Below are 46,333 nucleotides of genomic sequence, written 5' to 3'. Positions count from 1 at the left end.
GATCATCGGGCTGGGTGGCGGGCGCACCCGGCCGGACCAGGCGATCGACCATGCGGTGGGGCTCAGCGATGTGCTGGAAGTGGGCGAGGCGACCGGGCCCGACCGGCCGCTCCTGATGGTTCATGCCCGTGACGAGGCGGCTGCCGAGGCTGCCATGGCCCGATTGCGGCCGGCCTTCGAGGTCGGGCCAGAACCTGCTGCCCCGCCGCCACTGGTGACCGGGCGGATCGTCTGACGCCCTTTATCCGAGTTCGGTCAGCCCGAGTGCCAGGGCACGCCGGTGCATGCCCGGGATCACCTGATAGGCATCCGGGTTCAGGACGGCCACGCCGTCGATCAGCAGTTCCCCCCGCACCGCCGCCAGCCTCGGGTCGGCACAGGCTGCCTGGATCGCCCGGACCAGGGCCTGCCGGACAGCAACCGGCAGGTCCGGCCGGGTGATGTAGGGCAGGGCAGGGGCTGCGGGCGACCATGCGAGCCGCCGGAGCCCGGCCACCGCTGCCGGCCGGACCCGTGTCGCCAGGGCGAGCGTCACCGCGTCGATCGCTGCGAGATCCGCCTGGCCCTCCCGGACCGCTGCCATGCTCGCCAGATGGCTGCCGGTCCGCACCACCGCGCTGAAGAAGGGGCGGACAGGGCTGATCTCGGCCGCCATCACCCGCAGCACGTTGCAGCCGGACTGGCTGTCCTCGCTGTTGATCGCGACCCTGGCACCCTCGGCGTCGGCGAAACTGGCCATCGGTGCCTCCTCCCGCACCAGTATGGCCGAGCGGTAGAGTGGCCTGTGGCAGCCTTCTGCCGCGTAGCAGGGGGTGGCGAGGTAGCGCATCGCACCGGCCAGGCCATGGGTCAGGGGATAGCCGCAGGTCTGGGAGAACAGGAGGTCGGGCGAGCGCCAGTGCGCCATCAGGTCGGCCGGTCGCTCCAGCCCCATCTCGAAGCCGCCATGCCGGGCGATCCCCTGCCACCAGGCGGCCGTGGCGTCGGCCAGCTCCGGCAGGTCGTACATGGGCAGGCTGGCGGTCATCGGCCGGCGGGCGTCACAGGCTGGCCAGGAGCCGCCGCAGGATCCGGGCCGAGCTGGCCGCGACCTCGTCCACGAACCGGGCGAAGTCGAAGCGCGATTCCTTGCCGGCGAGGTCGGACAAGGCGCGGATGTCCAGATACGGCACGCCGAACGACTGGGCGACCTGGCCGATCGCACCGCCTTCCATCTCGATCGCCCGGCCGCCCAGTTCGCGGAACAGCCGCTCGCGGGTCCGCTCGCAGTGGAGATACTGGTCGCCCGACAGGATCGTCCCATACACGATCCGGGCGGGCCGGCTGCTGCCCGATGCGGTAACAGCGTCCAGCTCGAAGCCGTAGAGGGCGGCCTTCACCTTGGCCAGCAGGTCCGGGTCGACCGGATAGCCCAGCCGGTCGGTCGGGTTGAAGAACGGCACGTGCCCGGCCTGGTAGGTCTGGATCAGGCCATCCTCGATCACGCCCGCATCATGCTGAACGGTGTGGTCGGCGATCACCACGTCGCCGATATGCAGTTCCGGGTCGAGGCCGCCCGCGACGCCGGTGAACACCACCAGCCGGCAGCGGAACCGGTCGCAGAGCAGGGTCGCGGTCAGCGCGGCGTTGACCTTGCCGATCCCGGCACCCACCAGGATCACCTCGTGCCCGTCCAGCCGGCCATGGTCGAAGCGCAGCCCCGCCACCTCGACGACCTCGCGCGCCTCCAGCACGTCGCGCAGATGGGCCAGTTCCTGGGGAATGGCGCAGATCAGTCCGATCGTCACGGGCGGCAACTCCTGCTAGGGGCGGGGCTGCGTAGCTCTAGAGCAGTGTCCGGAGGAGGCAAGGGTGGCAGCAAGGCACCTGGACGGGATCGACCATCTGATCCTGGGCGTGCGCGACCTGGAGGCAGCCCGCCACGCCTTCGCGCGCCTGGGCTTCAACGTGACCCCGCGCGGCCGCCATGTCGGCTGGGGGACGGCCAACTACTGCATCATGTTCGAGCGGGACTATCTGGAACTGCTGGGCATCCTGGACCCCGCGCAGTTCACCAACGGGCTGGACCGGCTGCTCGCCCTGCGCGAGGGCCTGCTCGGCATGGTGCTGCGCTCGACCGACCCCTCGGCCACGGCCGCAGCCTGGCAGGCGGCGGGCCTGCGCCCCGACGGGCCGAAGGATCTCGGCCGGCTCCTGGAGCATGGCGGTCCGGACGGCCAGATGCTGCGCTTCTCGAACGTCTATCCCGCCGCCGAGGCGACCGCGGGCCTGAACTTCTTCGCCTGCCACCACCTGACCCCGGAGCTGCTGCGCCAGACGGCCTGGCTGGCCCATCCGAACGGTGCCGTCGGCATCCGCACCGTGACCTGGCTGGTCCCGGACGTGCCGCCCGTGGTGGACGTGCTGGCCCGGGTCCTGGGGCCGGCCTCGGTCACCTGGACGGACGAGGTCGCCGCCGTCCACGTCGGTGCCGCCACCCTGCTGCTGGCGCGTGCCGAGGACATCGGCATGCTCCATCCGCCTTTGGCCCGGCTGGAGGCACCCGCCGCACCGGTCGCGGTGGCGATGGGCATCCGTGCCGATCCGGACCGCACAAGCGACTTCCTGGGGCGGCAGGGCGTGGCTCATGAGGTCGATGCGGCGGGCGGGATCACCGTGGCGCCGGCGGAAGCCTGCGGCGTCCTGGTCGAGTTCGTGGCGGCCTGAACCTCGTCTTGGCGGGCATGGCGTGCTATCTGCCCGTCCATCTGTTGCCACCGAGCCAGCCATGACCTCGTCGAAACCCGCCCTCACGATCGTTCTCGCCAGCCCGCGCGGCTTTTGCGCCGGCGTGGACCGTGCCATCCAGATCGTGAAGCAGGCGCTCGCCGAGAACGGGCCGCCCGTCTATGTCCGCCACGAGATCGTCCACAATCGCTACGTGGTCGAGGAGCTGGAGGCGATGGGCGCGGTGTTCGTGGAGGAGCTGGACCAGGTGCCGGACGACGGCATCGTGGTGTTCTCCGCCCACGGCGTGCCGAAATCGGTGCCCAACGAGGCCAGGCGCCGCCGGCTCCTGTTCGCCGATGCCACCTGTCCGCTCGTCAGCAAGGTCCATCGCGAGGTGGAGCGCCACCACAAGGCCGGCCTGACCGTGGTCCTGATCGGCCATGCCGGCCATCCCGAGGTGATCGGCACGATGGGCCAGGTGCCCGACGGCTCGGTGCTCCTGGTCGAGACGGTGGAGGACGTGGCGAGGCTGGAGGTGCCGGATCCCGAGCGCCTGGCCTTCTCCACCCAGACCACGCTCTCCGTGCTGGACACGGCCGGCGTGGTGGCGGCGCTGAAGGAGCGCTTCCCCCGGATCGAGGGGCCGCGCAACGAGGACATCTGCTACGCCACCACCAACCGTCAGCAGGCGGTGGCGGCGATCGCCCCCGGCTCCGACCTCACCTTCGTGGTGGGTGCCAAGAACAGCTCGAACTCGATGCGGCTGGTCGAGGTCGCCAAGCGCGAGGGCTGCCCGCGCGCGGAGCTGATCCGCACCGCGGCCGACATCGACTGGGACAGCCTGGGCAATGTGCGCCGGCTGGCGCTGAGTGCCGGCGCCTCGGCACCGGAGATCCTGGTCGACCAGGTGATCGAGGCGGCCCGCCAGCGCTACGAGGTGACCGTCGAGGAAGTGAAGCTGGTCGACGAGAATGTCACCTTCCGGGTGCCGCCCTTACCCAGGCGTCGTCCCGCCCAGGCCGCCTGACCCAGCTTCGGAGCCCTCATGGCGGTCTATACGCCGGTCGATCGAGCCACCCTCGACGCCTTTCTCACGCAGTACGACCTGGGCCGCCTCCTGGACTTCCAGGGCATCCAGGCGGGCGTGGAGAACAGCAACTTCTTCGTCGACACCGAGCGGGGGCGCTACGTCCTCACCATCTACGAGCGCCGGGTGGATCCGGCCGACCTGCCCTTCTTCCTGGGGCTGATGGAGCACCTGGCCGAGCGCGGCATCCACTGCCCGCTGCCGATCCACGGGCGTGACGGCCAGGTCCAGCGCAGCCTGATGGGCAAGCCCGCGGCCATCGTCACCTTCCTGGAAGGCCGCTGCACCGAGATCATCGACCCGGAGCACTGCCAGGCACTGGGCACAGCGCTCGGCCAGCTCCATCGCGAGGGCCGGGACTTCTCTATCCGACGGCAAAACGCGCTGTCGGTCGATGGCTGGCGCCGGCTGCTCGACCTGTGCGAGCCGGATGCCGGCCGGGTCCTGCCGGGCCTGGCGGATGAGCTGGAGCGGGATTTCCAGGCGATCGTCGCCGCTTGGCCGACCGGCCTGCCGTCGGGCGTGATCCATGGCGACCTGTTCCCCGACAACATCTTCTTCCAGGACACGGACGTCACCGGCATCATCGACTTCTATTTCGCCTGCAACGACCTGCTGGCCTATGACCTGGCGGTCTGCACCGTCGCCTGGTGCTTCGACGAGCAGCACGTCTTCCACCCGGAGCGGGCCCGGGCCCTGGTCAGGGGCTATGTCGCCGAGCGCAGGCTGGAGCCCGCCGAGATCCGGGCCCTGCCGCTGCTCTGCCGCGGCGCCTCGCTGCGTTTCCTGCTGACCCGGCTCTATGACTGGCTGAATCGGGTCGACGGCGCGCTGGTCCAGCCCAAGGACCCGCTGGAATATCTGGCGAAGCTGCGCTTCTTCCGCGACGTCACCGACCCGGCGGTGTGCGGTGTCCGCTGAGCCGGCCGACCCGACGCCGGTCGTCATCCACACCGATGGCGGCTGCAGCGGCAATCCCGGTCCGGGCGGCTGGGCGGCGGTGCTCAGCTGGAAGGGTACGGAACGCGAGTTGTCCGGCGGCGAGGACCTCACCACCAACAACCGCATGGAACTCATGGCCGCGATCGGTGCCCTGGAGGCGCTCAAGCGGCCGATGAAGGTCGAGCTCTACACGGACAGCGTCTATCTGCGCGACGGCATCACCCGCTGGATCCACGGCTGGAAGCGCAACGGCTGGAAGACCGCGGCCAAGGCTGCGGTGAAGAACGAGGATCTCTGGCGCCGGCTGGACGAGGCCGTCCGGCGCCACGACGTCACCTGGCACTGGCTGAAGGGCCATGCCGGCCACCCGGAAAACGAGCGCTGCGACCAGCTCGCCGGGGCGGAGATCAAGAAGCGCAAGCGGCTGCTGGCCGGGGGCTGAGCCGGCCTCGCCTGTCTGCCTCGGTTCGCGCCAGGTCCTGCCCGAGGCGAAGGCAGGCTGCCGCATGGTCGCGCAACTGTCCGGTCTTGTGCGAATTTGAGCGAATTTCTGCCGGCAGCACCGAATCGCACGAAACTTCACGTTACTCGAAGATTTGGCTTGCTGGCCCTGAGCGGTTGCCGGATCCTTCTGGCCGTGCGGCCGAAGGCGCGTTTCGGCCGCTTGCGCGTGGACAAGCGCGTGGCGAGTGCCCGGTCCACCCGTGTCCAGAGACCCTTGGAGATAATGATGGCGTTGCGCGTCGAAGAGGCCATTCTGGCCAGTCCCGTGGTGAAGCCCTCGCACCCGCTGGACCCGTTGAACGCGGACGAGATCAAGCAGGCTGCCGCGATCATCCGCGACCATTTCGCCATGGGCGAGGATCTGCGGGTCGAGACCATCGACATCCAGGAGCCGCCCAAGGATCTGGTGCGCAACTTCGTGGAAGGCAGCGACTTCCCGCGCATCGCCCGGTTCAACGCGTATAAGCGCGGCGTGATGGGCGTGTGGGTCGGCCGGATCGACCTGAACAAGGGCGAGGTGATCCAGAAGGAGTTCCGCGAGAACGCCCGGGCCATGGTCGCGGTCGAGGAGATCCTCGACATCGAGCGCAAGGTGAAGGATCACCCGGACTTCCGCGCGGCACTGGCCAAGCGCGGCCTGCTCGACGAGGTCGAGTACATGGCGGTGGATCCCTGGACGGTCGGTAGCTTCGGCTACGAGAAGGAGACCGGCCGCCGGGTGATGAACTGCTTCATCTGGATGCGCACCTTCCCGCTCGACAACTACTACGCCCATCCGGTCGAGGGCCTGCACGTCCTGGTCGATCTGGCCACCGCCGAGATCATCGAGGTCACCGACCATTTCGCTGAGAAGGGTGACTACATTCCGGTGCCGCGCGAGCCGCGCAACTACGACGCGGCGCTGCTCAAGGACTTCCGCAAGCCCTCCTCGCGCCTGGACGTGGTCCAGCCCGACGGTGCCGGCTTCGTGGTCGAGGGCAACAAGGTCACCTGGGAGAACTGGGACTTCCGGGTCGGCTTCAACGGCCGCGAGGGCCTGACGCTGCATTGCGTCGCCTATACCCATAACGATGTGCGCCGGCCGATCATGTATCGCGGCTCGATCGCCGAGATGGTGGTGCCCTACGGCACGCCCGAGCGTTCGCACTATCGCAAGAACGTGTTCGACAATGGCGAGCTGGGCTTTGGCCGCATGGCCAACTCGCTGGAACTCGGCTGCGACTGCCTGGGCGTCATCCACTATTTCGACGCCGTGGTGCCGACCCTGTTCGGCGAGCCGCGTACCATCAAGAACGCCATCTGCCTCCATGAGGAGGATGCCGGCCTTTCCTGGAAGCACTACGACCTGCGCACCGAGCGCACCGAGGTGCGTCGGGCCCGCAAGCTGGTGATCTCGTCGATCTCGACGATCGGCAACTACGAGTACGCGTCCTACTGGTACCTGCACCAGGACGGCCGCATCGAGTACGAGATGAAGGCCACCGGCATCATCAATACGGCGGCCTGCTGGCCGGGCCAGCCCGGCAAGTGGGGCACCGAGGTGGCGCCCGGCATCGTCGGCCACATCCACCAGCACGTGTTCTGCGCGCGCCTGGACATGGAAGTGGACGGGCCGAACAACACCGTAGTCGAGTGCGATACGGTGGCCGAGCCGATGGGCTCGCCGGAGAATCCCTACGGCAACGCCTTCTATGTCGTGCAGAAGCCGCTGAAGACCGAGCTCGAGGCGCGCCGCGACTACGACTTCGCCAAGCAGCGCTACTGGAAGATCGTCAACCCGGAGAAGAAGAACTGGGTCGGCACGCCGGTGGGCTTCAAGCTGGAAACGCCGTCCGCCATCCAGGCCTTCACCCATCCGGACAGCCCGTCCGGCAAGCGCGGCCGCTTCATCCAGCACCATCTCTGGGTGACGCCCTATCATCCCGAGGAGCGCTATCCGGCGGGCGAGTTCGTCAACCAGTCCACCGGTGACGACAGCGTCGAGACCTGGAGCGACCAGAACCGGCCGATCGAGAACACCGACATCGTGCTCTGGCACAGCTTCGGCCTGCACCACCTGCCCAGGCCGGAGGACCATCCGGTCCAGCCTTGTGTGGTCTGCGGCTTCAAGCTGATGCCGAACGGCTTCTTCGACCAGAATCCGGTGATCGACCTGCCGCCGGAGAAGAACATGGCGAGCTGCTCGGCTTCGACGAAGAAGAGCGACTGCTGCCACTGACGCATCGGCGGATCGCCAGCGCGATCTCCGGACGCTGACAGGAACCCCACGTCGAGCGATCGGCGCGGGGTTCTTTGCGTTCTGGGCAAGTCAGTATCTGCACATTTTTTAAGCTTTAATGCAGAAAATTTGGGCTTGCACTTTCGAGATCTTGCCTGATCCTGTTCCGGTCGCCTCGAAGACGATCAAGGGGAGGGTGAATCATGGCGCTGCGACTGGAGGAGACTCTCTCGGCCGGAGTTAAGGCCAGGCCCGATCATCCCCTGGACCCGCTGTTCCCCGAGGAGATCGTGGCAGCCTCGACCGCCGTGCGCGGCCGGTTCGAGCCGGGCACCGACCTCCTGTTCGAGACGATCGACCTGGAGGAGCCGGCCAAGGAGGTCGTACGCGCCCATATGCCTGGGGCGGACTTCCCGCGCGTGGCACGGTTCAACGCCTACAAGCGCGGCGAGTCCGGCGTCTATCGGGGCTTGGTCGACCTGGTCGCCGGGAAGGTTGCCAGGATGGACTTCCTGCCTGACGCCCGGCCGATGATCTCACCCGAAGAGTTCATGATGGTCGAGGCGGCGGCCAAGGCCGATCCACGCTTCATCGCGGCGCTGGAACGGCGGGGCCTGGCCGACAAGTTGGACCTGGTCTGCGTCGACCCCTGGAGTGCCGGCAATTTCGGCGTGCCCGGCGAGGAGAACCGGCGCCTGGCCCACACCTTCGTGTGGATGCGGATGTTTCCCCTCGACAACTACTATGCCCATCCGGTCGAGGGCATCAACGTGGTGGTCGATGTCGACCAGATGACCGTCCTGCGGGTCGACGACTGGTACGAGGACAAGGACCACCATGTCCCGGTGCCGACCACGCCGTGCAACTATGACCACGAGATCCTGACCGAGTACCAGCCGCATCCCAAGCCGCTCGACATCGTCCAGCCGGAGGGCCCGAGCTTCACGGTCGAAGGGCACAGGATCAGCTGGCTCGGCTGGGATCTGCGGGTCGGCTTCAACGGCCGGGAAGGCCTGGTCCTGCACCAGATCGGCTATACGAAGAACGGCAAGCGCCGGCCGATCGTGTATCGCGCGTCGATCGCCGAGATGGTGGTGCCCTATGGCTCCAAGGACAACGCGCATCACCGCAAGAACGTGTTCGACAGCGGCGAGTACGGCTTCGGCCGGCTGGTGAACTCGCTGGAGCTCGGCTGCGACTGCCTTGGGCACATCCACTATTTCGACGTGGACCTGTCCGACCTCAGCGGCAACGTGCGCACCATCAAGAACGCGATCTGCCTCCATGAGGAGGATGCCGGCCTCGCCTGGAAGCATTTCGACTTCCGCACCGAGCGGACCGAGGTGCGGCGGATGCGCAAGCTGGTGATCTCCTCGATCACCACGGTCGGCAACTACGAGTATGCCTCCTACTGGTACATCTACCAGGACGGCAACATCGAGTTCGAGATGAAGGCGACCGGCGTCATCAACACCGCGGCCTGCATCCCCGGCCAGCCCGGCAAGTACGGCACCGAAGTGGCGCCGGGCGTGGTCGGCCAGATCCACCAGCACGTGTTCAGCGCGCGCCTCGACATGGAGGTCGACGGGCCAAACAACACGGTGGTCGAGTGCAACACGGTGGCGCCGCCGATGGGGCCGGACAGCCCGCATGGCAACGTCTTCTATATGGAGGAAACCAGGCTGGCGTCCGAGCTGGCGGCCAGGCGCAACGCCAACTTCGATACCCAGCGCTATTGGAAGATCATCAACCCCGAGAAGAAGAACTGGGTCGGCACGCCGACCGGCTACAAGCTGCTGCCGACCTCGGCGGTCAAGGCGTTCACCGACCCGCGCGGCCCGTCCGGCAAGCGGGCGAGCTTCATGCACCACCATCTCTGGGTGACGCCGTTTGCGCCCGACGAGCGCTATCCCGCCGGCGAGTTCATGAACCATTCCACCGGTGAGGAGGGCCTGCCGGCCTGGACCGCGCAGGACCGGCCGGTCGAGAACACCGACATCGTCCTCTGGCACAGTTTTGGCTTGCACCACCTGCCGAGGCTCGAGGACCACCCGGTGCAGCCCTGCGTGCGTTGCGGCTTCATGCTGATGCCCACCGGATTCTTCGACCAGAACCCCGTCATCGACCTGCCGCCCGGCAAGAACCAGGCGAGCCGGACGAACGGCGGCGAGAGGTGCTGTTCAGCATAGTTCATCCCGGGGGGAATTGCTCGATGAAGCGGAAGAATTTGTTGCAGTCCTTCAGCGCTTCCCGACGGGAACTCCTGCGCCGATCAGCGGCCCTGGCCGGCGGCATCGCCGCCGCCTCGGCCCTGCCACGCGCAGCGCTGGCCGCGCGCGAGAACGAGCTGACCGTCTATTGCTGGGAGGGGTACAACTCGGACAAGGTGCTGGACCCGTTCCGCACCGAGTTCGACTGCGACGTGCGGGCCCAGGGCCTGATCTCCGACCCGGATGCGGTCAACCAGCTGCGCGCCGGTGACACCAAGATCTGGGACGTCATCAACCTGAACAACAGCTGGGGCCGCCGCCAGCTCTATCCCGAGAACCTGATCGTGCCACTCGATCAGGAGCGGTTCCGGCCGCACTGGGACATGATGCTGCCGGAGTTCAAGTGGCCCTACCACTGGGCCATGTCCGAGGACGGCAAGGAGCTGCTCGGCAACATCCAGCGCTTCGGCCCGTCCGGGATGAATGTCGACACCAACGTCGTCTCGGTCGAGATGGCCGAGGACCAGGGCTACAACCTGTTCCTCGAGGACGACTTCGCCGGCAAGTACGCCGTCCTGAAGTATGACGACTGGGCGATCATGCACACGGCGCTAGCGGCGGGCTTCAGCCCGTTCCGCAAGCTCACCGACGACGAGATCGGCCGGTTCGAGACGGTGATGCGCAAGATCATCACCAATGCCGCCTTCGTTTCCGATGACCTGAACGCTATCGCGCTGGGCGTCATCAACGGCTCGATCTCGGCGAGCTTCCCGGGCAGCGTCTATACCGTCTCCACCGCCCGCTACGACGGCAACCCGCACTTCACCTGCGTGGTGCCGAAGAACGGTCCGGCCGAACTCGGCGGCAAGAACGGCGTGTGCTGGATGGAGCTGACCTCGCTGGTCAACAACCCGCAGCTCTCGCCGCGTGGTGCGGACTTCCTGGAGTATGTGCTGCGCCCGGAGGTGTGCAAGAACGTCGCCTTTGCCGAGGGCACGTTCAATCCGGTGGCGCAGATGGGCGATCCCAGGGTGATGGAGCAGTTCTCGACCGAGGAGCTGGACGCGTTCCAGTGGGACCGGATGCCGGAGCTGATGGCGCGCTGCGCCGACTTCGACGACATCCCGGACTATCCGAAGCTGCACGCGATCTTCACCACGGCGCTGCGCGAAAAGGGCGCCTGATCACGCTTTCGGGCCGGGCTTGTCCCGGCCCTTTTCGTCTCCTGGCTCCGGATCACAGGAAAGCGTCTCAAGCGATGGCCACCACTGAAGCTGCGGCCCGGGCAGCCCAGCCGATCCTCCAGCTCCGCGCGATCGAGAAGGTCTTCGACCAGTTCGCCGCGGTCGACCGCATCACGCTCGACATCCGGGAGGGCGAGTTCTTCACGATCGTGGGGCCGTCCGGCTCGGGCAAGACCACCATGGTCCGCATGCTGGTCGGCATGGACAAGCCCACCAGTGGCGACATCCTGCTGCGCGGCCAGCGGATCAACGACGTACCAGCCAACAAGCGGCCGACCTGCATGGTCTTCCAGTCGCTGGCGCTGTTCCCGCACCGCACGGTCGGCCAGAACATCGAGTTCCCGCTCAAGATCCGCGGCGTCGATCCCGCCGCGCGCAAGCAGCGGGCGCTGGAGCTGCTGGCCCAGCTCCGCCTGCCCGACCATTACTACGGCAAGGCGGTGACGCAGTGCTCGGGCGGCGAGCGACAGCGCGTAGCGCTGGCCCGGGCCCTGGCGTTCGATCCCGAGATCCTGTTCTTCGACGAGCCACTCTCGGCACTCGACTACAAGCTGCGCAAGGTGCTGGAGAAGGAGCTCAAGGACATCCACCGCCAGACCGGCAAGACCTTCGTCTACATCACCCACTCGCTGGAGGAGGCGATGGTGATGTCCGACCGGATCGGGGTGATGAACCGCGGCCGCTTCGTCCAGGTCGGCACGCCCAACGAGATCTATGGCAGCCCGACCACCCGGTTCGTTTCCGAGTTCATGGGCGAGGTGAACATCCTGGACGTCACCGTCGGCCCCGACGGCACGGCCACCGACGACGTCACCGGTGCGCGCTACCTGGTGCCGGCATCGGCCGGCGCCGGCCCATGCTCGCTGGTGATCCGCCCGGAATCGCTGCGCTTCGTGGCCAAGCCCAGCCAGGCCCACAATGTCGTGACCGGCACGGTCTACAACGAATACCTCCTGGGCTCGCGGGTCCAGTACCAGATCCGGGTCGGCGAGAAGCAGGTGCTCCTGCTCGAGAACCTGCGCGACCAGCGCTACGAGGGCGACCTGGACAGCCAAGTATCCGTCGGCTGGGACACGGGCGATTCGATGATCTTCCCGAAGGGGGCGCTGCAGTGATGTGCCGGCCCACCGCTTCGCGAACCTCTGCCTTCCGGAGGCGCTAGATGGCGCAGGCAACCGGTATCGTGACGATCACGCCGGCCACGGCCGCGCGAGCGGCGCCGAAGCCGTCCGGCTGGCGGGCCTGGCTCCGGCAGCCGGGCGTGCTAACCGCCCTGCCGATGGCTTTGCTGATGCTGACAGGCTTCGTGGCGCCGCTGCTGCTCGTGGTGGCGTTCGCCTTCATGCCGCCGCAGAGCTTCTCGATCCTGCAGCCGCCGACCCTGGCGAACTTCCAGGAGATCTTCGCCAACTCCTTCTACCGGTCCTTCCTGGCCTCGCTCTACCTGGCAGCGGCCACCACGCTCATCTGCATGGTCGTCTGCTACCCGGTGGCCTACGCCATGGTCCGGGTGTTCGGCCGGGTCGCAGGCGTGCTGGCGCTCCTGATCACCGCACCTTTGTTCGTCGCCGACAATCTGCGCCTGGTGGGCTGGATGCTGTTCCTGGTCAAGGGCGGCGTCCTGTCCGGGGCGCTGCAGGCTTGGTTCGGCATCGCCACCGATTCGATGCTCTACACGGTGAGCGCCACCCTGTTCGGCCTAGTCTACACCTATCTGCCCTTCATGCTGTTCCCGATGATCATGGGCATCGCCATGGTGCCGCTTGAGATGCGGGAGGCAGCGTTCGACCTGGGGGCCACGCGCTGGCAGGTGCTGCGCGAGGTCGACATCCCGCTGGCCATGCCGGGCATCCTGATCGGCGCGCTGATGACCTTCATCCTGGCCGCCGGTGCATTGTCCGAGCCGCGCATCCTGGGCGGCAGTTCGGTGGTGATGATCGCCCAGGACATCCAGAACGAGTTCACCTTCGCCCAGAACTGGCCGAAGGGCTCGGCCTTGTCGGTGCTGATGATCCTGGTGGCCGGCGTACTCGCCGTCACGCTACTCAAACGAATCGACCTCGACGGCATCTTCGGACGGAAATGAGCGCATGAACGAGATCGGCCGTCCGGCGCGCTGGCTCTACGGGACGTTGATCGGCCTGGTGCTGGTGTTCGTCTACCTGCCCATGATGACGCTCGTGATGGCGTCCTTCTCCCGCTCCAAGTTCTTCAAGTTCCCGATCCCGCAGTTCGCGACCAACTGGTACGCGGACGTGTTCGCCTCGCTCTCGATCCGCAGCTTCTTCTGGACCTCGCTCGTGATCGCCCTGCTGGTCGCGACGATCGCCACGGTGCTGGCCTTCTTCGGCGCCCTGGCGTTTGCGCGCTACCGCTGGGCCGGCCGCAAGCTCTACCAGAAGATCCTGCTTCTCCCGATCCTGTTCCCCCAGGCGGTGCTGGGCCTGGCCCTGCTCCTGTGGTTCTCCGCGATTGGGGTCACGCCCTCCTGGCAGGCCGCGGTGTTCGCACATCTGGTCTGGATCGCGCCCATCACCACGCTGGTGATCGCCATCCAGGTCTATTCCTTCGATCCGGCGATGGAGGAGGCTGCGGTCGACCTGGGGGCCACCCGCTGGCAGACCCTGAGGGAGGTCACCCTGCCGATCCTCACGCCGGGCATCGTGTCGGGCTTCCTGTCCGCCTTCCTCCTGTCCTGGGCGAACTTTCCGCTCTCGATGTTCTCGACCGGCGCCGACCAGACCATCCCCGAATGGATCAGCGCCAAGATCCAGTCCGGCTACACGCCGCAGGTGCCGGCCGTCGGCACGCTCACCATGCTGGCCGCGGTGATCGTGATGGCACTGGGCGGCTTCGCGGCCTGGCTCCATGCCAGGCGCCGCTCCGGCCTCGCCTGAGCGGGAACCGGGCTGCCCGCCAGTGACCGGGTAGCCCGGTATGCCGGGGCCGAGGCTGGCCGCCGGCGTTTCCATTTCGTTCACTGTTTCCGGGCAATCCTGCGCTCCGAGGAAACGCGACGGGCTCATGTAGAGGCCGCGCAAGCCGGAGCGCCCGATGATGCCGAGCATCATCCGTGCAGGCCTCGTCGCGGGGCTGGCACTGACATGTAGTCTCTTGCCCAAGGCGGTGGTCGCGATGCCCGCCATCTTCGATACGGTCGAGGTCAGGGCGGACCGGCAGCTCGCCCTGCCGCAGTGGCGGCGCGTCGCCCAGCAGGTGCTGGCCGAGGAGCCGATCTACCGCGCCTGTGCGGAGGCCGCGCCCGCCTGCCCGTCCAAGGCCACGACCGCCTGGCAGGCCCTGTTGCAGGACCTGCAGGGCCAGGATCGCCTGAGCCAGGTGCGGGCGCTCAACCGCTTCGCCAACCGCATTCCCTATCGCTCCGACCAGGAGGTCTGGGGACGGAGCGACTACTGGGCGTCACCGCTGGAGTTCCTGCGCCGGACCGGCGACTGCGAGGACTATGCGATCCTGAAATACCATTCCCTGCGCCAGCTGGGCGTGCCGGCCAGCGACATGCGCATGGTCGTGGTCCAGGACACGATGCGCGATCTGGCCCATGCGGTGCTGGTGGTGCTGGTCGACGGCCGCCTCCTGGTCATGGACAACCTGACCAACGCGATCATGCCGCAGGAGCGCACCCCCCACTATGTTCCTTATTATTCGGTGAACGAAGAGGCCCGCTGGGCGCATCTGGAACGCGGCGGCCAGCGGCTGGCAGCGCTGGCTACCGGCCGGCCGGCCCCGTTACGCTGACGGGTCGGCCGGGCTGGCCGGGGCGGTGTCGGCCCGGATCTTCGCATAGCTCCCGGGCGCGTCCTCAAGGGCGGGCAGGCCACCCTCTCCCGGCACCCGAGCGGCCACCAGCGCGCCCGATTTCGGCTTGAGCCAGTCGCGCCAGTCGTCCCACCAGCTGCCCGGGTGCTCGGTCGCACCCGCCAGCCAGTCGGCGGGATCGGGTGGCAGCTCGTCATTGACCCAGTAGCCGTACTTGCCCGAGTGCGGCGGGTTGACCACGCCCGCGATATGGCCGGAGCCCGCCAGCACGAAGCGCTTGGGGCCCTGGTAGATCCGGGTCGCGGCATAGGTGCTCTGCCAGGGTGCGATATGGTCCTCGCGGGTGCTGACCCAGTAGACCGGCAGCTTCACCTTGCGCAGGTCGATCGGCACGCCGCACAGGCTGATCCCGCCCGGCTCGACCAGTTTGTTCTCATGATAGAACTTGCGCAGGTAGAAGCTGTGCATCGTCGCCGGCATGCGCGTGCTGTCGCTGTTCCAGTACAGGAGGTCGAACGGGAACGGCTCCTTGCCGAGCAGGTAGTTGTTCACGACGAACGACCAGATCAGGTCGTTGGCCCGCAGCATGTTGAAGGTGTGAGCCATCTCCGCACCTTCCAGATAGCCGGTGCGCGACATCTGAGCCTCGATGGCCTTGAGCTGCTCCTCGTCGATGAACACGCCGAGCTCGCCCGGCTGCTTGAAGTCGACCAGCGTCGTGAAGAACGTCACCGCCTTGATCCGGCTGTCGCGCTTCGTCGCCATGTAGGCCAGCGTGGAGGCCATCAGCGTGCCGCCCAGGCAGTAGCCGATCGCGTTGACCGCCTTCTCGCCGACCGCCTGCTCGATCGCATCGAGTGCTGCCAGGATGCCGTCGCGCATGTAGTCCTCGAAGCTCTTGTGCGCGAGCTTCGCGTCCGGATTGACCCAGGAGACCACGAAGGTCGTGAAGCCCTGGTCGCAGCAATACTTGATGAAGCTGTTCTTCGGCTGGAGGTCCAGGATGTAGAACTTGTTGATCCAGGGCGGCACGATCAGGAGCGGGCGTTTGTACTGCTTCTCCGTGGTCGGCTCATACTGGATGAGCTGCATGAGGTCGTTCTGGTAGACCACCTTGCCCGGGGTGGTGGCGATGTTCCGCCCCACCTCGAAGGCCTCCAGGTCGGTCATCTTGATCGACAGCCGGCCCTTGCCGCGCTCCAGGTCCTCCAGCAGGTGGCTGAGACCCTTCAGCAGGTTCTCGCCTTTGGTATCGATCGTCTCGCGCAGGACCTGAGGGTTGGTGGCCACGAAGTTCGAGGGGGCCAGCGCATCGACGAACTGGCGGGTGTAGAAGGCCAGCTTGGCCTGGGTCTTTTCGTCCAGCCCGTCCGCCTCGCTGACCGTCTTGAGCAGGAAGCGGGAGGTCAGCAGGTAGGACTGCTTGATGAAGTCGAACACGGGGTTCTCTTCCCAAGCCGCGTCCTTGAAGCGCCGGTCGCCCCGTTCGGGCACCACCACCGCCTCCGGCTCGCCGCCGAGCAGGCGCGAGGTCGTGGAGTTCCAAAGGCGCAGATAGTCCTGCCAGAGCGAGAACTGCGCGCTCATCACCTCAGCGGGGCTGGACCACAGCCTCGCACCCAGCTCCACCATCGCGGAGCCAAGTCCCAGCGGATCCATGCCCGGAGGTGCCGGCTCCAGAAGCTGCTGGCGTTCCATGAAGTCGTGCATGAGCTTCTGGCTGCGGCCGGCAATCTCGCTAAGGACCGCCGCCGTGTCCGGCTCATCGGCAGCTACCGCCTTCGCTTGTTCGCCCATGTTTTCGGACCCTCGGTGCCTTTGCCTCCGCCCCCAGGCCTCGTGTAGACGAGCCGTACCGCTCCTGCCAACGATGCCGGGCGCTTGTGGAACCGTTAACCCAAACGGACGTGGCATGCTGGATCGAGAGATTGTTCCCCCGCAGTGCGGGAACCGCCGCCGTCCGGCTCCCATGCCGCTGGCCTACGCGCTGCTCGTCCTGCCGGTGCTGGCGGCCTGCAGCACCCAGCCTGAGCCGGCGGTGGTCGAGCCGGCCGACCGGATCATCGCCGAGGATGCCGCCAGGGCCGCGGCCATCCAACCACTCGAGAACACCTATCCGAGCGTGCGCGAAGTCCCGCCGCGGCCCAAGCTCAGCTACAGTGCGGCGCAGCGCCGGCAGATCCAGGAGGGGCTCGTCGCCGATCGGGCGCACGCCAAGCAAACCGCGGAACTGGTGCGCACCACCGAGGGCGCCTCGCCGCCACCCATGCCGCCTGTGCCGGAGGTGATGCCGGCCGAGGAGCCACGTCCGGCCCCGCGCACGACGCAGCCCCGTGCGCCCGCCAAGGTGCGGCTGATCGAGCGGCGCGACACGAGCGGCGACCTGTCGTCCTTCCTGGACGATGTCATGGCGGTGGGGCCGGAGGTCGACCAGATCGAGCCATCCCTGGTGCCGTCGCCGCGCAGCCTGCCGGCCAACCGCCTGACGACGACGGACCCGGCGGATGCGGGCGGCGTCGATGGCAGCCTGTCGGCCGGCATAGCCGGGTTCTTCGGCGACGGCACGGTCGCCGTCACCGGCACCGAGGAGGCGCCCGCCGGGGCGCCGGCACCGCTGGAAGCGGGCCGGCGCTGGCTGTTCCCGCTCGATGCCGGCCAGCTCGCACCGAACAGGGCGGCGGTGGAGCCGATGCTCGCCGAACTGGTCGGCACCGGTGCCCTCACCGGTCGCCGCGTCGCGGTCACCGGCCGCTCGGCGGATGCCGAACTTGCTGCGCAGCGCGCCCAGGCTATGGCCGATCTGCTGCGCCGCCAAGGCGTGCCGTCCGACCGGATCGAGCAGGCGCAGGACACAGCTGGCCAGAGCGAGGCGGTCGATGTCCGGGTCCTAGGCATCGCCGCACCCGGCACCGCGCCCGGAGGCTGAGCCGCCACGGCCGATGCGATCGGGTGCATGTGCGAGCGGTGCCGTTCGTGCTAGATGGCGCCCACCACGCCGATCCGTCCGCAGCGCTGCGGGACTGCCGGGACATTGTTCGATGCAGCAAGCCTTTCACCGTATCCGCCGCCTGCCGCCCTACGTGTTCGCCGAGGTGAACCGGCTGAAGGCGGAGGCGCGGGCGGCCGGCCGGGATGTGATCGACCTGGGCATGGGCAATCCCGATACGCCCACGCCCAAGCACATCGTCGAGAAGCTGGTGGAAACGGTGCGCGATGGTCGGACCCACCGCTATTCCACCTCGCGCGGCATCCCGGGCCTGCGCCGCTCGCTGACGGGCTATTACGGGCGTCGGTTCGGGGTGAAGCTCGACCCCGAGCGCGAGGTCTGCGTGACGCTGGGCTCCAAGGAAGGCTTGGCCAACCTGGCCCAGGCGATCACCGCCCCCGGTGACACCATCCTGGTGCCGAACCCGTCCTACCCGATCCACCCCTACGGCTTCATCATTGCGGGCGCCGGCATCCGGCACGTGCCGATGCGGGACGGGCCGGACCTGCTGCGCGAGCTGGCCCACGCGGCCGAGCATTCGGTGCCGGCGCCGACCATGATGGTGCTGAACTTCCCCTCCAACCCGACCGCCAAGGTGGTCGACCGGAAATTCTACGAGGAGGCGGTGCGGTTCGCCAAGGCGAAGGACATGTTCATCCTGTCCGACATCGCCTACTCGGAAATCTGGTTCGACAGCCCGCCGCCCTCGATCCTGGAGGTGGAAGGCGGCTTCGACGTCGCGGTCGAGTTCTCGTCCTTATCCAAGACCTATTCCATGCCGGGCTGGCGGATCGGCTTTGCCGCCGGCAACCAGCGCCTGATCGCGGCGCTCACCCGGATCAAGTCGTACCTCGACTATGGTGCGTTCACGCCCATCCAGGTGGCGGCCACCGCCGCCCTGGACGGGCCGCAGGACTGCGTCGAGAAGATCCGCCTGCTCTACAAGGAACGGCGTGACGTGCTGATCGACGGGCTGGCCAAGGCCGGCTGGAACGTGCCGCCGCCGCCCGCCACCATGTTCGCCTGGGCGCCGATCCCGGAGCCGTTCCGCGAGCTGGGCTCGCTGGGCTTCGCCAAGCTGCTGATCGAGGAAGCCGAGGTCGCGGTCGCCCCCGGGATCGGCTTTGGCGAATATGGCGACGGCCATGTCCGCCTGGCCCTGGTCGAGAACAAGCAGCGCCTGCGCCAGGCTGCCCGCAACATCAAGGCGTTCTTCGGGCGCCATGGCATCTCGCCCAAGCCGGGCTCCTCGGTGCTGGAGGCGGCATGAGCCCGCTGCGCATCGGGATCGCCGGGCTCGGCACGGTCGGCGCCGCCACCGTCCAGCTGATCGAGGAGAATGCGCAGGTCCTGGCCCTGCGCACCGGCCGCCGGCTGCAGATCACGGCCGTGTCCGCGCGCGACCGCGGCAAGGACCGCGGCTTTCTGGCGGACCGCTATCGCTGGTACGAGGACGCCCGGGCACTGGCCGCCGATCCCGAGGTCGATCTGGTCTGCGAGCTGATCGGCGGCTCGGAGGGCGTAGCACTCGACCTGGTCCGCCAGGCGCTGCGTGCCGGCAAGCACGTGGTCACCGCCAACAAGGCGCTGCTCGCCCATCATGGCGGCGCGCTCGCCAGGCTCGCCGAGGAGCATGGCGCGGTGCTGGCCTTCGAGCCGGCCGTGGCCGGCGGCATCCCGATCGTGAAGGCTTTGCGTGAAGGCCTCGCCGCCAACCGGATCCGCCGGATCACCGGCATCCTGAACGGCACCTCCAACTACATCCTGACCACGATGCGCGAGACCGGGCGGGATTTCGCGACCGTGCTCGCCGAGGCGCAGGCCAAGGGCTATGCCGAGGCCGACCCGTCCTTCGACGTGGACGGCATCGACGCCGCGCACAAGCTCTCGCTGCTTGCCAGCCTCGCCTATGGCTGCGTGCCGCGCTTCGACGCGATGCAGCCCGAGGGAATCCGGGCGATCAAGCCGGTCGATATCGACTTTGCCGCCCAGCTCGGCCTGCGGATCAAGCTGCTCGGCACCGCCCGGCTCACCGAGGCCGGGCTGGTCCTGCGCATGCACCCGGCCATGGTGCCGCTGACGGCACCGATCGCGGCGGTGGAGGGCGTGTTCAACGGGATCGCCGTGGAAGGCGACCGGGTCGGCACCACCATGTTCGAGGGCAGGGGTGCCGGTGCCGGGCCCACCGCCTCGGCCGTGGTGGCCGACATCGTCGACATCGCCCGCGGCCTGCGCCTTCCGACCTTCGGCGTGCCGGCAGCCGACCTCGTCGAGCGGAAACTGGCTCCGGCCGAGGATCTGGTCGGCAGCTACTATCTGCGCCTGGAGGTGGTCGACCGGCCGGGCGTGCTGGCCGACATCGCGGCCGTGCTGCGCGACCATCAGGTCTCGATCGAGAGCCTGATCCAGCGCGGTCGCGACCCCGAGCAGCCGGTGACCCTGGTGATCACCACCCACGAGGCGGCCGAGGGTGCGATGACGCGCGCCCTGGCCGTGATCGCCGGCCTGTCCGTAGTGCTGGAGGCGCCGACCATGATCCGGGTCGAGCGTACTTGACACGAGTTTTCGCAAGAACCCTGGGCGCCATGCCCGAAGAGGCCGATGATGAGCGACTATCAAAGTGAAGACCGCAACCTCGCCATGGACGCCGTGCGCGTGACCGAGGCCGCGGCGCTGGCGGCTTCCCGGCTGATGGGTCTGGGCGACGAGAAGGCGGCCGACCAGGCCGCGGTCGACGCGATGCGTTCCGCCCTGAACGTGCTCGACATCGAAGGCACGGTGGTGATCGGCGAGGGGGAGCGCGACGAGGCGCCGATGCTCTATATCGGCGAGAAGGTCGGCACCGGGCGCGGCCCCGAGGTCGACATCGCGCTCGACCCGCTGGAAGGCACCACGATCTGCGCCAAGGGCGGCGCCAACGCGCTGGCCTGCCTCGCCATGGCGGCCAAGGGCGGCTTCCTCAACGCGCCCGATGTCTACATGGAGAAGATCGCGGTGGGCGGCGGCCTGCCCAAGGACGTGATCCGGCTGGGTGACGCGCCCAAGGAAAATCTCCACCGTCTGGCCGAGGCCAAGGGCGTGCAGGTCAACGACCTGGTGGTGATGATCCTGGACCGGCCGCGCCATGCCGAGCTCATCGCCGACGTGCGCAAGGCGGGTGCCCGGATCCGGCTGATCGGCGACGGCGACGTGGCCGGCGTGATCGCGACCTCGCGCGCCGATACCGGTGTGGACATCTACATGGGCAGCGGCGGCGCGCCCGAGGGCGTGCTGGCCTCGGCGGCGCTACGCTGCATCGGCGGCCAGTTCCAGGGCAAGCTCCTGTTCCGCAACGACGACGAGAAGACCCGGGCGCGCAAGTTCGGGGTCGAGGACTTCGATCGGGTGTATCACCTGGAGGACCTGGCGAAGGGCGACGTGACCTTCTGCGCCACCGGCGTCACCGACGGCACCATGCTGCAGGGTATCCGCCGGATCGGCACGCGGATCACCACCCATTCGATCGTGATGCGCTCGAAGACGGGCACCGTGCGCACCGTGCATGCCGAGCACAATCTCGGCCTGAAGCGCGGCGTGGTCCCGCATTTCGGCCGCTGATCGTCCATTGCTGGATCAGCTGAGCCCGGTCTCGGGCCGGCCCTGGCGGGAGCGGCCGGCCGATCCCGACCTCGTCGCCGCGCTGGTCCAGCGCAAGGGGCTGGCGGACGTGGTGGCGCGGGTGCTGGCCGGACGCGGCATCGGCCTGGACGAGGTCGACCGCTTCCTGGAGCCGCGCCTGCGCGACTTCCTGGTCGACCCCTCGCATCTGGCCGACATGGACAAGGCCGCCGCCCGGCTGGTGCAGGCGGTGCGGGACAAAGAGCCGGTCGGGATCATCGGCGACTACGACGTGGATGGCGCCACCTCGGCAGCATTGCTCAGCCGCTGGCTGCGCGGGCTGGGCGTCCCGGTGGAGATCGAGATCCCCGACCGGCTGCTGGACGGCTATGGGCCCAATTCGGGAGCGCTCGACCGGCTGCGGCTGGCCGGCTGCCGGCTGGTCGCGTCCCTGGACAGCGGCACCACCGCGTTCGAGCCCCTGGCCCATGCCGCCCTGCATGGCCAGGAGGTGATCGTGGTCGACCACCATGCGGCCGAGGCGGAGCTGCCGCGCGCCTATGCGGTGGTGAACCCGAACCGGCAGGACCAGGACAGCCCCTGCGGCCATCTGGCAGCGGTGGGGGTGACCTTCCTCCTGCTGGTGGCGGCCAATCGCGAGCTGCGGCGCCATGGCCTGGCAGAGCCCGACCTGATGGGCCTGCTCGACCTGGTGGCCCTCGGCACGGTCTGCGATGTGGTGCCCCTGCGCGGCCTGAACCGCGCCTTCGTGCGCCAGGGCCTGCGGGTCATGGCCAGGGGCGAGAACACCGGCCTGGCCAGCCTGTCGCGTGAGGCGAAGGCGCCGGAGCTGCTGGAGGCCTGGCATTTGGGCTTCCTCTTGGGGCCGCGCATCAATGCGGGCGGCCGGATCGACCAGGCTGATCTCGGCGTGCGGCTGCTCACCGAGACCGATGCCGGCGAGGCCGGGGCGATCGCCGCCAGGCTCGACCAGCTCAACGCCCGGCGCCGCCAGATCGAGCGGGAGATCCTGGACCTGGCCGACCGCTCGGTCCGGACCCAGCTCGACGAGGATGCGCCGGTGCTGGTGGCCTCGGGGGAGGGCTGGCATCCGGGCGTGATCGGGATCGTCGCCAGCCGGCTGGTCGAACGCTATGACCGCCCGGTCTTCGTGATCGGCTTCGATGCCGACGGCATCGGCAAGGGCTCGGCCCGTTCCGTGCCGGGTGTGGATCTCGGCCAGGCCGTGATCGCCGCCCGCCAGGCCGGCATCCTGCAAAAGGGCGGCGGCCACCCGATGGCGGCCGGGGTCACGGTCGAGGCCGCCCGGCTGGAGGAGTTCCGCCGCCACCTCCTGGACCGGATACCCGCGCGAACAGCGTCGACCGGCCAGCGCCGGCCGATCGAGCTGGATGCATCGGTCTCGATCGGCGCCTGTCGACGCGAGCTGGCGACCGCCTTTCAGCAGCTGCAGCCGTTCGGCCAGGGCAACGAGGAGCCCCGCCTCCATCTGGTCGACGCACGCATTGCCAGCGCCCGCCCGGTCGGCGCCGGCCATCTCGCCGTGCGGATCGAAGGACGCGACGGCGGCCGGGTCGCGGGCATTGCGTTTCGGGCGCTGGAACGGCCGCTGGGCGACCTGCTGCGCGCTGCCGACCGGCCGATGCAACTGGCGGGCACCCTGAAGCTGGACCGCTACCAGGGCGACGAGCGGATCTGCTTCCACATCGACGACGCTGCGGCCTGAGGCGGTACGGAGCCGCCATGGCCAGCATGCAGTTCGACGGTTCCTGCCGATGATCGACGTACGGCCGGTGTTCTATGCCCTGGGCGCGCTCTTGTGCATCCTGTCGATGTTCATGCTCGTGCCGATGCTGGCGGACCTGGCCTATGACAGCGACGATGCCGACAGCTTCCTGCTCTCCGCCTGCGTCACCGGCTTCTTCGGCGTGGCGCTGGTGCTGGCCTTCCATGTCGAGGACCTGAAGGTCGACCGTCGCCAGGGCTTCCTCCTGACCGCACTTGCCTGGTTCGTGCTCTCGGGTTTCGCTGCCCTGCCGTTCCGGTTCAGCGGCATGGAGCTGAGCTTCGCCGGGGCTTATTTCGAATCGATGTCGGGCCTCACCGCCACGGGCAGTTCGGCGATCGCGGACCTGTCGCTCGCCCCGCCCGGCATCCTGTTGTGGCGCGGGCTGCTCAACGCCCTGGGCGGCGCCGGGATCATCGTCGTGGCGCTGGTGATGCTGCCTTTCCTGTCGGTGGGCGGCATGCAGCTGTTCCGCACCGAATCTTCCGACCGCAGCGAGAAGCTGTTCCCGCGCATCGACCAGATCGCGGGTGCCACCATCGCCGTCTATTCCGGCCTGATCATGCTCTGCGTGTTCGTATATGCAGCGCTCGGCATGAACACGTTCGACGCGGTCGTTCACGGCATGGCGACCGTCGCGACCGGCGGCTTCGGCAACTATTCCAACAGTTTCGCCTCCTACGATGCGCCGATCCTCTGGGCGGCGACCCTGTTCATGATCTCTGGCAGCCTGCCCCTGGCGCTGATCGCGCTGTCCCTCAACCGGGGGCCAGCTGTCCTGCTGAAGGACCCGCAGATCCGGACCTTTGTCGTCTTCCTCGCCTGTGCGGTGGTTCTGGTCACCGTCTGGCTGGTGGTGATGGCCGGTGCGCCCCTGTTCTGGGCAGTCACCCACGCCGCCTTCAACGTCGTCTCCATCGTCTCCACCACAGGCTTCGCCTCCGACGACTATCTGCAGTGGGGGCCGCTTCCGGTGGTGGCGTTCCTGTTCCTGTCCACGATCGGTGGCTGCACCGGATCGACCACCGGTGGTCTGAAGATCTTCCGCTACCAGGTCATGGCCATGCTGCTGCGCCGTCACCGCAACGAGACGGTGATGCCGCACACGGTCTATGTCCGCCGCTATGGTGAGCGGCCGATTGGCGACGATGTCGTGCGGGCGGTGCTGGTGCTGTTCGCCCTCTACGGCGCCACCGTGATCTGCCTGGCGCTGGGCTTGGCCGCGACCGGGCTCGAGTTCGAGACCGCCATCTCGGGTGCGGTCACCGCGGTCAGCAATGTCGGCCCCGGGATCGGCGACCGGATCGGGCCGGTCGGCAGCTTCGCCAGCCTGTCCGACCTGGCGCTCTGGATGCTGTCCTTGGGCATGCTGGTCGGGCGGCTGGAGTTCACCACCGTGTTCATCCTGTTCAGCCGCCGCTTCTGGCAGGCCTGATCAGCGCACGCCCGCCAGGTCGTTGACGGCGATCACGGCGGCCAGGATCGAGAGAACCACGCCGGCCACGGCCACGCCCAGGCCGACCACGATCACCGGCTCCAGGATCGACAGGATCCGCTGGATCCGCTCCTCCAGCCTGGTCTCGAACCAGCCGGCCGCCTGCTGCAGCGTTGCGCCCAGCCGGCCTGTCTCTTCGCCGATCCGGCACAGGCGGATCGCCTGGGGTGCCAGCAGGCCGGCATCGTTCAGGCAGAGCCAGAGCGGGCGGCCCTGGCGCACGCCGGCCAGCGCACGATCCAGGCTGGCCGACACCGCACGGTTGTTCACCGCGTCGCGGGTGAGCTGCAGCGCCTGCGGCAGCTCCACGCCGCCGGACAGGAGCGAGCCCAGCATCCGGGTGGTCTGCGCCGTGGCGCGCGCCCTCGCCATCGGGCCGATCAGCGGCAGGCGCAGGAGCAGGCGGTGGAGGAACTTGCCGCCGGCATCCTGCCGGGCGAGGGCCACCAGGAGGAAGACCAGCACCGCCAATGCTATCGCAGTGACGACGCCGTTGGTCTCGACGAAGCGGGCGACGGCGAGGGTCACCTGGGTAGAGCCCGGCAGGCTGGCGCCGGCATCGGCGAACAGCGGCTCGAACTGCGGCACCACCACGGTCAGCAGCACCAGCAGCGAACCGATCGCCACCACGGCCAGCAGGATCGGATAGGTCATGGCCCCGATCAGCTTGGCGCGCATCCGTTCCTCGCGCTCACGCAGGGCCGCCAGCTCCAGCAGCGCCGAATCCAGCGCACCGGTCGCCTCGCCGGCCCGTACCATGCCGAGATAGGCGCGCGGGAATAGCCTGGGATGCTGGGCCAGCGCGTCGGTGAAGCTCTTGCCGCCCTTCACCTCGCCCAGGAGTTGCTGAATCACGGTGCCCATCTTGCCGAGCGTGTCGTCACCGCCGAGCGTTTCCAGCGACCAGGCCAGGGTCTGCCCGGCCGACACCAGGGTAGCGAGCTCACGGGTGAACTGGGTGACCACCGCGCCGCTGATGCCGAACAAGCCGCCCCGCCCGCTGGCCCGCACCGCCGGGCGCGGCTCGCCGCTCCGGGCGGCACCGCGCGGGCTGGCGGCGCGCGCCGCACCCGGCCGGCCTTCCGCCAGCTCGATCGGCACGAGCCCCATCGCTTCCAGCGCACGCACCGCCGAGGCGCGGTTGGCGCCCTCGACGTCGCCGCTGGTCATCTGGCCGGCCGCGGTGAGCGCCCGATAGCGGAACGATGCCATCCGCTCAGAACTCCTCGGTGGCGCGCAGCACCTCGTCCAGCGTGGTGACCCCGGCCATCGCCTTGGCCACGCCGTCCTGGAACATGGTGGTCATGCCGCGCGACATGGCATGGGCCTGCAGCGCCTGGCTGGGGGCCCGCTCGCGGATCAGGCGGCGGATCTCCTCGTCCACCTCCAGCATCTCGAAGATGCCGACCCGCCCGACGATGCCGGTGCCGTTGCACTGCTCGCAGCCATCGGCGGCGAACAGGGTGATGGCGGTGTCGGCCGTGCCGAAGCGCGTCAGCACCGCCGCCTCCTCCTCGGTGGGCGAATGGGGACGCCGGCAATTCGGGCAGAGCTCGGCCACCAGGCGCTGGCCCAGCACCCCGCGCAGCACCGATGCCAGCAAGAAGGGCTCGACCCCCATGTCCAGGAGCCGGCCGACCGCGCCTGCTGCACTGTTGGTGTGCAGGGTGGAGAGCAGCAGGTGGCCGGTGAGGGCTGCGTTCACCGCGATGTCGGCGGTCTCGCCGTCGCGGGTCTCGCCGACCATGATCACGTCCGGATCGTGGCGCACCACGCTGCGCAGGATCCGGGCAAAGCCCAGGTCGATCTCGGGCCGGACCTGGATCTGGGTGACGCCCTCCACCTGGTACTCGACCGGGTCCTCGATCGAGATGATCTTGTCGGTCACCGCGTCCAGCTGGCGCAGCGAGGTGTAGAGGGTCGTGGTCTTGCCGCTGCCGGTGGGGCCGGTGACCAGGAACATGCCGTGCGGGGCGGCGAGTTGGCGGCGGATCGCCGCCTCGATCGCGGCCGGCATGCCGAGCTCGACGAAGCTGGGTGCGTCCTTGTCGGTCTCGAGCAGGCGGATCACCACGCTCTCGCCATGGACGGACGGGGCGGTCGCGACGCGCAGGTCGAAGCGACGCTGATCGACCACCACCCGGGCGCGGCCGTCCTGGGGCAGGCGCCGCTCGGCGATGTCGAGGCGCGCCATGATCTTGATGCGCGAGATCACCGCCGCCGCCAGCCGCGCCGGAGGTGCCCCGATCTCGCGCAGACGGCCATGGACGCGGAAGCGCACGCGCAGCCGGTCGCGGGCGGGCTCGACATGGATGTCCGAGGCACTCATCCGCACCGCGTCCGAGAGCATCTGGTTCACGAAGCGGATGACCGGTGCGGCCTCGGCCTGGTGCTCCAGGCTCTCCTTGTCGTCCGGCATCTGGTCGAGCAGATCGCCACCGGCCGCGGCGCGGCCGATCTCGTCCAGCGACGGCGCCTCGGCGCGGACCGACTTCGCGATCGCCCGCTCCAGCTCGTCATAGGCCATCACCACCGGCACCACCCGGCGCCGCGTGGCGATCGCCACCGCTCGCATGGTGGCGTTGTCGGTGGGATCGGCCATCGCCAGCCAGACGGTGCGCTCGTCGTGACGGATCGGCAGGGCACGGTTGGCCTCGAGGAAGCGCGCGGCCAGCTGGCCGCCGAACAGTTGCTCCTTCGGCACCGCATCGGCGGTGGCGACCTCGACATCGTAGAGCTCGGCCACAGCGCGGGCGAAACCGGCGGGCGTCATCAGGCCGCTCTTGGCCAGGAGCGAGGGCAGGAACTCACCGGCACCGTTCGCCTGCTCGCGCAGCCGGGCGAGGTCGGCCGCCACGAGCCGCCCGGATTCAACCAGACGTGTCAGTATGAGGTCCATTGCTGTCTCTTTCAGGCAACACCATCCGGCAGGTGATACCCCGGCTTGGGCTAGCCCGCGTTGATTTATATGGTCTGCACGATCACACGACCGCGTGTCAAAGCCGCGACGTGTCCTCCCGTGGCTTGACGAGGCTGACCGTGAGCGTCACTACCGTTAGTGGAGGCGATCAGGTCGAAGCCGGAGGTGGAACTGGTCGCTCACGTACCCAGACACGGTTGAAAATCAGACGGACAATGATGCCGAACGTGGCCAAGGATCGTGCGGGCCGAAAGCTTGCACGGAATCTGCTATACGTAAGTCTCGCGACATTGCTCGTCAGCTGTGCTTCCGATCAGGCTGGTCGGCAGGCTTCCATCACCGACCAGGTGCGTGACCTCGACTTTGCGCCGCCGCCCGAGGAGCCGGCACTATCTCAGCAGCCGCTGGATCTGGGTGTCAGCCGGGGCGCGCCGCCGCAGGCGCGCATCTACCGGGCCGAGGACACCACGCAGCGCCGTCCGGCTGGGTCCGGCGCCGTCGTCAGCCCGGACGGGGCCGGGGTGCAGCTCAACTTCGAGGGTGCCGACCTGCGCGAGGTGGTGCGCACCATCCTGGGCGACGTGCTCCAGTTGAACTACACGGTGGACCCCGCCATCCAGGGTTCGGTCACCCTCTCCACCTCGGCGGCGATGAGCCGCGACGACCTCCTGGCGACGCTCGAGACGGTGCTGCGGCAGAACAACGCCGCGCTGGTGCAGGAAGGCGGCGGCTACGCGGTCGTCCAGATGCAGAACGCGGTGGGCCGGGCCGGGGTGGCCCAGCTTGGCGATTCCCCGGCACGCATCGAGCCCGGCTACGGCGTCACCATCATCCCGCTGCGGCACGTCCCGGCCATCACCGCCCAGGAGTTCGCCCGGCCGCTGATCGCCAATCCGGACGATCTCCGGATCGACATGTCGCGCAACCTGATGCTGGTCAGCGGCACGGCCCAGGAACGGCAGACCGTGGTCGACACGATCGCGGACGTCGACGTGGACTGGCTGGCCGGCCGCTCGGTCGGCATCTTCCCCCTGGAGAACACCACGCCGGAAGCGGTCATCCCCGAGCTGGAGGCGATCTTCGGCGTGCGTGGGGCCGCCGCGGCGCAGGATTTCACCGCTTATGAAGGTATGCGCTTCATTCCGATGCAGCGCCTGAACGCGGTCCTGGTTGTGTCGAGCGACACCGAAGGGGTCGAACGGGCGCAGGACTGGGTGGACCGGCTGGATGCCGGCAGCAGCGTCGGTACCCAGCTCAACATCTATCAGCTCCAGTATACGCCGGCCGCGGCCATGGCGGCGACCCTGGCCGCGGTGATCTCGGAGGGGGGCGGTGCGCTCGGCCAGCCGCTCGGTACGACCCAGCCGCCGGGCAGTGCCGTGGACAGCGGCCAGGTGCCGAACATCGACGCTGGTCAGCAGCCAGACCTGGCGCTGGCTGACGCGGCACAGCTCGACTTCGGCGGCACCGCCGCATCTGGCCTGGCCGGCCCGCAAGGGCTGCAGCAGGTGAAGATCGTGCCGAACGAGACCAACAACACGCTGGTCATCCGTGCCACGCCCGACATGTACCGCATGATCGAGGCGACCGCGCGTCGGCTCGACAGCCCACCCGGCCAGGTGGTGATCGACGCCACCATCGCCGAGGTGCAGCTGAACGATCGCCTGCGCTACGGTGTGCAGTATTTCTTCGAGAACGGCGACTTCCGGTTCGGCTTCGTGTCGGGGAATACCGCCCGGCCACGCAATACCTTCCCGGGCTTCAGTTTCCTGTTCAACAGCGGCAACGACCAGATCATCGCGCTCGATGCCCTCTCTTCGGTCACCGACGTGCGGGTGATGAGCTCGCCGACCCTGGTGGTGCAGGACAACAAGGAAGCGTCGCTCAACGTGGGCGCGGAGGTGCCGGTCACCATCCGGCAGGCTGAGGGCGACGATACCGACTCGCGCACGGTCAACACGATCCAGTACCGTGAGACCGGCGTGATCCTGACGGTGAAGCCGCGCATCAGCGGCAACGGGTCGGTGGCACTGGAGATCTCCCAGGAGGTCTCCAACGTGGTGCAGACGGAAACCGGCGAGCAGAGCCTCACGCCCACCATCAACCAGCGCAAGATCCAGACCGCGGTGTCGGTGCGCTCCGGCCAGACCGTGGTGCTGGGCGGCCTGATCGAGGACGGCGAGGAGCGCCAGCGCAACGGCGTTCCGCTCCTGTCCGACATTCCCGGCATCGGCGACCTGTTCGCCAACAACAACCGGGTCGGCCGGCGCACCGAGCTGATCGTGTTCCTGACCCCGCGCATCGTACGCGACGCGCAGGACGCGGCGACCATCAGCCGCGAGATCCGCGACCGGATGCGCGGGATCACTGGCGGCTTCAACTCCAAGCCGATCGTGCCGGGGCCGGTGGAGCGCGGCACGATCCGCGGGCTCAGCCCAGGCGCGTCGCTGGCACCGGAAGGTGCCGGCAACCAGGCCCGCGGCTGAACCGGCTCGTCCTGATCGCTGCCGTCATGGGGGCTGCAGGCGCCTGTGTCGGCAGCTTCCTCGCCACGGTTGCCCGGCGCTGGCCGCAGGGCGCCGCCGCTGCCTGCTCTGGCCGCTCGGCCTGCGACCATTGCGGCACGACCCTGCGTACCCCGGACCTGATCCCGATCGTCAGCCGTCTCCTGCTGCGCGGCCGCTGTCGCTATTGCGGCGGGCCGGTCCCGCTTCTGGAAACCTGGGTGGAGCTGGCCGCCGCCGCGGTCGCAGTGATCGTGGTGCTGCTGGCCCAGCCGGCGAGCTGGCCCTGGCTGCTGTTGGCCGGCTGGCTCCTGGTGCTGCTGGCCGCCATTGACCAGCTGCACGGCATCCTTCCCGACCGTCTGAACCTGGCCCTGCTCGTCTCGGGCCTGCTCTCGCTGTGGTTCGACCCGGCGGCACCGTCTCCGCTGGATGGGCTGCTGGGTGGGCTGACCGCGGCCGGCACGTTCGCCGCGATCGCGTACGGCTACGAGTCGCTGCGCGGCCGCAGCGGCCTGGGTGGGGGAGATGTCAAGCTGATGGGCGCGCTCGGCCTGTGGGTCGGACTGGTGCAGCTGCCCTGGGTAGTGGTGCTGGCCGCAGGCGGCGCGTTGCTGACCGCCTTGCTGCAAGGCGGCGGCCGCTTCGATGGCGGACGGGAGATCCGGTTCGGGCCCTGGCTCGCCGCGGCCGGCTTCGCCATGGCCCTGCTCGGCCGCTACTCGGCCATGGACGGATCAGGCATGTAGTCGTCGACCCCGCCGTCCAGCGGCACGGGTGGCATCTCCTCCTCCGGCAGCGGCTCCTCGTAGCCGTCATCCGGGTGATAGTCCTCGTCCGGCGCGGTCGGGGTGACCGGTGGTGCCGCCCCGGACGGGCCGAACACCACGACCCGGCTGATATGCTCCCGGTCGCCGATCCGGTCCATGAAGATGGCGCGGTCATGGCCGGCCAGGACCCAGTTCAGCAGGTCCAGCGCGCTGCCGGTGCGGCTGCCGGTCAGGCGTGCCTCGCTCGGCCGCACCATCCGTACCGTGAAGCCGAACCGCTCGCTGAGTGCGCTCATCGCGTCCTGCAGGGGAGCATCCTCCAGGTCGAGCCGGACGCCATCCGCCTGATCCTCGATCGCGACGGACTGGGCGTGGACCGGGGCAGCGTGGAGCGCAGCACCCAGAAGCAGGGCAAGCAGGAGGAGGAGCCGCAAGTGCAGAAATTCCCCTGGTGAAACCGTCGGCCAGCGGCTCCTATAGCCGTCCCGCCGGGCCGTTGGAACCGGCTCAGGGTGGGCACCTAGCGGCCGGCTTGACAAGGCCGGCAATGCTGGCGGACAGGGGCTCCGCCCACCTGCCAGACCGGAGGCGATGCCAGCCATGATGCGCCTCTACCTTGCCACCGGCAGCTCGGTCGAAGTCATGCAGGGTGTCTGCGACGAGGCTGTCCGCAGCCGGGTGATCTGGATCGATCTGCTGGAGCCCAGCCCGGCCGAGGTGCGGTTCGTCGAGGACATGCTGAGCATCGACGTGCCCACCCGCGACGAGATCGTCGAGATCGAGGCGTCCTCGCGGCTCTACGAGGAAGCCGACGCCCATTTCATGACCGCGATGCTCCTGTGCCGCGCGGAGAGTGAAAGCCCGGAGCTGACACCCGTCACCTTCATCCTGGTGGGGCCGAGGCTCGTTACTCTGCGCTATGCCGACCCGCTGCCGTTTCGGACCGCCGCCGCGCAGATCCAGCGCAACCCGCTGGCCTGGAACTCGGGCGAGACCGTGTTCGTCGGCCTGCTGGAGGCGATCGTCGACCGGCTGGCCGACATATTGGAGGGGATCGGCGCCGACCTCGACCGGGTCAGCCGGGAGGTGTTCACCACCGATGCCAAGGAGGCGGCACGGCAGGCGCGCGACTACCGCCAACTCCTGGCGCGGGTGGGCCGGGACGGGCTGATGATCGGCAAGTCGCGCGAAAGCCTGGTGAGCCTCGGCCGGCTGGTCGCGTTCGCGACCACCGCCTTCAAGGTCAAGGACCGCAAGGGCCTGCAGACCAGGATCAAGACGATCAGCCGCGACGTCATCTCGCTCTCCGACCACGCCTCCTTCCTCACCAACAAGGTCACCTTCGCGCTCGACGCCATCCTGGGCCTGGTCTCGATCGAGCAGAACGGGATCATCAAGATCTTCTCGGTGGCCGCGGTGGTGTTCCTGCCGCCCACCCTGGTGGCCAGCATCTACGGCATGAACTTCGAGGTGATGCCGGAGCTCGGCTTCGATCTGGGCTACCCAATGGCGCTGGGGCTGATGGTGATCTCGGCGATCGCGCCCTACCTCTATTTCAAGCGCAAGGGCTGGCTCTGAACGTTCAGCCGCCGACCGTCAGCGTCACCCGCTCACCGGCCCAAACCGTGCAGTTGTACGCGAGCGGCTCGCCCGCGGCGCTCTGGTCGAGCGCCTCCGTCACCAGGACCGGCCGCTCGCGCGGCTGCTGCAGATCCAGCGCCTCCTGCGGCGAGGGTGGGCGGGTGTGGATCCGGGTCCAGGCGCGCCGGTAGTCGGCCTGTCCCGCCGTCGTGAACAGGGCGGTGATCGAGGGATTGGCCGTCAAAGCCGCGAAGGAGTCGGGGAAGCGCTCGGTGGCGAGAAAGAGGGTGCCGAGTGCCAGCGGCAGCCCGTCCGCCGAGGCGAGGGTACGGTGGCGCAGGCCGGCCGAACCGGCCGGCACGCCGAGCAGCGCCGCGACCGTCGCGTCCAGCACGATCCGGTCGAGTGCCAGGGTGACGCGGGATGGCAGCCGGTCGCGGCCCGCCAGGTTGGCGGAGAACCGGGTCCGCTCGCCAATCGGATAGTCGATGGGTGGCTGGTCGACGAAGGTGCCGCGGCCCTGCTCGATGCGCAGGATGCCGCGCAGGGCCAGGGCCTTGACCGCGTGGCGCACGGTGTGCCGGTTCACCCCGAACCGCCGCGCCAGCTCGGGCTCCGGGGGCAGCCGGCCGGACGGACCAAAGGCACCGGCCAGAACGGCCTGCTCCAGAGCGCTCTCGATCTGCCGCCACAGTGCCACGCCCTGGCCGCGGGCGAGGCTGCCTGGCTCGGCGGGCGGTGCTGTGGTCTGGTCGGGCAGTGGCGAAGACAAGCGGGCGGACGTCCTGCGGGTTCGAAGCGATGCGGGGCGAGGCTAGGCGGGGCAGGGACCGGCCGTCCAGCCCGGGACGGAAGGGGGCAGCCCGTCATGAACCGGTCACGACCAAGCCGTTTACATCTGCCGACGATGGGCTACTCTGCCGTGGAGATTCATCTAGACGTTTAGATGATGAGCGAGCTTCCTTTACTGCGGGCGCGCTGGCTGCAGGCCCTGGCCATGGCGACCGATGCCGAGGCCGAATGGTTCGGCCAGAGCTTCGGCGTCGACGATGCCGCGTTCGAGCTGCTGCGTGCCCCGGAAGTAGGGCTGGTGATGGCGAGGGGGCGGGCCGGCGGCACCGGGGCGGCCTTCAATCTCGGCGAGGTGACGGTCACCCGCTGTGCGGTCCGCTCGGGCGATGACCGGGTCGGCATCGGCTGGGTACAGGGCCGGCGGCCCGGCCGGGCCCGCCTGATCGCCCGGCTGGACGCCCTGCTGCAGTCGGCGCCGGCCCTGGCGGTGGACGCGGCGGTGACGGAACTGGAGGCAGCTCTCGCCGCGCGGCGTGCCGCCACCGCACGTAAGGCCGCGGCCACCCGCGTCGAATTCTTCACCCTGGTACGCGGGGAGGACTGAGCCGATGGGCAGGATCGCGGCTGGCTTGGCGGATCCGGTGCATGATGCGCAGATGCAGTTCCGTGACCTGCTCTGGGCGATGAGCCGGCCAGGCTCGGTGGTGGTGCTGCGCGGCGGGCTGCCGGCCCCTCCGGAGCCGCTGGTGCCGGCCGCCTATGCCCTGCTGCTGGGCCTGGTCGACGGGGACAGCCCGGTCTGGCTGGATGGCGACTACCCGGACGCCAGCCAGTCGATCCGCTTCCATATCGGTGCTCGGACGGTGGCGGAGCCTGGGCAGGCGGCGTTCGCGGTGGTGACCCGGGCGTCCAGCCTGCTGCCGCTGGAGCGCTTTGCTCAGGGCAGCCACGACTATCCCGATCGGAGCTGCACCGTGATCCTCCAGGTGGACCACTTGGCCGCCGGTGCCGGGCTGAAGCTGCGCGGCCCGGGCATCGCCGGCACGGCCCGCCTGGAGATCGGCGGCGTGCCCGAAGGCTTCGTCCCGGGCCTGCAGGCGAACCGCCGGCGCTTTCCGCTGGGCGTGGATCTCGTGCTGGCGGCCGGGCGGTCGGTCGCCTGCCTGCCGCGCAGCACCGACGTGGAGGCCTGAGCCATGTATGTCGCGGTCAAGGGCGGCGAGCGGGCGATCCGCAACGCGCACCGCTGGCTCGCGGAGGAACGCCGCGGCGACCCGGACCTGCCGGAGCTGGACCCTGCCCAGCTGCGCGAGCAACTGGCGCTGGGCTGCGACCGAGTCATGAACGAAGGCTCGCTGTACGATCCGGATCTGGCGGCCCTGGCGCTCAAGCAGGCGAGGGGCGACACGGTGGAGGCGGCCTTCCTCCTGCGCGCGTTCCGCACCACTTTGCCGCGCCTTGCCGCTTCCGTGCCGGTCGAGACCGCAGGCATGCGGGTGACGCGGCGGGTCTCGGCGACCTTCAAGGACATCCCGGGGGGCCAGATCCTGGGCCCCACCTTCGACTATACCCACCGGCTGCTCGACGAGACGCTGGCCGGGACCGATGCCGAGATCACGCCGGCCGCCACGGCGGAGCAGCCGGTCGATCCGGCCGTGCCGCGCGTCATGGACATCCTGGACGCGGACGGGATGATCCAGCCGGAACCTGCGGCAGGAGACGGCGAGCCCACGGATCTCACCCGGGAGCCACTCCTGTTCCCGGTGGGGCGCGATGCTTGGCTGCAGAACCTGGCCCGCGGTGACGAGGGCTTCGTGTTCGCGCTGGGCTACTCGACCCAGCGCGGCTTTGGTTCCACCCATCCCTTCGTGGGCGAGCTGCGGGTCGGCACGGTCGACCTGGTGGTCGAGCCCGAGGAACTGGGCTTTCCCATCGTGATCGGCGAGGTCGAGCTGACCGAGTGCGAGATGGTCAATCAGTTCCTGGGCTCGAAGACCGAGCCGCCGCAGTTCACCCGCGGCTACGGGCTGGTGTTCGGCCATCAGGAGCGCAAGGCCATGGGCATGGCCCTGGTCGACCGGGCGCTGCGCAACGCGGCCGACGGCCAGGAGCGTCGTGGGCCGGCCATGGACCAGGAGTTCGTGCTCTACCACTCCGACAATGTGCAGGCGTCCGGCTTCGTCGAGCATCTGAAGCTGCCGCATTATGTCGATTTCCAGGGCGAACTCGAGACGATCCGCCGGATGCGGGAGGCAGCCGCCCCGGTCGATGGCGCGCAAGGCGCCGGGGAGGAGGGTGGGGAGCGATGAGCAGCACCTACAACTTCGCCTATCTGGATGAACAGACCAAGCGGATGCTGCGCCGGGCGATCCTGAAAGCGGTGGCGATCCCGGGCTACCAGGTGCCGTTTGCCAGCCGCGACATGCCGCTGCCCTATGGCTGGGGGACGGGCGGCATCCAGGTGACGGCGGCCCTGCTGGGTCAGGACGACGTGCTGAAGGTGATCGACCAGGGGGCGGACGACACCACCAACGCGGTGAGCATCCGCGCCTTCTTCGCCAGGACCGCGGGGGTCGCGACCACCGAGCGCACCGCGGAAGCCACGGTCATCCAGACCCGCCACCGCATCCCGGAACGGCCTCTGCATGCCGGGCAGATCCTGGTCTTCCAGGTGCCGATCCCGGAGCCGCTGCGCTTTCTGGAACCACGCGAGCGGGAAACCCGGCGGATGCATGGCCTCGCGGACTATGGCGCCATGCACGTCAAGCTCTACGAGGACGTGGCGCGGATGGGGCGGATCACCACCTCGTTCGCCTACCCGGTCAAGGTCGCCGGGCGCTACGTGATGGACCCGTCGCCGATCCCGAAGTTCGACAATCCCAAGCTGCACGACTGCCCGGCCCTCCAGCTGTTCGGTGCCGGCCGGGAGAAGCGGGTCTACGCGATCCCGCCGCACACCACGGTCGAGAGCCTGGATTTCGAGGACCACCCGTTCGAGGTGCAGCGCTGGGACCGCCCCTGCGGCCTGTGCGGCTCGACCAAATCCTACCTCGATGAGGTAGTGACCGACGACCGGGGCGGCCGGCTGTTCTGCTGCTCCGATACCGATTTCTGCCGGGAGCGCCGGGACCGCATGGAGGCCGGGCGATGAGCGTGCGCGACCTGCCGCTCCTGGAGGTCCGCGACCTCGCCAAGTCCTATGGCGACCTTCAGGCGCTGAAGCCTACAGGGTTCGACCTGTGGCCGGGCGAGGTACTGGCCATCGTCGGGGAGAGCGGCTCGGGCAAGACCACGCTCTTGAGCTGCCTGGCGGGGCATGTACCGGCGGATGGCGGCAGCGTCCGGTTCCGCCTGCGCAATGGGGAAGATGTCGACCTTCTGCAGATGGCCGAGGCGGAGCGGCGGCTGCTGGCGCGGACCGAGTTCGGCCTGGTTCACCAGAACCCGCGCGACGGGCTCCGGCTGAACATTTCCGCCGGCGGCAATATCGGCGAGCGACTGATGGCGGTCGGCTGGCGGCATTTCGGCCGGATCCGCGCCGAGGCGCTGGCCTGGCTCGACCGGGTCGAGATCGACCGGAGCCGGGTCGACGACCTGCCGCGAGCCTTTTCCGGCGGGATGCAGCAGCGCCTGCAGATCGCCCGCAACCTGGTGACCCGGCCGCGCCTGGTCCTGATGGACGAGCCGACCGGTGGCCTGGACGTGTCGGTGCAGGCGAGGCTCCTGGACCTGCTCCGCCGGCTGGTGGCGGAGCTGGATCTGGCCGTCGTCATCGTCACCCACGACCTGGCCGTGGCGCGCCTTCTGTCCCACCGGATGCTGGTGATGCGCCGAGGCCAGGTGGTGGAGCAGGGCCTCACCGACCGCGTGCTGGACGATCCACAGCATCCCTACAGCCAGCTCCTGGTGAGCTCGATCCTGGCGGCCTGACCGATGCAGCCTTCCCTGATCGCCGAGGGCATCGGCAAGACCTTCACCCTGCATCTCCAGGGCGGCGTGCGGCTGCCGGTCCTGGCGGGGCTGGGCTTTGCGGTTAGACCCGGGGAGTGCGTGGTGCTGGACGGGCCCAGCGGGATCGGCAAGTCCACCGTGCTGCGCGCGATCTACGGCTCCTACGGCGTGGACCGGGGCCGGATCCTGATCCGCCATGACGGGGCGATGATCGACCTGGCCAGCGCCGGCCCGCGCGAGGTCCTGGCAGTGCGCCGCCGCACGCTCGGCTATGTCAGCCAGTTCCTGCGCGTGGTGCCGCGCGTGCCGACGGTGGAGGTGGTGGCCGAGCCACTGCTGGCATTCGGCTGCCCGCGCGAGCCGGTGCTGGAGCGGGCGCGCAGCCTGCTGGCCTGCCTCCGGCTGCCCGAGCGCCTGTGGGAGGTGCCGCCTGCGACCTTTTCCGGCGGCGAGCAGCAGCGGGTGAACCTTGCCCGCGCCTTCGTTCATCCCTACCCGGTGCTGCTGCTCGACGAGCCCACCGCCTCGCTCGATGCAGAGAATCGGGCGATCGTGGTGGAGCTGGTGCGCGAGCGGCTGGCAGAAGGGGCGGCGATGCTGGCGATCCTGCATGACCGGCAGGCGCGCGATGCGATCGCCACGAGGATCGTCGAACTGGCAGGGGTGGATCGGGCCGCATGAGCGACTTCGTCGTCACGAACGCACGGATCGTCCTCGAGCACGAGGTCGTTCATGGCAGCCTCGCGGTGGCGGGCGGGAAGATCGCCGCGATCAGCGAGGGCGCCTCCACCCTGCCGGGCACGGTCGACCTGGGTGGGGACTGGCTGCTGCCGGGCCTGGTGGAGCTGCATACCGACAATCTCGAGCGCTGCTTCGAGCCCAGGCCCAAGGTGCGCTGGCCGGCGGATGCCGCGGTGCTGGCCCATGACGGGCAGATGGCGCAGGCCGGGATCACCACGGTGTGCGATGCGATCTGCGTCGGCATCTATGGCGAGAAGCGCGAGCGGCTGGAACTGATGGAGCAGTCGCTGCAGGCGATCGAGCATGCCAAGGGGCGGGATGCGCTGGCATGTGACCATCTCCTGCACCTGCGCCTGGAAGTGACCGATCCGAACGTGGTGGCGCTGGCGGCCCCGCTGGTCGACGAGCCGAGCCTGAGGATGATCTCCTTCATGGACCACACGCCGGGCCAGCGGCAGTGGCACGACATCGAGAAGTACCGGCAGTTCCAGCTGGGCCGCAGCGGCAAGAGCCTGGCCGAGTTCGAGGCGCAGCTGGCCGAGCGCATGGCGCTCCAGGCCCGGTATGCCGAGCGGCACAAGCAGGAGCTGCTGCGGCTGTTCGCCCACCGGAAGCTGGTCAAGGCCAGCCATGACGACACCACGGTCGGGCATGTCGAGGAGGCGGTGCGCGACGGCTTCACCGTGTCGGAGTTCCCGACCACGCTGGCGGCGGCCCGGGCAGCGCGACAGCATGGCATGATCAACGTGATGGGCGGGCCAAACCTCGTGCTGGGCGGCTCGCAGTCCGGCAATGTCGGTGCCGCGGATCTGATCGAGGAGGGGCTTCTCGACTGCTTCTCTTCCGACTACGTACCGACCAGCCTGCTCGCCGCAGCCTTCCTCATGCATCATCGCCTGGAGCGCCCGCTGCCGGAAGCGGTGGCGACGGTGACCGCGACGCCGGCCCGGGTGCTGGGTCTGGCAGATCGCGGGCGGATCGCGGTGGGGCTGCGGGCCGACCTGGTCCAGGCCCGCGAGGTGGGCTCGGCGACGCGGGCGATGGCGGTGTGGAAAGAAGGGCGGAGGATCGCTTGACCGCGCGCTATGCGCTCTACTGGTGCCCCGACCCGGCTTCCAATCTGTGGCGCTGGGCCTGCCGCTGGCTGGGCCGCGACCCGGTCTCCGGCGTGGAGTACCAGGGCGATCCGGCCCTGCGGCCCCTGGTGGAGGCGCCGCGGCGCTACGGCTTTCACGCGACCCTGAAGCCACCCTTCCGCATGCGCGAGGACAAGGACCCGCAAAGCTTCATGGCCGCGGTCGAGGAGTTCGCCCGGGTCCGCGAGCCGTTCACCGCACCGCCGCTGCAGCTGGCCGAGCTCGACGGCTTCCTGGCGCTGGTGCTCTCGGGTCCCAGCCCGCGCATGGACCGGCTCGCCGCCGACTGCGTGCGCGGCTTCGACGTCTACCGGGCCCTGCCGGGCGAGGCCGAGCTGGCGCGGCGCCGGGCGCGCGGGCTGGACGCGATCGAGGAGGCGAACCTGCGCGCCTGGGGCTACCCTTATGTGCTGGACCGGTTCCGCTTCCACCTGACGCTGACCGGCCAGGTTCCGGTCGACCCGGACGTGCGTGCGCGCCTGGAAGGAGACACGGCCTCGTTCTGTCAGCAGCCGCTGCGGGTGGACGCGGTCGCGGTGTTCGAGGAGCTGGAGCCGGGCCTGCCGTTCCGCGTGGTGGCCCGCTTCCCGTTCCTCGGCTGAGCCAGGGCAGGCAGGGCTAGCGGCGTCCTGGCGCCACGCCGCTGCGCAGGTAGAACCAGCCGCCGGGCAGGGTACCGACCAGCGAGAGCACCAGCACCATGATCGACAGGGTGAAGGACTGCTCAGGGGGAATGCCGACCAGGCCCAGCAGCGAGATGAACGCCGCCTCGCCCACGCCCAGGCCCCCTAGCGAGATCGGCACCATCATCACGAGCGATACGATCGGCACCACCACCATGTAGGTCTGGAAGCTGGCATCGATGCCGATCGCAGCCCCCGCCACCGCATAGGTCGCGACGCGGAAGAGCTGGAAGAACAGCGCCATCGCGATGGCGCCGATCAGCATGAGCGGCTGGTGGCGATACTCGTCCAGGCGCAGATAGAGTTCCTCGATCTTCGCCCGCACCGGCGCCAGCAGCTTGCCGGGCAGCAGGCTGAGCGACAGGCGCCGGGTCGGGCCGATCATCAGGGCGAGGCTGCCCAGCGCCAGTGCGGCCAGTGCCGCCCAGGCGAACTGGCCGATCCAGGCGGGGAAGCTTGCCTCGGAAAGCAGGAGGCCCAGCACGACCAGGACCACCAGCGCGCCCAAGGCCAGGACGCGCTCGACGATCACCGAGGACAGGGCCAGGGCCAGGTCGGCCGTGTGCCTGGAGAGGCCATAGACGCGCACAGCCTCGATCCCGACGCCGGCCGGCAGGAAGCTGCCGATGAAGTTGCTGACGAAGGTCAGCCGGGCGAGCGGCGCGAAGCTCACGTCGACATGCTTGCCGCGCAACAGCATGTACCAGCGAAAGGCACCCAACAGCCGGTCGCCCACCGCCATCAGCGCCACCAGCAGGACCAGCCAGGGATCGGCATTGGCCAGCACCGCTAAGGCCTGGGCCGGCTCCACGAGATGAAGCAGGTAGGCCAGCATCAGGAGGCTGACCGGGATGCGCAGCCAGCGCAGCGCCTGCCTGGCCAGCGCCTTCACCCCACCCGTGGCGCGGGCAGGGGTGCTGTCGGCCGGATCGGGTTCGGCCAGGTCGGGCTGAGCGATCGGGAGGGTCACGGCTCGGCTACGGCGGCAAGGGCTTCCACGGGCGTCTCTGCCGGGCGGCGCAGGCGGTGCAGGCGCGCCGGGACGCCGGTGACGATCGCATAGTCGGGCACGTCGCGCGCCACCAGGGCGCCGGCACCGATTACGGCACCCTTGCCGACCGTCACGCCGGACAGGACGATGGCACCCGCCCCCACCCAGCAGTCCGGCCCGATCACCACCCGACCAGCCAAGCCCGGCTGGGTACGCATCGGCTGGTCCAGGCGGCGGTCGGTCAGATAGGTGCCGCCGCCGATATAGCAGTGGGCCGCCAGCATGGTATCGTCGCCGATCTCCACGCCGCTGCCCGCCATGATCGTGCAGCCATTGCCGATGCTGACCCGGTTGCCGAGGCGCAAGGGCCCTTCGGCGGCAACGACCGTGCAGCCCCGGCTGATCAGCACGTCGTCGCCCAGCACGAAGCCGCCGACCGGCGCCACCTTGGCGTCCAGCAGCGTGTCGTCGTCGACCAGGAGCCGGGCACCGATCCGCATCTTGAGGGGCTGGCGCAGCACCACGCCCCGGCCGAACACCGCATTGCCGCCACACGCGTGGAACAGGCGCTTCCAGAACAGCTTGCGGAACGCCAAGCCCAGGGCACCCGGCAGGGCGCCGCCGAAGCCCACCACCAGCTCATGCTGGATCAGCTTCAGCCAGGACCGGCTGCCGACCATCATGTCCTGGTAGGTGGCGATCGCACTGCCGCCCTCCAGGCGGGTGGACAGGGTGCTGCTCAGCAGGGCGCTGTCCGGGCGCTGATCGGTGCGGTCTGGATCCATGGCCTCGGGTTCGTTCGTGCAAAAATACGGTGCGGGGCCGGAGCCGGCTCAGGCCGCCTGCCGCTCCGGGACGGAAGCCTCGCCATCATGATGGACGCGCAGCCAGGCTTCCAGCACCGCCATCGCCCAGAGCCGGTGCGAGTGGTTGTGGCGCTTCGCACGGTGCTCGTCGATCAGGCGCTGGACGGCCGCCGGCTGGAACAGGCCGCGGCGGCGTACCGCGTCGGGCGAGAGCTGGCCGGACACCCACTGCCAGAGCGGGCCGGTCTCGCGCAGCCAGTTCTTCATCGGCACGGAGTGGCCGAGCTTGTCCTTGCGGTGGTTGATGATGTCGGGGAGCACCCCCTCCATCGCCTGGCGGAACAGCCGCTTGGTCCGCTCGATGCCTTCCAGCTTCAGCCTGGCCGGGATGCGGGCACCATATTCCACTAGCGCCCGGTCGTAGAAGGGCAGGCGGTACTCGATGCCGAAATGACGGAGCAGCATCAGCCGGCTGAAATAATAGGTCGAGGTGGTGGTGTAGTCGGAATAGAGGTGCGGCGAGAGCCCGTCGTCCGGGCCGTCATAGCCCCCATACGAGGCGACCACGCTGGCGAACGGGTCCTGGCCGCGGACCAGACCCTGCGCCGAGGGAGTGAGCAGGGCCGGGAAGTCGTCCGGCGCGTAATAGGCGCGCCAGCGGAACGGCCCGATCGCCTTGGGCAGGCCGGCTGCCGGCAGGATCCGCTTCAGCTTGACCTTCAGGTCGCGCTTCTGGTCGCTGTCGGAGAACAGGTTGAAGGCACCGGTCAGTGCCTTGTGGACGAATTGCGGGACCGGCAGCGAATCGTAGGGGGCCAGCAGCTTCTGTGCGGCATAGACAGGGTGGCTCGCCCAGAGCTCGTCGCCACCGTCGCCGGTGAACAGGAACGGCACCTTGCCCGAGGCGGCGCGCGCCACGATCCAGCTGCCCTCGTTGATGCCGACATCGGTGAACGGCACCTCCGACGCGGCCGACACATCGGCGACGCTCAGCGCCTCCGCCTCGCCGTAGCGGACGGTCTCGTGCTCCGTGCCCAGCTCCTTGGCGAGCTGCGCGGCATAGTGGGATTCGTCGAACCCGGCACCGGCGCAGGAGAAGGCGAAGCTCCGGATCGTGCCGGCCTCGTGCCGGCGCAGGAAGGTGACGGTCGAGCTGGAATCCATTCCGCCGGACAGCATGATGCCGACGGGCGTGGTGGTCATGCGCCGGACCACCGCCGCTTCCAGCAGCTCACGGAAGTTCCGGGCGATCTCCGCCTCGTCGGGCGCCACCGGGTCGGCGAAGGAAAGGCGGTACCAGGCCGCCTCCGTCGCCTTGCCGCTGGCCAGCTCGATCGTGACATGGCTGCCCGGCGCCACCCGGCGCACGCCCTTGTCGAGCGTGGCCGTGCCCGGCACGTAGCAGTAGGTCAGGAACTCGGCGAGGCCCAGCCCGTCCAGCCCGCCGGCCAGGAGGCCGGTGGCGCGCAGGTCGCGGATCCGCGAGGCGAACAGCACGCCGTCCGGCCGCTCCGCCCAGAACAGCGGCTCCGAGCCGAACCGGTCCCGCACCAACACCAGCCGCCGCGCCGGGGCGTCGTACCAGGCCAGCGCGAACACGCCGTCCAGCTCGTTCAGCGCCGCGGTGCCGCGCTCGATGAGCCTGGCCAGCACCCGGCCGGCCAGGTCGCCCGCCGCCTCGTCCTCGCGGGCCGAGGCGAGAATCGGCCGGCCGGACAGGGCCAGCCAGGAGCCGCTGGCCGCGTCCTTCGCCACCCGGTCGAGCGCATCGAGTGCCTGGACCTGCCAGGGCAGCACGGCCAGGGCGGCGCCTTCGGCCTGGAGCAGCCGGGCGCCGTCAGTCCCCGCCGACCATTTCTGGTCCTGGCGACGGGACAAAGCACCCGTGGCACCGAGCAGCATCTCAGCTTCTCCCGCCGGCCGTGGCGGCACCGACCGGTGCGGCCTGGGCGAGGCTGCGATACATCCGGGCGAGGCCGGCGGCGTTGGCGCGCACGCTGTGGCGGTCGGCCACCTCGCGGGCGGCGGCAGCACGGCGGGCCCGGTCGTCCGGGTTGTCGATCATGTCGATCATCGCCGCGGCCAGCGCCGCCTCGTCGTCCGGCTTGACCAGCACGCCCGCCGCCGAATGGGCCAGCAGCTCCTTCTGTTCGCCGAGATCGGTGGCGATCGCCGGCAGGCCGTGGGCAAAGCCCTCCAGCAGGTGCACCGAGCTGAACCGCTCGTTCTGGAACGGCACCACCACCGCATCGGCAGCGGCCATGTAGGCGGTCGCCTGGTCGAGCTGCTCGATCAGGTCGACCCGAGCGCCGATGCCGAGTTCCGCGATCAGCTTCTTCAGCTCGTTCAGCATGTAATCCGTGTCGCGGATCCAGCTGATGCCCTCATATTCCTTGGGCGTGCGGTGGTAGTAGGTCGGCTTGTAGACGAAGGCCAGCCGGGCCTCCGGCCGCTCCGCCAGCACTCTTGCGAACGAGCGCATCAGGTGCTCGTTGCCGCGCTCGGGCCCGAGCTTGGTCAGGCAGATGAACACCTTCTCGTCCATGCCCCAGCCGAGTTCGGCGCGGGCGGCCTCGCGGGTCACCGTGCGGGCCGCCTCGAAGCGCGCCTCGGGGATCGCATGGGGCATGATCGACAGGCGATCGGCCGGCAGGCGGCGCACGTCGCGCATATAGTCGCGGCACATTGGCGAGGCGGCCAGAGCGTGGCCGGTGGAGGACGCCAGCAGCCGGTCGGCGACCTTCAGATAGGTGGGGTAGGGGAAATAGATCTGCGTGTCGAAGTCGTGCACCACGGTGGGCACGCCGTTCAGCTTGCCGGCCAGCCGCCCGAAGGTGGAGGCCGCGTAGCAGAACAGGTGCATCACGTCGATCTCGTGCTGCTTGCACAGCGAGGTGATGGTCGTGAGGGTGGTGAGGTCGTACTTGCCCTTGTTCAGGTTGACGACCTTCAAGGGTGCCGTCTTGAACAGCTCCACCACCTCGTCGCTGGCGCGCAAGAAGTAGGGGAAGATCTTCACCTCGGCAGGATCGAACATCGGGGCCAGATTCATGAATAACCGGCCGCCGCCATGTAGACTGCCGTCATAGCAGACGTGGTCGATCAGCCAGAGCACGTTGATCGGCGCCATCTCTCAATCCCGGCAGTGAAGTTTCTATCGACGAGGCGAAGCGTGCATGCGCTATTCCGGCGAAGCACCCGTCACGGTCCGCAGCACCGACGCTCTATTAATGGCGCAGGGGCGTCAAAGCAATCACGCCGGCATCTGTGGCGCATCGAGATGGAGAGTGACGCAGACCCGACGCAGTGCCGGCCACCGGCATGCGTGCGCCGGAGATTGGACGGCAGTACGTCGGACGATCACGGGTTGGACATGATTGGGAATGTATTTTGGCGGATACTGGACATGCTGCCCGGAATTCACTGGCCGGGCTCATGGCACGGATCTGGCGACCGCCTACCAGCGCCATTCGACCGGAATCCAGGCGTAGCGGCGCCCGCTACGCACGATGTGGCCGAGGCCAGGAAACGGAAAATGGGGCATCAGGACCAGATGGCGGCCGATCGCCGCCTGGTCCAGCGTCCGGCGCCGGATCGCGACCGCCAGCACCGGATCCTGGTCGAAGCCGACATGCCATTCCGGATAACGCAGACCCAGGACGTGGTGGTGCGCGGTGTCGGCGGCGTAGAGCAGGCGCTCGCCAGCCGATTCGATCATGAAGGTGAGTTGGCCCGGCGTGTGGCCGAATGCGGCGAAGGCGACCATGCCGGGCACCACCTGGTAGCCCGGCCGCACCAGGCGGAGCCGGTCGGCCATGGAGGCCAGCTGGCGGCGGATCGGCGGGACCCGCCGCGAGGGGTCCGCCAGCCCGCGTTCGTCCTTAGCGGCCCGGCCGGTCCAGTAGGCCCACTCGGCCTCGCCCACCACGTAGTCGGCATTCGGGAAGACCCGCTGTCCGTCCGGGTCGAGCACGCCCATGACATGGTCCTCATGGGCGTGGGAGATCACCACGGTGTCGATCTCCCCGGGCTCGACCCCGGCTTGGCGGAGGTTGTCGGTGAGCCGGCCCAACTTCGGCCCGAGATAGGCGCCGGCCCCGGTGTCGATCAGGATCTTGCGACGGCCGTCATCGACCAGCAGCGTGTTGACCTGGAGATCCACGGCCTCCGGCGAGAGGAACCTGGAGCGCAGGGCCGCCGCGAAGTCGGCGGGGGGCGCGTCTGGCGCCAGCATCGGCTGGGCCGGCTCGGCGTGGAACACGCCATCGCTCACGGAGGTCATGGTGAGCTCGCCCAGGCGGAAGCGATAGAAGCCTGCCCCCTGCAGGTCGCCCTGCGACGATCCGGCGGCCGCCCATGCCGGTCCGGCCGGAAGGGATGCTGCCGCGAGCGCACCGGCGCCTGCGAGAAGGCCGCGGCGCGACGTCCTGGCGACGCTCATGGTGACACTCCAGCCCAAAGTTATGTGCCGGTCGTTATGAAACCCACGTTGCCAGTGTCAACGGGTTTTGTTACGAGCGTCACAAATCCACTGCGGTAGGGGGAGCACCGCGTTGGAAGCCGTGCAGCAGCGCAACAAGGGAGGACGGCCACGCAAGTTCGTGCGCGAGGAGGCGCTGGACCGTGCGCTGACGCTGTTCTGGGAACGGGGCTACGAGGCCACCTCCATGGCGGAACTGGCCCTGGCCATGGGCATGCACAGCCCGAGCATCTATGCCGCGTTCGGCTCGAAGGAGGAACTGTTCCGCGAGGCTGCCGCCCGCTACGAGCAGCGCTTCGCCTCCCGGCTGAACCGGCTGCTGGAGGAGGCGCCCACCGCCGTCTCCGCGATCCGCGCCTTCTTCGCCGAAGCGATCGAGACCTATGTCGAATGCGCCCGGGG

41 protein-coding genes and 1 pseudogene are annotated in these 46,333 nt (G+C 69.0%); 30 read left to right on the top strand and 12 right to left on the bottom strand.

Translation table 11 applies throughout. The features are described from left to right. Positions 1–235, top strand: a pseudogene (locus VNS22_RS21035) (thymidine phosphorylase); the annotation flags it as partial. 6 nt (positions 236–241) lie between these two features. Here VNS22_RS21035 and VNS22_RS21030 read toward each other — a convergent pair. Further along, positions 242–1,027, bottom strand: coding sequence for a phosphate/phosphite/phosphonate ABC transporter substrate-binding protein (locus VNS22_RS21030; RefSeq protein ID WP_325735934.1), 786 nt, complete (start codon positions 1,025–1,027; stop codon positions 242–244). A gap of 13 nt (positions 1,028–1,040) precedes the next feature. Continuing rightward, a complete protein-coding gene (locus VNS22_RS21025) occupies positions 1,041–1,787 on the bottom strand; it encodes a 5'-methylthioadenosine/adenosylhomocysteine nucleosidase (RefSeq protein WP_325735932.1) in 747 nt (248 codons plus the stop codon). A 64-nt stretch (positions 1,788–1,851) separates the two neighbouring features. Here VNS22_RS21025 and VNS22_RS21020 point away from each other — a divergent pair, with 64 nt between their 5' ends. The 11 genes from VNS22_RS21020 (at position 1,852) to VNS22_RS20970 (ending at position 14,670) form a co-directional block, all read left to right on the top strand. After that, the gene (locus VNS22_RS21020) at positions 1,852–2,706 is read left to right on the top strand and encodes a VOC family protein (RefSeq protein WP_325735930.1); all 855 of its coding nucleotides are present in this window, start codon (positions 1,852–1,854) and stop codon (positions 2,704–2,706) included. Between the two features lie 61 nt (positions 2,707–2,767). Further along, complete coding sequence (gene ispH, locus VNS22_RS21015) at positions 2,768–3,736, top strand: 4-hydroxy-3-methylbut-2-enyl diphosphate reductase (RefSeq protein WP_325735928.1); 969 nt, start codon at positions 2,768–2,770, stop codon at positions 3,734–3,736. An 18-nt stretch (positions 3,737–3,754) separates the two neighbouring features. Then, the gene (locus VNS22_RS21010; RefSeq protein ID WP_325735926.1) at positions 3,755–4,717 is read left to right on the top strand and encodes a homoserine kinase; all 963 of its coding nucleotides are present in this window, start codon (positions 3,755–3,757) and stop codon (positions 4,715–4,717) included. Next, positions 4,707–5,180, top strand: a complete 474-nt coding sequence (gene rnhA, locus VNS22_RS21005; RefSeq protein WP_325735924.1) for a ribonuclease HI — start codon at positions 4,707–4,709, stop codon at positions 5,178–5,180. Before VNS22_RS21010 ends, rnhA begins: the two co-directional genes overlap by 11 nt. A gap of 288 nt (positions 5,181–5,468) precedes the next feature. Beyond that, positions 5,469–7,460: a primary-amine oxidase gene (locus VNS22_RS21000; protein WP_325735922.1), complete on the top strand. Its 1,992-nt coding sequence runs from the start codon at positions 5,469–5,471 to the stop codon at positions 7,458–7,460. A 203-nt stretch (positions 7,461–7,663) separates the two neighbouring features. After that, a complete protein-coding gene (locus VNS22_RS20995; protein ID WP_325735920.1) occupies positions 7,664–9,649 on the top strand; it encodes a primary-amine oxidase in 1,986 nt (661 codons plus the stop codon). Between the two features lie 23 nt (positions 9,650–9,672). Then, complete coding sequence (locus VNS22_RS20990; RefSeq protein ID WP_325735918.1) at positions 9,673–10,854, top strand: PotD/PotF family extracellular solute-binding protein; 1,182 nt, start codon at positions 9,673–9,675, stop codon at positions 10,852–10,854. A 74-nt stretch (positions 10,855–10,928) separates the two neighbouring features. Then, positions 10,929–12,029: an ABC transporter ATP-binding protein gene (locus VNS22_RS20985; protein ID WP_325735916.1), complete on the top strand. Its 1,101-nt coding sequence runs from the start codon at positions 10,929–10,931 to the stop codon at positions 12,027–12,029. Between the two features lie 47 nt (positions 12,030–12,076). Next, entirely contained in the window at positions 12,077–13,000 is a 924-nt protein-coding gene (locus VNS22_RS20980) for an ABC transporter permease (RefSeq protein WP_325735914.1), read from the top strand. A 4-nt stretch (positions 13,001–13,004) separates the two neighbouring features. Further along, positions 13,005–13,811, top strand: a complete 807-nt coding sequence (locus tag VNS22_RS20975; RefSeq protein WP_325735912.1) for an ABC transporter permease — start codon at positions 13,005–13,007, stop codon at positions 13,809–13,811. Positions 13,812–13,968: 157 nt separating this feature from the next. Beyond that, on the top strand, positions 13,969–14,670 hold the full coding sequence (locus tag VNS22_RS20970) for a transglutaminase-like cysteine peptidase (protein ID WP_325735910.1): 702 nt from the start codon (positions 13,969–13,971) through the stop codon (positions 14,668–14,670). Here the strand turns inward: VNS22_RS20970 and VNS22_RS20965 are convergent. Then, a complete protein-coding gene (locus VNS22_RS20965; RefSeq protein WP_325735908.1) occupies positions 14,662–16,488 on the bottom strand; it encodes a class I poly(R)-hydroxyalkanoic acid synthase in 1,827 nt (608 codons plus the stop codon). The two genes, VNS22_RS20970 and VNS22_RS20965, sit on opposite strands and share 9 nt — an antisense overlap. A 172-nt stretch (positions 16,489–16,660) precedes the next feature. On the opposite strand from VNS22_RS20965, the gene VNS22_RS20960 reads away from it, so the two are divergent. The 6 genes from VNS22_RS20960 (at position 16,661) to VNS22_RS20935 (ending at position 24,516) form a co-directional block, all read left to right on the top strand. Then, the gene (locus VNS22_RS20960) at positions 16,661–17,617 is read left to right on the top strand and encodes a hypothetical protein (protein ID WP_325735906.1); all 957 of its coding nucleotides are present in this window, start codon (positions 16,661–16,663) and stop codon (positions 17,615–17,617) included. A 112-nt stretch (positions 17,618–17,729) separates the two neighbouring features. Next, complete coding sequence (locus tag VNS22_RS20955; RefSeq protein ID WP_325735903.1) at positions 17,730–18,947, top strand: LL-diaminopimelate aminotransferase; 1,218 nt, start codon at positions 17,730–17,732, stop codon at positions 18,945–18,947. Beyond that, positions 18,944–20,233 carry a homoserine dehydrogenase gene (locus VNS22_RS20950; RefSeq protein WP_325735901.1) on the top strand — a complete coding sequence of 430 codons (1,290 nt, stop codon included), beginning with the start codon at positions 18,944–18,946 and terminating at the stop codon, positions 20,231–20,233. The genes VNS22_RS20955 and VNS22_RS20950 overlap by 4 nt, the downstream gene beginning before the upstream one ends. Positions 20,234–20,281: 48 nt before the next feature. Next, positions 20,282–21,274, top strand: a complete 993-nt coding sequence (gene glpX, locus VNS22_RS20945; protein WP_325735899.1) for a class II fructose-bisphosphatase — start codon at positions 20,282–20,284, stop codon at positions 21,272–21,274. A gap of 7 nt (positions 21,275–21,281) precedes the next feature. After that, positions 21,282–23,021, top strand: coding sequence for a single-stranded-DNA-specific exonuclease RecJ (gene recJ / locus VNS22_RS20940; RefSeq protein WP_325735897.1), 1,740 nt, complete (start codon positions 21,282–21,284; stop codon positions 23,019–23,021). Positions 23,022–23,070: 49 nt separating this feature from the next. Further along, complete coding sequence (locus tag VNS22_RS20935) at positions 23,071–24,516, top strand: TrkH family potassium uptake protein (protein ID WP_325735895.1); 1,446 nt, start codon at positions 23,071–23,073, stop codon at positions 24,514–24,516. Here VNS22_RS20935 and VNS22_RS20930 read toward each other — a convergent pair whose 3' ends face one another. Together VNS22_RS20930 and VNS22_RS20925 are read right to left on the bottom strand one after the other, a co-directional pair. Beyond that, positions 24,517–25,788 carry a type II secretion system F family protein gene (locus tag VNS22_RS20930; protein ID WP_325735893.1) on the bottom strand — a complete coding sequence of 424 codons (1,272 nt, stop codon included), beginning with the start codon at positions 25,786–25,788 and terminating at the stop codon, positions 24,517–24,519. Between the two features lie 4 nt (positions 25,789–25,792). Further along, entirely contained in the window at positions 25,793–27,475 is a 1,683-nt protein-coding gene (locus VNS22_RS20925; protein WP_325735891.1) for a GspE/PulE family protein, read from the bottom strand. A 368-nt stretch (positions 27,476–27,843) separates the two neighbouring features. On the opposite strand from VNS22_RS20925, the gene gspD reads away from it, so the two are divergent. Both gspD and VNS22_RS20915 read left to right on the top strand, forming a co-directional pair. Beyond that, complete coding sequence (gene gspD, locus VNS22_RS20920) at positions 27,844–29,982, top strand: type II secretion system secretin GspD (protein WP_325735889.1); 2,139 nt, start codon at positions 27,844–27,846, stop codon at positions 29,980–29,982. Positions 29,983–30,008: 26 nt separating this feature from the next. Then, the gene (locus tag VNS22_RS20915) at positions 30,009–30,749 is read left to right on the top strand and encodes a prepilin peptidase (RefSeq protein WP_325735887.1); all 741 of its coding nucleotides are present in this window, start codon (positions 30,009–30,011) and stop codon (positions 30,747–30,749) included. On the opposite strand, the gene VNS22_RS20910 is transcribed toward VNS22_RS20915, so the two are convergent. Further along, positions 30,719–31,204 carry a hypothetical protein gene (locus VNS22_RS20910; RefSeq protein WP_325735885.1) on the bottom strand — a complete coding sequence of 162 codons (486 nt, stop codon included), beginning with the start codon at positions 31,202–31,204 and terminating at the stop codon, positions 30,719–30,721. The genes VNS22_RS20915 and VNS22_RS20910 overlap by 31 nt on opposite strands. 166 nt (positions 31,205–31,370) lie before the next feature. Here VNS22_RS20910 and VNS22_RS20905 point away from each other — a divergent pair, with 166 nt between their 5' ends. Further along, on the top strand, positions 31,371–32,348 hold the full coding sequence (locus VNS22_RS20905) for a magnesium transporter CorA family protein (protein ID WP_325735883.1): 978 nt from the start codon (positions 31,371–31,373) through the stop codon (positions 32,346–32,348). A gap of 4 nt (positions 32,349–32,352) precedes the next feature. On the opposite strand, the gene phnF is transcribed toward VNS22_RS20905, so the two are convergent. Further along, entirely contained in the window at positions 32,353–33,123 is a 771-nt protein-coding gene (phnF, locus tag VNS22_RS20900) for a phosphonate metabolism transcriptional regulator PhnF (RefSeq protein ID WP_325735881.1), read from the bottom strand. Positions 33,124–33,300: 177 nt separating this feature from the next. Between phnF and phnG the strand changes: the two genes are divergently transcribed. From phnG to VNS22_RS20860, 8 genes are read left to right on the top strand one after another with little or no spacing between them, the layout of a single operon-like run. Next, positions 33,301–33,747 carry a phosphonate C-P lyase system protein PhnG gene (phnG, locus tag VNS22_RS20895; RefSeq protein ID WP_325735879.1) on the top strand — a complete coding sequence of 149 codons (447 nt, stop codon included), beginning with the start codon at positions 33,301–33,303 and terminating at the stop codon, positions 33,745–33,747. 4 nt (positions 33,748–33,751) lie between these two features. Further along, positions 33,752–34,336, top strand: coding sequence for a phosphonate C-P lyase system protein PhnH (gene phnH / locus VNS22_RS20890; protein WP_325735877.1), 585 nt, complete (start codon positions 33,752–33,754; stop codon positions 34,334–34,336). Between the two features lie 3 nt (positions 34,337–34,339). Then, positions 34,340–35,452: a carbon-phosphorus lyase complex subunit PhnI gene (locus VNS22_RS20885; protein ID WP_325735876.1), complete on the top strand. Its 1,113-nt coding sequence runs from the start codon at positions 34,340–34,342 to the stop codon at positions 35,450–35,452. Further along, positions 35,449–36,294, top strand: a complete 846-nt coding sequence (locus tag VNS22_RS20880; RefSeq protein WP_325735875.1) for an alpha-D-ribose 1-methylphosphonate 5-phosphate C-P-lyase PhnJ — start codon at positions 35,449–35,451, stop codon at positions 36,292–36,294. Before VNS22_RS20885 ends, VNS22_RS20880 begins: the two co-directional genes overlap by 4 nt. After that, positions 36,291–37,073 carry a phosphonate C-P lyase system protein PhnK gene (phnK, locus tag VNS22_RS20875; protein ID WP_325735873.1) on the top strand — a complete coding sequence of 261 codons (783 nt, stop codon included), beginning with the start codon at positions 36,291–36,293 and terminating at the stop codon, positions 37,071–37,073. Before VNS22_RS20880 ends, phnK begins: the two co-directional genes overlap by 4 nt. Before the next feature lie 3 nt (positions 37,074–37,076). Beyond that, positions 37,077–37,775 carry a phosphonate C-P lyase system protein PhnL gene (gene phnL / locus VNS22_RS20870; RefSeq protein ID WP_325735871.1) on the top strand — a complete coding sequence of 233 codons (699 nt, stop codon included), beginning with the start codon at positions 37,077–37,079 and terminating at the stop codon, positions 37,773–37,775. Further along, positions 37,772–38,911 carry an alpha-D-ribose 1-methylphosphonate 5-triphosphate diphosphatase gene (locus VNS22_RS20865; protein ID WP_325735869.1) on the top strand — a complete coding sequence of 380 codons (1,140 nt, stop codon included), beginning with the start codon at positions 37,772–37,774 and terminating at the stop codon, positions 38,909–38,911. Before phnL ends, VNS22_RS20865 begins: the two co-directional genes overlap by 4 nt. Continuing rightward, entirely contained in the window at positions 38,908–39,573 is a 666-nt protein-coding gene (locus VNS22_RS20860; RefSeq protein WP_325735867.1) for a DUF1045 domain-containing protein, read from the top strand. Before VNS22_RS20865 ends, VNS22_RS20860 begins: the two co-directional genes overlap by 4 nt. 16 nt (positions 39,574–39,589) lie before the next feature. Here VNS22_RS20860 and VNS22_RS20855 read toward each other — a convergent pair whose 3' ends face one another. The 5 genes from VNS22_RS20855 to VNS22_RS20835 form a co-directional block, all read right to left on the bottom strand. Then, positions 39,590–40,624, bottom strand: a complete 1,035-nt coding sequence (locus VNS22_RS20855; protein WP_325735865.1) for a lysylphosphatidylglycerol synthase transmembrane domain-containing protein — start codon at positions 40,622–40,624, stop codon at positions 39,590–39,592. Further along, complete coding sequence (locus tag VNS22_RS28425; protein WP_349261856.1) at positions 40,621–41,430, bottom strand: acyltransferase; 810 nt, start codon at positions 41,428–41,430, stop codon at positions 40,621–40,623. Before VNS22_RS28425 ends, VNS22_RS20855 begins: the two co-directional genes overlap by 4 nt. A 48-nt stretch (positions 41,431–41,478) precedes the next feature. After that, positions 41,479–43,353, bottom strand: coding sequence for an asparagine synthetase B family protein (locus tag VNS22_RS20845; RefSeq protein WP_325735863.1), 1,875 nt, complete (start codon positions 43,351–43,353; stop codon positions 41,479–41,481). Between the two features lies 1 nt (position 43,354). After that, the gene (locus tag VNS22_RS20840) at positions 43,355–44,581 is read right to left on the bottom strand and encodes a glycosyltransferase family 4 protein (protein ID WP_325735861.1); all 1,227 of its coding nucleotides are present in this window, start codon (positions 44,579–44,581) and stop codon (positions 43,355–43,357) included. 327 nt (positions 44,582–44,908) lie between these two features. Next, a complete protein-coding gene (locus tag VNS22_RS20835; RefSeq protein WP_325735859.1) occupies positions 44,909–45,892 on the bottom strand; it encodes an MBL fold metallo-hydrolase in 984 nt (327 codons plus the stop codon). A 121-nt stretch (positions 45,893–46,013) separates the two neighbouring features. Here VNS22_RS20835 and VNS22_RS20830 point away from each other — a divergent pair. Beyond that, a partial coding sequence (locus VNS22_RS20830; RefSeq protein ID WP_325735937.1) for a helix-turn-helix domain-containing protein occupies positions 46,014–46,333 on the top strand: 320 nt, incomplete at its 3' end.

Source organism: Geminicoccus sp. (assembly GCF_035556675.1).
Classification (GTDB): Bacteria; Pseudomonadota; Alphaproteobacteria; order Geminicoccales; family Geminicoccaceae; genus Geminicoccus.
This window is presented reverse-complemented; position numbering and strand designations above follow the sequence as displayed.

Bases quoted from the DNA above. Each gene is read 5' to 3' on its own strand.
- VNS22_RS20865 (WP_325735869.1), top strand. From the start codon at position 37,772: ATGAGCGACTTCGTCGTCACGAACGCACGGATCGTCCTCGAGCACGAG.
- VNS22_RS20935 (WP_325735895.1), top strand. From the start codon at position 23,071: ATGATCGACGTACGGCCGGTGTTCTATGCCCTGGGCGCGCTCTTGTGC.
- VNS22_RS20955 (WP_325735903.1), top strand. From the start codon at position 17,730: ATGCAGCAAGCCTTTCACCGTATCCGCCGCCTGCCGCCCTACGTGTTC.
- VNS22_RS20980 (WP_325735914.1), top strand. From the start codon at position 12,077: ATGGCGCAGGCAACCGGTATCGTGACGATCACGCCGGCCACGGCCGCG.
- ispH (WP_325735928.1), top strand. From the start codon at position 2,768: ATGACCTCGTCGAAACCCGCCCTCACGATCGTTCTCGCCAGCCCGCGC.
- VNS22_RS20840 (WP_325735861.1), bottom strand. From the start codon at position 44,581: ATGGCGCCGATCAACGTGCTCTGGCTGATCGACCACGTCTGCTATGAC.
- VNS22_RS20995 (WP_325735920.1), top strand. From the start codon at position 7,664: ATGGCGCTGCGACTGGAGGAGACTCTCTCGGCCGGAGTTAAGGCCAGG.
- phnH (WP_325735877.1), top strand. From the start codon at position 33,752: ATGGGCAGGATCGCGGCTGGCTTGGCGGATCCGGTGCATGATGCGCAG.
- VNS22_RS21010 (WP_325735926.1), top strand. From the start codon at position 3,755: ATGGCGGTCTATACGCCGGTCGATCGAGCCACCCTCGACGCCTTTCTC.
- VNS22_RS21030 (WP_325735934.1), bottom strand. From the start codon at position 1,027: ATGACCGCCAGCCTGCCCATGTACGACCTGCCGGAGCTGGCCGACGCC.
- VNS22_RS20985 (WP_325735916.1), top strand. From the start codon at position 10,929: ATGGCCACCACTGAAGCTGCGGCCCGGGCAGCCCAGCCGATCCTCCAG.
- VNS22_RS20905 (WP_325735883.1), top strand. From the start codon at position 31,371: ATGATGCGCCTCTACCTTGCCACCGGCAGCTCGGTCGAAGTCATGCAG.
- VNS22_RS20960 (WP_325735906.1), top strand. From the start codon at position 16,661: ATGCCGCTGGCCTACGCGCTGCTCGTCCTGCCGGTGCTGGCGGCCTGC.
- VNS22_RS20915 (WP_325735887.1), top strand. From the start codon at position 30,009: ATGGGGGCTGCAGGCGCCTGTGTCGGCAGCTTCCTCGCCACGGTTGCC.
- VNS22_RS20885 (WP_325735876.1), top strand. From the start codon at position 34,340: ATGTATGTCGCGGTCAAGGGCGGCGAGCGGGCGATCCGCAACGCGCAC.
- VNS22_RS20845 (WP_325735863.1), bottom strand. From the start codon at position 43,353: ATGCTGCTCGGTGCCACGGGTGCTTTGTCCCGTCGCCAGGACCAGAAA.
- VNS22_RS28425 (WP_349261856.1), bottom strand. From the start codon at position 41,430: ATGGATCCAGACCGCACCGATCAGCGCCCGGACAGCGCCCTGCTGAGC.
- VNS22_RS20975 (WP_325735912.1), top strand. From the start codon at position 13,005: ATGAACGAGATCGGCCGTCCGGCGCGCTGGCTCTACGGGACGTTGATC.
- VNS22_RS21000 (WP_325735922.1), top strand. From the start codon at position 5,469: ATGGCGTTGCGCGTCGAAGAGGCCATTCTGGCCAGTCCCGTGGTGAAG.
- VNS22_RS20950 (WP_325735901.1), top strand. From the start codon at position 18,944: ATGAGCCCGCTGCGCATCGGGATCGCCGGGCTCGGCACGGTCGGCGCC.
- VNS22_RS20965 (WP_325735908.1), bottom strand. From the start codon at position 16,488: ATGGGCGAACAAGCGAAGGCGGTAGCTGCCGATGAGCCGGACACGGCG.
- VNS22_RS20925 (WP_325735891.1), bottom strand. From the start codon at position 27,475: ATGGACCTCATACTGACACGTCTGGTTGAATCCGGGCGGCTCGTGGCG.
- VNS22_RS20990 (WP_325735918.1), top strand. From the start codon at position 9,673: ATGAAGCGGAAGAATTTGTTGCAGTCCTTCAGCGCTTCCCGACGGGAA.
- phnK (WP_325735873.1), top strand. From the start codon at position 36,291: ATGAGCGTGCGCGACCTGCCGCTCCTGGAGGTCCGCGACCTCGCCAAG.
- VNS22_RS20970 (WP_325735910.1), top strand. From the start codon at position 13,969: ATGATGCCGAGCATCATCCGTGCAGGCCTCGTCGCGGGGCTGGCACTG.
- VNS22_RS20930 (WP_325735893.1), bottom strand. From the start codon at position 25,788: ATGGCATCGTTCCGCTATCGGGCGCTCACCGCGGCCGGCCAGATGACC.
- glpX (WP_325735899.1), top strand. From the start codon at position 20,282: ATGAGCGACTATCAAAGTGAAGACCGCAACCTCGCCATGGACGCCGTG.
- phnG (WP_325735879.1), top strand. From the start codon at position 33,301: ATGAGCGAGCTTCCTTTACTGCGGGCGCGCTGGCTGCAGGCCCTGGCC.
- VNS22_RS20835 (WP_325735859.1), bottom strand. From the start codon at position 45,892: ATGAGCGTCGCCAGGACGTCGCGCCGCGGCCTTCTCGCAGGCGCCGGT.
- phnL (WP_325735871.1), top strand. From the start codon at position 37,077: ATGCAGCCTTCCCTGATCGCCGAGGGCATCGGCAAGACCTTCACCCTG.
- VNS22_RS20880 (WP_325735875.1), top strand. From the start codon at position 35,449: ATGAGCAGCACCTACAACTTCGCCTATCTGGATGAACAGACCAAGCGG.